Annotated in this window: 44 protein-coding genes; 15 read left to right on the top strand and 29 right to left on the bottom strand. The window is 72.1% G+C overall.

Translation table 11 applies throughout. The features are described from left to right. Nucleotides 1-181: 181 nt before the first annotated feature. Nucleotides 182-862, bottom strand: a complete 681-nt coding sequence (locus ACFWNV_RS24465; RefSeq protein WP_007265514.1) for a response regulator transcription factor — start codon at nucleotides 860-862, stop codon at nucleotides 182-184. Continuing rightward, on the bottom strand, nucleotides 859-2,103 hold the full coding sequence (locus ACFWNV_RS24460; protein ID WP_383950837.1) for a sensor histidine kinase: 1,245 nt from the start codon (nucleotides 2,101-2,103) through the stop codon (nucleotides 859-861). Before ACFWNV_RS24460 ends, ACFWNV_RS24465 begins: the two co-directional genes overlap by 4 nt. Nucleotides 2,104-2,355: 252 nt before the next feature. Here ACFWNV_RS24460 and phoU point away from each other — a divergent pair, with 252 nt between their 5' ends. The 3 genes from phoU (at nucleotide 2,356) to ACFWNV_RS24445 (ending at nucleotide 3,768) form a co-directional block, all read left to right on the top strand. After that, nucleotides 2,356-3,033 (top strand): phosphate signaling complex protein PhoU, encoded by a 678-nt coding sequence (gene phoU / locus ACFWNV_RS24455; protein ID WP_030858619.1) that lies wholly within the window; start codon nucleotides 2,356-2,358, stop codon nucleotides 3,031-3,033. A gap of 153 nt (nucleotides 3,034-3,186) precedes the next feature. Beyond that, entirely contained in the window at nucleotides 3,187-3,339 is a 153-nt protein-coding gene (locus ACFWNV_RS24450; protein ID WP_243339483.1) for a hypothetical protein, read from the top strand. A 93-nt stretch (nucleotides 3,340-3,432) separates the two neighbouring features. Next, nucleotides 3,433-3,768 (top strand): hypothetical protein, encoded by a 336-nt coding sequence (locus tag ACFWNV_RS24445; RefSeq protein ID WP_383950832.1) that lies wholly within the window; start codon nucleotides 3,433-3,435, stop codon nucleotides 3,766-3,768. A gap of 9 nt (nucleotides 3,769-3,777) precedes the next feature. Here ACFWNV_RS24445 and ACFWNV_RS24440 read toward each other — a convergent pair whose 3' ends face one another. Together ACFWNV_RS24440 and ACFWNV_RS24435 are read right to left on the bottom strand one after the other, a co-directional pair. Then, nucleotides 3,778-4,212, bottom strand: coding sequence for a hypothetical protein (locus tag ACFWNV_RS24440; RefSeq protein ID WP_383950830.1), 435 nt, complete (start codon nucleotides 4,210-4,212; stop codon nucleotides 3,778-3,780). Between the two features lie 656 nt (nucleotides 4,213-4,868). Continuing rightward, complete coding sequence (locus ACFWNV_RS24435; protein WP_383950826.1) at nucleotides 4,869-5,630, bottom strand: phosphoglyceromutase; 762 nt, start codon at nucleotides 5,628-5,630, stop codon at nucleotides 4,869-4,871. Nucleotides 5,631-5,793: 163 nt separating this feature from the next. Between ACFWNV_RS24435 and ACFWNV_RS24430 the strand changes: the two genes are divergently transcribed. After that, nucleotides 5,794-7,095 carry an MDR family MFS transporter gene (locus ACFWNV_RS24430; RefSeq protein WP_383950823.1) on the top strand — a complete coding sequence of 434 codons (1,302 nt, stop codon included), beginning with the start codon at nucleotides 5,794-5,796 and terminating at the stop codon, nucleotides 7,093-7,095. A gap of 24 nt (nucleotides 7,096-7,119) precedes the next feature. On the opposite strand, the gene ACFWNV_RS24425 is transcribed toward ACFWNV_RS24430, so the two are convergent. Together ACFWNV_RS24425 and mshA are read right to left on the bottom strand one after the other, a co-directional pair. Continuing rightward, nucleotides 7,120-7,641: a YbjN domain-containing protein gene (locus tag ACFWNV_RS24425; protein ID WP_383950820.1), complete on the bottom strand. Its 522-nt coding sequence runs from the start codon at nucleotides 7,639-7,641 to the stop codon at nucleotides 7,120-7,122. Then, a complete protein-coding gene (mshA, locus tag ACFWNV_RS24420; RefSeq protein WP_383950817.1) occupies nucleotides 7,634-9,022 on the bottom strand; it encodes a D-inositol-3-phosphate glycosyltransferase in 1,389 nt (462 codons plus the stop codon). Before mshA ends, ACFWNV_RS24425 begins: the two co-directional genes overlap by 8 nt. A 162-nt stretch (nucleotides 9,023-9,184) precedes the next feature. Between mshA and ACFWNV_RS24415 the strand changes: the two genes are divergently transcribed. The 3 genes from ACFWNV_RS24415 (at nucleotide 9,185) to ACFWNV_RS24405 (ending at nucleotide 12,824) form a co-directional block, all read left to right on the top strand. Beyond that, nucleotides 9,185-9,994 carry a class I SAM-dependent methyltransferase gene (locus ACFWNV_RS24415; RefSeq protein WP_383950814.1) on the top strand — a complete coding sequence of 270 codons (810 nt, stop codon included), beginning with the start codon at nucleotides 9,185-9,187 and terminating at the stop codon, nucleotides 9,992-9,994. Between the two features lie 185 nt (nucleotides 9,995-10,179). Beyond that, the gene (locus ACFWNV_RS24410) at nucleotides 10,180-11,229 is read left to right on the top strand and encodes an NlpC/P60 family protein (RefSeq protein WP_383950811.1); all 1,050 of its coding nucleotides are present in this window, start codon (nucleotides 10,180-10,182) and stop codon (nucleotides 11,227-11,229) included. A 344-nt stretch (nucleotides 11,230-11,573) separates the two neighbouring features. Further along, complete coding sequence (locus ACFWNV_RS24405; protein ID WP_383950808.1) at nucleotides 11,574-12,824, top strand: PP2C family protein-serine/threonine phosphatase; 1,251 nt, start codon at nucleotides 11,574-11,576, stop codon at nucleotides 12,822-12,824. 76 nt (nucleotides 12,825-12,900) lie between these two features. Here ACFWNV_RS24405 and ACFWNV_RS24400 read toward each other — a convergent pair whose 3' ends face one another. The 7 genes from ACFWNV_RS24400 to ACFWNV_RS24370 all read right to left on the bottom strand — a co-directional run bounded on the left by ACFWNV_RS24400 (nucleotide 12,901) and on the right by ACFWNV_RS24370 (nucleotide 17,878). Continuing rightward, nucleotides 12,901-13,248, bottom strand: a complete 348-nt coding sequence (locus ACFWNV_RS24400) for a DUF2516 family protein (protein WP_383950805.1) — start codon at nucleotides 13,246-13,248, stop codon at nucleotides 12,901-12,903. Between the two features lie 124 nt (nucleotides 13,249-13,372). Further along, nucleotides 13,373-13,954 carry a hypothetical protein gene (locus tag ACFWNV_RS24395; RefSeq protein WP_383950803.1) on the bottom strand — a complete coding sequence of 194 codons (582 nt, stop codon included), beginning with the start codon at nucleotides 13,952-13,954 and terminating at the stop codon, nucleotides 13,373-13,375. A gap of 83 nt (nucleotides 13,955-14,037) precedes the next feature. Further along, nucleotides 14,038-14,493: a helix-turn-helix domain-containing protein gene (locus ACFWNV_RS24390; RefSeq protein WP_383950800.1), complete on the bottom strand. Its 456-nt coding sequence runs from the start codon at nucleotides 14,491-14,493 to the stop codon at nucleotides 14,038-14,040. Between the two features lie 61 nt (nucleotides 14,494-14,554). Further along, nucleotides 14,555-15,148, bottom strand: coding sequence for a hypothetical protein (locus ACFWNV_RS24385; protein WP_383950797.1), 594 nt, complete (start codon nucleotides 15,146-15,148; stop codon nucleotides 14,555-14,557). A gap of 53 nt (nucleotides 15,149-15,201) precedes the next feature. Beyond that, nucleotides 15,202-15,963: a putative protein N(5)-glutamine methyltransferase gene (locus ACFWNV_RS24380; RefSeq protein ID WP_383950795.1), complete on the bottom strand. Its 762-nt coding sequence runs from the start codon at nucleotides 15,961-15,963 to the stop codon at nucleotides 15,202-15,204. Between the two features lie 20 nt (nucleotides 15,964-15,983). Further along, a complete protein-coding gene (locus ACFWNV_RS24375) occupies nucleotides 15,984-17,228 on the bottom strand; it encodes a GNAT family N-acetyltransferase (protein ID WP_383950792.1) in 1,245 nt (414 codons plus the stop codon). A gap of 71 nt (nucleotides 17,229-17,299) precedes the next feature. After that, nucleotides 17,300-17,878, bottom strand: a complete 579-nt coding sequence (locus ACFWNV_RS24370; RefSeq protein WP_383950789.1) for an AmfC protein — start codon at nucleotides 17,876-17,878, stop codon at nucleotides 17,300-17,302. Between the two features lie 222 nt (nucleotides 17,879-18,100). Between ACFWNV_RS24370 and dtd the strand changes: the two genes are divergently transcribed. After that, a complete protein-coding gene (gene dtd, locus ACFWNV_RS24365) occupies nucleotides 18,101-18,526 on the top strand; it encodes a D-aminoacyl-tRNA deacylase (RefSeq protein ID WP_375954174.1) in 426 nt (141 codons plus the stop codon). 32 nt (nucleotides 18,527-18,558) lie between these two features. On the opposite strand, the gene ACFWNV_RS24360 is transcribed toward dtd, so the two are convergent. From ACFWNV_RS24360 to ACFWNV_RS24300, 13 genes are all read right to left on the bottom strand, one after another. Then, on the bottom strand, nucleotides 18,559-19,527 hold the full coding sequence (locus ACFWNV_RS24360) for a YgfZ/GcvT domain-containing protein (RefSeq protein WP_383950785.1): 969 nt from the start codon (nucleotides 19,525-19,527) through the stop codon (nucleotides 18,559-18,561). A 60-nt stretch (nucleotides 19,528-19,587) separates the two neighbouring features. Next, the gene (locus ACFWNV_RS24355; protein ID WP_383950782.1) at nucleotides 19,588-20,058 is read right to left on the bottom strand and encodes a Fur family transcriptional regulator; all 471 of its coding nucleotides are present in this window, start codon (nucleotides 20,056-20,058) and stop codon (nucleotides 19,588-19,590) included. A gap of 203 nt (nucleotides 20,059-20,261) precedes the next feature. Next, nucleotides 20,262-20,834: an FABP family protein gene (locus ACFWNV_RS24350; protein ID WP_250744595.1), complete on the bottom strand. Its 573-nt coding sequence runs from the start codon at nucleotides 20,832-20,834 to the stop codon at nucleotides 20,262-20,264. Nucleotides 20,835-21,127: 293 nt separating this feature from the next. After that, nucleotides 21,128-22,039 (bottom strand): hypothetical protein, encoded by a 912-nt coding sequence (locus tag ACFWNV_RS24345; RefSeq protein WP_383950780.1) that lies wholly within the window; start codon nucleotides 22,037-22,039, stop codon nucleotides 21,128-21,130. Next, a complete protein-coding gene (locus ACFWNV_RS24340; protein WP_383950778.1) occupies nucleotides 22,036-22,932 on the bottom strand; it encodes a hypothetical protein in 897 nt (298 codons plus the stop codon). The genes ACFWNV_RS24345 and ACFWNV_RS24340 overlap by 4 nt, the downstream gene beginning before the upstream one ends. After that, on the bottom strand, nucleotides 22,929-23,759 hold the full coding sequence (locus tag ACFWNV_RS24335) for a hypothetical protein (protein WP_383950776.1): 831 nt from the start codon (nucleotides 23,757-23,759) through the stop codon (nucleotides 22,929-22,931). Before ACFWNV_RS24335 ends, ACFWNV_RS24340 begins: the two co-directional genes overlap by 4 nt. Nucleotides 23,760-23,873: 114 nt before the next feature. Then, on the bottom strand, nucleotides 23,874-24,137 hold the full coding sequence (locus ACFWNV_RS24330; RefSeq protein ID WP_250744599.1) for a DUF3099 domain-containing protein: 264 nt from the start codon (nucleotides 24,135-24,137) through the stop codon (nucleotides 23,874-23,876). Nucleotides 24,138-24,279: 142 nt separating this feature from the next. Beyond that, nucleotides 24,280-24,573: a DUF1416 domain-containing protein gene (locus tag ACFWNV_RS24325; protein WP_383950773.1), complete on the bottom strand. Its 294-nt coding sequence runs from the start codon at nucleotides 24,571-24,573 to the stop codon at nucleotides 24,280-24,282. Nucleotides 24,574-24,643: 70 nt separating this feature from the next. Then, a complete protein-coding gene (locus tag ACFWNV_RS24320; RefSeq protein ID WP_383950770.1) occupies nucleotides 24,644-25,489 on the bottom strand; it encodes a sulfurtransferase in 846 nt (281 codons plus the stop codon). A 177-nt stretch (nucleotides 25,490-25,666) separates the two neighbouring features. Continuing rightward, entirely contained in the window at nucleotides 25,667-25,750 is an 84-nt protein-coding gene (locus tag ACFWNV_RS24315; protein WP_350206375.1) for a putative leader peptide, read from the bottom strand. 164 nt (nucleotides 25,751-25,914) lie between these two features. Beyond that, nucleotides 25,915-26,628, bottom strand: a complete 714-nt coding sequence (locus ACFWNV_RS24310) for a DUF2993 domain-containing protein (protein WP_383950767.1) — start codon at nucleotides 26,626-26,628, stop codon at nucleotides 25,915-25,917. Nucleotides 26,629-26,788: 160 nt separating this feature from the next. Then, nucleotides 26,789-28,237, bottom strand: a complete 1,449-nt coding sequence (locus ACFWNV_RS24305) for a hypothetical protein (RefSeq protein ID WP_383950765.1) — start codon at nucleotides 28,235-28,237, stop codon at nucleotides 26,789-26,791. Nucleotides 28,238-28,247: 10 nt separating this feature from the next. Continuing rightward, nucleotides 28,248-28,502 carry a MoaD/ThiS family protein gene (locus ACFWNV_RS24300; protein ID WP_383950762.1) on the bottom strand — a complete coding sequence of 85 codons (255 nt, stop codon included), beginning with the start codon at nucleotides 28,500-28,502 and terminating at the stop codon, nucleotides 28,248-28,250. Between the two features lie 510 nt (nucleotides 28,503-29,012). Here ACFWNV_RS24300 and ACFWNV_RS24295 point away from each other — a divergent pair. From ACFWNV_RS24295 to ACFWNV_RS24275, 5 genes are all read left to right on the top strand, one after another. Then, nucleotides 29,013-29,783, top strand: a complete 771-nt coding sequence (locus tag ACFWNV_RS24295; protein WP_243339450.1) for a response regulator transcription factor — start codon at nucleotides 29,013-29,015, stop codon at nucleotides 29,781-29,783. Between the two features lie 70 nt (nucleotides 29,784-29,853). Beyond that, entirely contained in the window at nucleotides 29,854-30,876 is a 1,023-nt protein-coding gene (locus ACFWNV_RS24290) for a LacI family DNA-binding transcriptional regulator (RefSeq protein WP_383950760.1), read from the top strand. Nucleotides 30,877-31,297: 421 nt separating this feature from the next. After that, nucleotides 31,298-32,521 carry a S1C family serine protease gene (locus tag ACFWNV_RS24285; protein ID WP_383950757.1) on the top strand — a complete coding sequence of 408 codons (1,224 nt, stop codon included), beginning with the start codon at nucleotides 31,298-31,300 and terminating at the stop codon, nucleotides 32,519-32,521. 64 nt (nucleotides 32,522-32,585) lie between these two features. After that, on the top strand, nucleotides 32,586-33,335 hold the full coding sequence (locus tag ACFWNV_RS24280; RefSeq protein WP_383950755.1) for a response regulator transcription factor: 750 nt from the start codon (nucleotides 32,586-32,588) through the stop codon (nucleotides 33,333-33,335). After that, the gene (locus ACFWNV_RS24275) at nucleotides 33,332-34,771 is read left to right on the top strand and encodes an ATP-binding protein (RefSeq protein ID WP_383950752.1); all 1,440 of its coding nucleotides are present in this window, start codon (nucleotides 33,332-33,334) and stop codon (nucleotides 34,769-34,771) included. The genes ACFWNV_RS24280 and ACFWNV_RS24275 overlap by 4 nt, the downstream gene beginning before the upstream one ends. On the opposite strand, the gene ACFWNV_RS24270 is transcribed toward ACFWNV_RS24275, so the two are convergent. Both ACFWNV_RS24270 and ACFWNV_RS24265 read right to left on the bottom strand, forming a co-directional pair. Continuing rightward, nucleotides 34,751-35,665, bottom strand: a complete 915-nt coding sequence (locus tag ACFWNV_RS24270) for a phosphatidylinositol-specific phospholipase C (RefSeq protein WP_383950750.1) — start codon at nucleotides 35,663-35,665, stop codon at nucleotides 34,751-34,753. The genes ACFWNV_RS24275 and ACFWNV_RS24270 overlap by 21 nt on opposite strands. 112 nt (nucleotides 35,666-35,777) lie before the next feature. After that, entirely contained in the window at nucleotides 35,778-36,347 is a 570-nt protein-coding gene (locus ACFWNV_RS24265) for a TetR/AcrR family transcriptional regulator (protein ID WP_383950747.1), read from the bottom strand. Between the two features lie 169 nt (nucleotides 36,348-36,516). Between ACFWNV_RS24265 and ACFWNV_RS24260 the strand changes: the two genes are divergently transcribed. Further along, complete coding sequence (locus tag ACFWNV_RS24260) at nucleotides 36,517-37,296, top strand: alpha/beta fold hydrolase (protein ID WP_383950744.1); 780 nt, start codon at nucleotides 36,517-36,519, stop codon at nucleotides 37,294-37,296. 242 nt (nucleotides 37,297-37,538) lie between these two features. Here ACFWNV_RS24260 and ACFWNV_RS24255 read toward each other — a convergent pair whose 3' ends face one another. After that, on the bottom strand, nucleotides 37,539-39,362 hold the full coding sequence (locus tag ACFWNV_RS24255) for a bifunctional metallophosphatase/5'-nucleotidase (protein ID WP_383950741.1): 1,824 nt from the start codon (nucleotides 39,360-39,362) through the stop codon (nucleotides 37,539-37,541). A 230-nt stretch (nucleotides 39,363-39,592) separates the two neighbouring features. Between ACFWNV_RS24255 and mshD the strand changes: the two genes are divergently transcribed. Next, nucleotides 39,593-40,534, top strand: a complete 942-nt coding sequence (gene mshD, locus ACFWNV_RS24250) for a mycothiol synthase (protein ID WP_383950739.1) — start codon at nucleotides 39,593-39,595, stop codon at nucleotides 40,532-40,534. Nucleotides 40,535-40,562: the final 28 nt, after the last annotated feature.

Genomic DNA, 40,562 nt, shown 5'->3' with positions numbered 1-40,562 from the left:
GTTTACGGCTCGAACTTGTAGCCGAGGCCACGGACCGTGACCAGGTAGCGCGGGGCACCCGGGTCGGGCTCGAGCCCCTCCCACGTGCGCCCCTCGCACCGCTCGGCCCCAGGGGCCTCCCGGGCTTCGGGACGCTGCGCCGGCCTCCGACCGGCGACGGGACGGACCCGCCGCCTACGGCTTACGGCTCGAACTTGTAGCCGAGGCCGCGGACCGTGACCAGGTAGCGCGGGGCACCCGGGTCGGGCTCGATCTTGGCGCGCAGGCGCTTCACGTGGACGTCGAGGGTCTTGGTGTCGCCCACGTAGTCGGCGCCCCAGACCCGGTCGATGAGCTGCATGCGGGTCAGTACGCGGCCCGCGTTGCGCAGCAGCATCTCCAGGAGGTCGAACTCCTTCAGCGGGAGGTCCACCTTGGCTCCGGCGACGGTGACCACGTGGCGGTCGACGTCCATCCGGACGGGGCCCGCTTCCAGGGCCGCCGGGGTGACCTCTTCCGGCTCGCCGCGGCGGCGCAGGACCGCGCGGATGCGGGCGACCAGCTCCCGGGAGGAGAAGGGCTTGGTGACGTAGTCATCGGCTCCTATCTCCAGCCCGACGACCTTGTCGATCTCGCTGTCCTTGGCGGTCACCATGATCACGGGGACGTTGGAGCGGCCGCGCAGCTGCCGGCAGACCTCCGTGCCGGGCAGCCCGGGGAGCATCAGGTCGAGGAGGACGAGGTCGGCGCCGTTGCGCTCGAACTCGTCGAGCCCGTCGGGCCCGGTCGCGGCGATCGCGACCTCGAAGCCCTCCTTGCGGAGCATGTAGGACAGGGCGTCGCTGAAGGATTCCTCATCCTCGACGACGAGCACTCGGGTCACGGAAGGACCTCCGGGGCAGGGATGGCTGGTGCGGTGTGAGGTTCGAGCTGGGGGTGGGCGGGTGCGGAGGCCGTCGCCGGGGCCGGCGCGGCCGCTTCGGGGAGTCGCAGGGTGAACGTGGAACCCTGACCCTCCGAGCTCCAGACCGACACCTCCCCGCCGTGCGAAGCCGCTACGTGCTTCACGATCGCAAGGCCCAGGCCGGTTCCTCCCGTGGCGCGGGAGCGGGCCGGGTCCACACGGTAGAAGCGTTCGAAGATGCGCTCGCGGTCCTTTTCCGGGATGCCGATGCCCTGGTCGGTCACGGCTATCTCGATCAAGTCTCCACCCGGCGCGGTCACCCGGCGCGCGGCGATGCCGACGCGGGTGCGGGCGGGGCTGTAGTTGACGGCGTTCTCGACCAGGTTTCCGAGGGCGGCCGCGAGCTGCCCCCGGTTGCCCCATACCCGCAGGTCGGCGGTGCCGCCGGCGGCCATGGTGATCTGTTTCGCGGAGGCCGTGTGGCGGCAGCGGTCTATGGCCTCGGCCACGAGCGTGTCCACCCGCATCGGCTCCGCGTCCTCCAGGGGGTCGTCGTTCTGTACCCGGGAGAGGTCGATGAGTTCTTGTACGAGGTTGATGAGGCGGGTGGCCTCGATCTGCATGCGGCCGGCGAACCGGGTGACCGCCTCGGGTTCGTCCGAGGCGTCCATGACGGCCTCGGAGAGCAGGGAGATCGCGCCGACCGGGGTCTTGAGCTCGTGCGAGACGTTCGCGACGAAGTCGCGGCGCACGGCCTCGATGCGGCGGGCCTCGGTGAGGTCCTCCACGAGGAGGAGCACGAGGCGGGAGCCGAGCGGGGCGACGCGTGCCGAGACGGCGAGCGCCTCGCCGCGGCCGGTGCCGCGCCGGGGCAGGTCGAGCTCGACCTGGCGTATCTCCCCGTCGCGCCGGGTGTCGCGGGCCATGTGGAGCATGGGTTCCACGGCGAGCTTGCCGCCGCGGACCAGGCCGAGGGCATATGCCGCCGAGCTGGCCTTGACCACCGCGTCCCCCTCGTCGAGCACGACGGCGGAGGAGCGGAGAACGGAGAGGACGGTGTCCACTCCGGGTGGGAGCACCGCATTGATGTCGGGGCGCATGGAGCTCCGGGTGGGGCGGGCTTGGTCGCGCTCGCTCCAGCGGAACGCCAGCATCGCGATCACACCGGTGCAAAGACCGGCAATCGCTGCAGCTGCGGCGACCGCCGCGTTCACGTCCATGACTCCAGGTTAAGCAGGCCGGAGGACACTTCCACAGCCGTTCGGGTGGCACCTCGAACACTCGTCGCCCAGAGTTCACCCTGACGACCGTGCTGATTCACTTGGGATGCCGGAGTCGGTCGCGTTCGGGGTTCACCGTGGCAACGTGGGGCCGATGGCCGCACCGGCCCGCTTCCGGGTTCCGGGCAGTACTTGCAGCAGGCAGTAGCAGGTCGTAGTAGGTCGTAGTAGGTCGAGAGAGGGACACGAGACATGCGTGACGCGTACCACGAGGAACTGGACTCGATCGGTGAAGGCCTGGTCGAAATGGCCCGGCTGGTCGGCTCCGCCATCGGGCGGGCCACGACCTCCATGCTCGACGCCGACCTGAAGCTCGCCGAGAGCGTCATCGCCGCCGACCAGAAGGTGGACGACCTCCAGCACGACCTGGAGGCCCGCGCCATCGCGCTGCTCGCGCGCCAGCAGCCGGTCGCCACCGACCTGCGCATCGTCGTCACCTCGCTGCGCATGAGCGCCGACCTGGAGCGTTCCGGCGACCTGGCGCAGCACGTGGCCAAGCTCGCCCGGCTCCGCTTCCCGGACACGGCGGTCCCGCGCGACCTGCACGCGACCATCCTGGAGATGGGGCAGCTCGCGCAGCGGCTGATGGCGAAGGCGGCCGAGGTCATCATCACGAAGGACGTCGACCTGGCGCTCCAGCTGGAGCAGGACGACGACGAGATGGACCAGCTGCACCGCACGCTGTTCCAGCACCTGATGGACGACCGCTGGAAGCACGGCATCGAGACGGCGGTCGACGTGACCCTGCTGGGCCGCTACTACGAGCGCTTCGCGGACCACGCGGTGTCGGTCGCCAAGCGCGTGGTCTACCTGGTGACGGGCGAGCACGCGGACGAGCTCCAGGCCCCCACGCAGGTCGAAGGCGTCTGACCCGGGGCCCGGGCCGACGCCCGGGGCGGGGCCGGGGTTGGGGCCGAGGTTGGGGCCGGGGCTGGATCAACAACGAGCCCCCAATGCGCCGTTGACGCGGGAGCCCGGCTGGGCATGAATGAGGCGAAGGCACAACGCCTACGAGGAGGATCCATGCCCGATTCCCCCGTCCCCATCACCCCGGAGCAGGAAGCGCAGCCCCCGGAGGGCCTGCGCCTGCGCTTGCCCCTGCTCGCGGCCTGCGGCTGCGGCTCGGGCTGCGGCTGCGGCTGCCAGTCCGGCGCCCCCTGCCAGTGCGGCGGCTGAGGCCACCCGCCCGGACACCCGCAAGCGAAGGGCCCCGCCCGACACCCGTCGGCCGGGGCCCTTCGCATCCGTACCAGCGAGGAGGAGACGGCCGTGCGCACCGGCAGACCCAGCCAGGAGCAGCTGCGCCGCAACTTCGAGAGCGTCCTGACGAACGTGCTGTCGGGACGCGGAGTACGCACCGAGACGGGGCTCGACTCCCCGACGGAAAACGCCCTGTGGGCGATCCGCTACGCCTTCCCCGACGCCTCGGACGCGCTGGTGGCCGCGGCGTACCGCGCCTTCGCCGGCCAGATCGACGGCAGCAACGCGGCCGCCTGGCGCACGGAAATGGACCGCAGGATCGCCGAACGCGGGGCGCGGCCCCGCCCGCCGGGCCCACCGGGCCCACCGGCGGACCGGGGTCCCGTCCCCCGGCCCGGTCCGTAGCGGGCTCGGTCAGTACTCCTCGATCCGGGGCGGCGGCGACCAGTGGGCCGGCAGCACCTGCCCCTCGCCGCGGAAGCAGAGGACCGGGAAGCGCCGGGTCCACCACCGGCCGCCGCGCTCGCCGTTGCCCGCGTCGGGCAGCGCCATGGGGCGGGTGGCGGCGAAGAACCGGTCGTCCCACCGGTCGAGCACCGGCTGCCGGATCTCCCGGACCCGCGCGGTGAGCAGGGGCCACGCCCTGCGCAGCCCGTCGCGGCAGGCCAGGCCGTGCTCGTACTCGTACACGAACTCGAGATCGAAGCCCGCCTCGATGTCGAGCACGACCAGCCGCCACCGTGCGAGCGCCGCGTTGAGGCTCTCGCGCCCCTCCAGCACCTCCTCGGCCGCCCGCGCGGACGCGTAGTCCTCGGCCGTGAGCTCCGGGTTCACCGCTTCAGGCCCCACCAGCGCCTCCCCTTGCCGTCCCGGATCCAGTAGCCGCCGGGGTCTCCCCCTGTCACGCGGCGCCAGCGTGTGCTGCCCCGCTGAGCGGCGAGCGCGAGCGCAGCGAGCTGTCCAGGGTCGGTGGCCGAAGGCTGCTGCTCAACTGCTTTGGCGATGCTGGCGCTCTCGAAGCCGCCGCACATGCCTGGCGTGCTGCCCAGCCCGCGACCTCTGAGCGCGATCAATGGATAGCGGTTGGGGATCCGCCGCTCGCTCGTACAACTCGACTTCGAAGGCGTCCGCGTCCTCCTCGACAAGCCGTGCCAACGCGTCCCGATCCTGCTCAGCCGTCGGACGCACACGAACTTCGTCCCGCCACACCTGACCGCTCGCTTCGGCTTCGTCCACCTCGCCAATATAGGTACGAGCAGGAGGCATACGGACTCCCCTGAACCAAGATCCGAAAGAGATGGCCTAGCTCATTCCGCCACCCGCAGAGGCTCGGAAACCGGCCCTACGCCCCCCTCATGCCGAGCAGCCGGGACCGTGCGCGGGAGGCTCTCGGCAGGGCTCTGCGGCCGGATGGTCCCCCACGCTGAGGGCCCACAGGGGGCCCAGGGCAGACGAATGCCCCCGATCTGCGCCGTGTGCGCAGGTCGGGGGCATGATCGCTTTTGCTACTTCTTCTTGCCCTGGTTCTTGACTGCCTCGATGGCGGCCGCTGCGGCGTCCGGGTCGAGGTAGGTGCCGCCCGGGTTGAGGGGCTTGAAGTCGGCGTCCAGCTCGTAGGAGAGCGGGATGCCGGTCGGGATGTTCAGGCCCGCGATGTCGGCGTCGGAGACCCCGTCGAGGTGCTTGACCAGCGCGCGCAGGGAGTTGCCGTGCGCGGCGACCAGGACGGTGCGGCCGTCGAGGAGGTCCGGGACGATCGCGTCGTACCAGTACGGGAGCATGCGGACGACGACGTCCTTGAGGCACTCCGTGCGCGGGCGCAGCTCCGGCGGGATGGAGGCGTAGCGCGGGTCACCGGACTGCGAGAACTCCGTGCCGTCTTCGAGCGCCGGCGGCGGGGTGTCGTACGAGCGGCGCCACAGCATGAACTGCTCCTCGCCGAACTCGGCGAGGGTCTGGGCCTTGTCCTTGCCCTGGAGGGCGCCGTAGTGGCGCTCGTTCAGGCGCCAGGAGCGGTGGACGGGGATCCAGTGGCGGTCGGCGGCCTCCAGCGCGAGCTGGGAGGTGCGGATCGCACGCTTCTGGAGGGACGTGTGAACCACGTCGGGGAGGAGATCGGCGTCCTTCAGGAGTTCGCCACCGCGGACTGCCTCCTTCTCGCCCTTCTCGTTGAGATTGACGTCCACCCAGCCGGTGAACAGGTTCTTCGCGTTCCATTCGCTCTCGCCGTGGCGGAGGAGGATCAGCTTGTACGGTGCGTCGGCCATGCGTACGAGCCTAATGGACACACCCGTCCCCTCGCGCGCGGTGTGTACGGCATGCGGGACGGTCCCCCGATTGACGCCGGCCGTCAATCCAGTGGCTCTGGACGGCCGCTGTCCGTAGGGTCCGAACGAGTAGAGGGACGCTTACATCTCGGGGGGATTCCGTATGTCCGTTGCCAGTGTGAGACGGGCCGCCCGCGAGAGCGTGGCGGGGCTGCCCCGGGAGTTCTGGTGGCTCTGGACGAGCACGCTGGTCAACAGGCTCGGGGCCTTCGTCGCCACATTCATGACCTTGTACCTGACCCTGGAGCGGGGCTATTCGGCCTCCTTCGTGGGACTTGTGGTGGCCCTCCACGGGCTCGGCGGTGTGGTGTCCTCGCTGGTCGCCGGCGTGCTCACGGACCGGCTGGGGCGGCGGCCCACGCTGATGGCGGCGCAGGCGTCGACCGCGTTCTCGGTGGCGCTGCTCGGGTTCATGGAGCATCCGGCGGCGATCGCCGCGGTGGCGCTGCTGGTCGGCATGACCTCCAACGCCTCGCGGCCGGCGGTGCAGGCGATGATGGCCGACATCGTCCGCCCGGAGGACCGGGTACGGGCCTTCGCGCTGAACTACTGGGCCATCAACCTCGGCTTCGCCGTCAGCTCGACCGTGGCGGGCTTCGTCGCGGAGTACAGCTACCTGGCCGGGTTCCTCGGCGAGGCGGCCCTGACGCTGGTCTGCGCGGTGCTCGTCTACCTCAAGCTGCCGGAGTCCCGGCCGGAGAAGACGGCGGCGGAGAAGGCGGCCGCCGAGCCGGAGGTCGGCATGGGGACGGTGCTGCGGGACGGCCGGTTCATGGGCGTGGTCGGGCTGTCGTTCCTGATCTCGCTGATCTTCATGCAGGGCTCGTTCGGGCTGCCGCTGGCGATGGGCGCGGCCGGGTTCTCCACGGTCGACTACGGGCTGGTCTCCGCCGTGAACGGCGTGCTGATCGTGGTGCTGCAGATCCCGGTCACCCGGTTCATCGAGCACCGCGATCCGCAGAAGCTGCTGGTGATCTCGGCGCTGCTGGCCGGGTACGGGTTCGGGCTGACGGCCTTCGGCGGCTCGGTGTGGAGCCTGGCGCTGACCGTCTGCGTGTGGACGCTGGCCGAGATCGTCAACTCCCCGACCCAGATGGGCCTGGTCGCACGGCTCTCCCCGACGCACGGGCGCGGCCGCTACCAGGGCATGTACACGATGTCGTGGGCGGTGGCCTCGCTGATCGCACCGCTGATGGCGGGCTTCGCGATCGAGCACTTCGGCGCGGGCTGGCTGTGGGGGGCGACGGCGGTGCTGGGGACGGTGGCCGCGGCGGGCTACTGGCTGCTGATGCGGGGGCTGCCGCAGGCCGGGGCGGTCCCGGTGGTCCCGGTGGAGCCGGTCGTGGAGGTCGTGGAGGTCGTGGCTCCGGCCAAGGCCACGGATCCGGTGGCTCCGGCCGCCTGACCCGGCTCCGGCCGTCCGGCCCTCCTACTCCGGCTGCGCCGCCGTCCCCGACGGCTGTGTCAGGTTCTTGAAGGCGTCCAGGTTGCGCGTGGACTCGCCCCGCGAGACCCGCCACTCGTACTCCCGCCGGATCGCGCTCGCGAAACCCAGCTCCAGCAGGGTGTTGAAGGCCCCGTCCGCGGCCTCCAGGACCGTGCCGAGCAGCCGGTCGAGGTCGTCGGGGGTGATCACCGACAGGGGGAGGCGGGCCGTCAGGTAGACGTCGCCGAGCGCGTCCACCGCGTAGGCCATGCCGTAGAGCTTGAGGTTGCGCTCCAGCAGCCACCGGTGGACGCCGGCCTCGTTCTCGTCCGGGTGGCGGATCACGAAGGCGTTGACCGACAGGGAGTGCTTCCCGGCCTTGAGCGAGCAGGTGGTGCTCAGCTTGCGGGTGCCGGGGAGCTGGACCACGTACGAGCCCGGCGCCGGGCTCTCCCAGCTCAGTTCCGCGCCGGTCAGCGTCGCTTCGATGATCGCCGCGGGGTCGGTGGGGTCAGCGTCAGCCATGGTGGGAGCGTACGTGACGGCGGTGATCGTGCATCGCCCCCGTGTACACGTCCGCGGTGCCGCTCGCGGCGGTGTCCCAGCCGAAGAACTGCGCGTGCCGCGCGGCCGCCGCGCCCATCCGGTCCGACAGCTCCGGCTCGTCCACGAAGCGCCGTAGCTGGCGGGCGTAGTCCACCGGATCGTGGCCGGGTACGAGGATGCCCGTCACCCCGTCGTTGACGGCGACGGGCAGCCCGCCGACGGCCGCGGCGAGCACTGGTGTGCCGGTGGCCTGCGCCTCTATGGCGACCAGCCCGAAGGACTCGTTGTACGAGGGCATGACCAGGACGGACGCCGCCCGGAACCAGTCCGCGAGCGCGTCCTGCGCCACCGGCGGGTGGAAGTGCACGAGGTCCGCGATGCCGAGTTTCGCGGCCAGCTTCTGCAGCCCCTCGGGCTTCGCGAGCCCGCTGCCGCTCGGCCCGCCGACGACGGGCACGAACAGCCGGGCGCGCAGCTGCGGCTCCCGGTCGACGAGCTCCGCGACGGCCCGCAGCAGGATGTCGGGGGCCTTGAGCGGCTGGATGCGGCCCGCGAAGAGCGGGATGACGGCGTCCTGCGGCAGCCCGAGGCGGGCGCGGGCGGCGGCGCGGCCGTCGGCGACGGTGAAGCGTTCGAGGTTCACGCCGGGGTGGACGACGGCGACCTTGCCGGGGTCGGCCGCGTAGTGGCGGACGAGCTCGTCGGCTTCCTCGGCGGTGTTCGCGATGAGCCGGTCGGCGGCGTCGACGATCTGCGTCTCGCCGATGACCCGGGCGGCGGGCTCGGGGGTGTCGCCCTCGGCGAGCGCCGCGTTCTTGACCTTGGCCATGGTGTGCATGGCGTGCACGAGCGGGACGCCCCAGCGCTCGGCGGCGAGCCAGCCGACGTGCCCGGAGAGCCAGTAGTGGGAGTGGACCAGGTCGTAGTAGCCGGGGCGGTGACCGGCCCAGGCCTGCATGACCCCGTGGGTGAAGGCGCACAGCTGGGCCGGCAGCTCCTCCTTGGCGAGGCCCTCGTACGGGCCCGCGTCCACGTGCCGTACGAGGACTCCGGGCGCGAGCTCGACCACGGGCGGCAGGCCGCCGGTGGTGGCCCGGGTGAAGATCTCGACCTCGATGTTGATCGCGGCGAGGCGCCGGGCCAGCTCCACGATGTAGACGTTCATCCCGCCGGCGTCGCCGGTGCCGGGCTGGTGCAGCGGTGAGGTGTGCACGCTGAGCATGGCGACGCGGCGCGGCTTGCGGTGGCCGCCGACGGCGGCGGGCAGGCGCAGGCGGGGCGGCTCGTGGCGGGTGCCGGAACGGGCCGCGGCGAAACGGCCGCCGATGCTGCCGCCGATGCGGGACACGTACTGGCTCAAGGGAGCAGTTCCTCTCGCTCGGCGGCATGACGCGGAGAGCGCTGTGGGCGCTCTTCTAGGAGTGCAACCCGAACGGCCGTCCCCCGCATTCCGGGACCGCCGGTTTTCCTGCCCCCGTCCCGGATTTTTATCGCGCGGGAGCGCTCCGCTTACTCTCTGCACATGGCCTCCCGCTCCACCCCTCCCCCTCGTCGCCCCGTCGGCACGGTGACCCGCGGGACGACGAACCCGAACCGCCTGCGCCGCATGGACCGCTGGATCGCGGCGACGCACGGGGCGGCGCTGCGCCGCGCGGACGACCCGGTCGCGGTGGACCTCGGCTACGGGGCCGCGCCCTGGACCGCGGTGGAACTGCTGGCGCGGCTGCGGGAGGCGGCTCCGCGGGTACGGGTGGTCGGCATCGAGATCGAACCGGCCCGGGTGGCGGGCGCCAAGCCGTACGAGCGGGAGGGCCTGAGCTTCCGGCACGGGGGCTTCGAGGTGCCGCTGGACGGCGGGGTCCGGCCGGCGCTGATCCGCGCGGCGAACGTACTGCGCCAGTACGACGAGGAGCAGGTCGAGGCGGTGTGGGAGCGATTGCGTTCCCGGCTGGCTACCGACGGGCTGCTGGTGGAGGGGACCTGCGACGAGATCGGGCGGCGGCACGTATGGGTCGCGCTCGGGCCCGAAGGGGCGCGCACGGTGACCTTCGCGACCCGGCTGGGCTCCCTGGAGCGCCCCTCCGACCTGGCGGAGCGGCTGCCGAAGGCACTGATCCACCGCAACGTGCCGGGCGAGCCGGTGCACGCGTTCCTGCGCGACTTCGACCGGGCGTGGGCGGCGGCGGCCCCGTACGCCTCCTACGGGGCGCGCCAGCGCTGGATCCGGACGGCGCGGGCGCTGTCCGGGGAGTGGCCGCTGGCGGACGGTCCGGTGCGGTGGCGTCAGGGGGAACTCACGGTGCGGTGGGAAGCGTTGAGGCCTTCGGGGTGACTGTTGGGGCCTTCGGGGTGACCGGGGCGGCGGATCGGGGCCGGCGGGGCCAGGGGGGTCGCGGGGGCGATCGGGACGCATCGGATGGATATCCACAAGGGTGTTGGAATTCACCGACTCGTGGCACCATCCCGAAGGCAATCACAAGTTACTGACGATTAGTCAAACCGGTGTCTGGGGGGACCATGAGGAAACGACGACGGGGTTCGATCGCCCTCACTCTGCTCTGCGCGATGGCGCTGCTGTCCGCGCCCGGCGCCCTGTCCGGCACCGCGTTCGCCGCGCCGGAGCCCCAGACGGGCAAGTCCCTGGAGCAGGTCCGCAAGGACATAGAGGGGCTCTACCGCGAGGCCGGCACGGCCACGGACGCCTTCAACCTCGCGGAGAGCGAGGCCAAGACGCAGTCCGACAAGATCGTGGAGATCGCCAACCTGGTCGTCGCCGGCCAGGACCGCATCACCGCGCTGAAGGGCCGCGCGGGCGCCGCCGCCCGCGCCCAGTACCGCTCGGGCGGACTGCCGCCCGGCGCGCAGCTGGCCCTGAGCAACGACCCGACGCAGTTCCTGAACGGCAACGACCGGCTGCGCCAGGGCGAGAAGGCCACCTCGGACCTGCTGTCCGAACTGAACCGGACCCAGACCGACTTGCAGCAGTACGCGCGGGACGCGAGCGCACACTGGGAGACCCTGGAGGCCAACCGGGTCAAGCAGGAAGCCGCCAAGAAGCAGGTCGAGGACAAGATCAAGGCGGCGGAGGAGCTCGAGAGCAAGCTGGAGGCCGAACAGAAGGCCCGGATGCTGGAGCTGGAGGCGGAAGCGCAGCGCAAGGCGCAGAACGACTGGCTGTCCACGGGCGCGATGACCGGCTCCACGGGCGCGGCGGCCACCGACGCGGGCAAGCGGGCCGTGCAGTTCGCGGTCGCCCAGATGGGGAAGCCGTACGTGTGGGGCGCGGAGGGACCCGGTTCGTACGACTGCTCCGGGCTGACCTCGCAGGCCTGGCTCGCGGCGGGCAAGGCCATCCCGCGCACCTCGCAGGAGCAGCTGCGGCTGCCGAAGGTCGCGATCAAGGACATGCGGCCGGGCGACCTGATCATCTACTTCGACGACGCGAGCCACGTCGCGATGTACGTCGGGGGCGGCGCGATGGTCCACGCCCCGCGCCCGGGCCGCAACGTCACCATGGCGGGAGCGGGCTCCATGCCGATCAAGGCCGTGGTCAGGCCGGACGCGTAGCGGCGGCGGGCCGCTCGGCGCGGGGGTGGCTTCGCGGTGGCGGCCGGCTCGCTCCGGGCGCCGGCCCTCCGTGGCGGCCGGTTCGCCGTCACGGTCCGCCCGCCGTGACGGTCCGCCCGCCGTGACGGTCCGCCGCCGGTGCGGGCCCGTCTCGCTGGGCGGGATGCCGTACCGCTCCCGACCCCTCCCGCCGTGACGTTCGTCATTCGCCGACACGGACTTTCCCACCTGATAACGGCATATGCCGGAGCCCCGCGCCGGACCCGCCATTCCGCTTCCCTCGTCCCGCGGCTAGGGTCGCCGGACGAGCGAACCCCCGAGGGGGCGGGAAGGAACCGGAGACGATGCCCGTACCCGTACCGCGGCAGAGGGACATCCCGGGCACCGAGAGCGGCCCGGGCGCCATGTCGTCGCTCACCCTGCTGGTGATCGAGGACGACCCCGCCGGCGGCCTCACCGTCCCCGAGATCCTCGACGCCGACGGCCACCGCATCCGGCTGCGCAGCGCCCGCAACCTCACGGAGGCGGCCCGGCTGCTCACCCCCGACGTGAACTGCGTCCTGCTCGACCTCTCGCTCCCGCACGGCCCGGGCGCCGGCACCGGCTCCGGCGACGCCGCCGATCCGTTCGCCGCGCTGCGCCAGGTGCTCCGCATCGCCCCGCGGCACGCCGTGCTCGTGCTCACCTCCGAGGACGACGCGGAGCGCGCCGCGGAGGCCGTACGGGTGGGGGCCCAGGACTTCCTGTTCCGCGACGAGCTCGACGGGCGGCTGCTGAGCCGCGCCATCCGGTACGCGGTGGAGAGAAAACGGGCGGACATCGCCCAGTACAAGCTTGCAGAATCGAAACTGCGGGCCCAGGAGAACGCCCGGCTGGAACGCGGGCTGCTCCCGCACCCGCTCCTGGAGGGCTCCGACCTCCGCTTCGCCGCCCGCTACCGCCCCGGCCGCAGCCGCGCCCTCCTCGGCGGGGACTTCTACGACACGGTCCGCACCCCCGACGGCACCGTCCACGCGATGATCGGGGACGTCTGCGGACACGGCCCCGACGAAGCCGCCCTCGGCGTCGAGCTGCGCATCGCCTGGCGGGCGCTGACCCTGGCCGGGCTGTGCGGCGACGACCTGCTCGCCACCCTCCAGGAGGTCCTCGAAGTCGAGCGCCCCTGCGAGGAGATCTTCGCGACGCTGTGCACGGTGGACATCGCCCCGGACGGACGGCGCGCGGGCCTGTGCCTGGCGGGCCATCCGGCCCCGCTGATCTCCCGGCCGGGCCGCCCCGCGCGACTGCTCCCGTACGAGAACAGCGGCCCGGCACTCGGCCTGCTGCCCCGGGCCCGCTGGCCGCGCCGCCAGGTGGAGCTGGGCGGCACGTGGAGCCTGATGCTCTACACCGACGGCCTGATCGAGGGCAGGATCGGGCAGGGCAAGGAGCGGCTGGGGCAGGACGGCATGGTCGAGATGATCAACCGCCACCTGGCCGACGGGCTGAGCGGCGAAGGCCTGCTCGAAGCATCCGTGACCGAGGCCCGCCGCCTCAACGGCGGGGAGCTGACGGACGACGTCGCCGTCGTCCTGCTCTCGCGCGCCGAGGGCTGACGGCCGGGCGCTCCCCGCCCAGCTGCCCGTAGGCCCGTAGGCCCGTAGGCCCGTAGGCCCGTAGGCCCGTGTCCGGCTAGCGTCCGCCGTTGTAGGGCCCGTACGGCCCGTCGCTGCTGCTGCCGCCGCGCCGGCCGCCACCGCCGCCACCGCCCGAGACCTGCTTGAGCGCGGGACGGACGTCGACGAAGAAGACGATGCTGGCGACCAGTCCGGCGATCTGCAGGAAGAGCATCCCGAGGAAGAAGTCCACGAGCACGGTGATGCCGAGGATGACCAGCCAGAAGGTCTTGGTCTGCTTCCCGGCCGCCCGGTAGGCGTCCTCGCGCGCCGTCAGCGCCAGCACGAAGGCCACCACGGCGAGCCCGAGCATGGCGTACCCGAGCAGCGGAAGCACCGCTCCATCGAACCCGTTCATCAACATCGCCTGACCGCCTTCTCACGCCTCGCTCGCCGGATGCCGCCTGCCTCCACGCTACCGGCAGAGCCTCTTTCCCAAACCACAACGGACCGGACGCCCCGCGGGTGCCCGGTCCGTCACGATGAAATCAGCTCTCGTCGGCCGGCTCCGCGACGGGCTCGGCGGCGGCCTTCTTGGCCGCGGCCTTGCGCGCGGGAGCCTTCTTCGCCGCGGGCTCGGCGGCGGGCTCCGCCACCGGCTCGGAAGCCACCGGCCCGGCGGCTTCCGGCTCCACGACCACGGCGATGTCGACGATCTCCTCGGAGACCTCGCCGCGCCAGGCCCGTACGGCCTGCTCACCGTGCTCGGCGACCTTGTCGTAGGCCTCCTTGGCCTTGACCGCGTACTCGGCGGCCACGCCGACCCCGCGCAGCGCGAGGTCCTGGGCGGTCTCGCCGAGCTTCTTCGCGTCGATCGCGCCGAGCACCTCGGCGACCGTGGCGGTGACCGCCTCCTGCGCCTCCTTGGCCTTCCCCTTGGCCTTCTCCTGCACGGCCTTCGGGTCGGTGTTCTTCACGGCCTCGATGCGCGCGGGGGCCTCGGCGCGCAGCTGCTCGATCAGCCCGGGCACCTTCTTGGCCTGCTGCACGGCGAGGTCGGCGGTGCCGGCGGCGAAGTAGAGGGGGGTCGGGTCGGTGAGGGTCTTCTTCAGGTCATCGGCGATGGCCATGTGGTGGTCCTCCCGGATCACAGTCTCAGTTCGTGCGTACTCGGTTCGTGCGTACTAGTTCGTGCGTACTTCTTCGTGCGTGCTCAGTTCGCAGGGCGCGTCCCGGCATCGCCGTCGCCGGCAGCTTCCGCTCCCGCCTCGGCCTGCGCTTCGCCCTGCGTCTCGTCCTTCGCCTCGGCCTTCGTTTCGGCCTCGGCGGCGTTCTCCTTGCGGAAGGACTCGTAGATCTGGAGCAGCACCTGCTTCTGCTGCTCGCTGATCGACGGATCGGCGAGGATCACGGCCCTCGTCTCCACGGCGTCCCGGTCCCGCTCGTCCAGGATTCCGGCCTGCACGTACAGCGTCTCGGCGGAGATCCGCAGCGCCTTGGCGAGCTGCTGCAGGATGTCCGCGCTCGGCTTGCGCAGCCCGCGCTCGATCTGACTGAGGTACGGATTCGACACCCCCGCCGCATCGGCCAGCTGCCGCAGCGAAAGCTGTGCCTGCCGCCGCTGCTCGCGCAGGTATTCGCCGAGGTTCCCGACGTTGAGCGATGCCATGCCCCGATCCTGCCGCACCGTGCTAACTATTGCAAGCAGCTGCTTGCAATAACTCCCACCCTCAGCAGCCGAAGCGGAGCCCGGGGCGGACCCAGAGGGTCAGGTCGCTGCTGGTGGCGACCGCCAGGGTGAGACCGGAGGGGGAGAAGCCGGCCGCGCGGAGTTCCGAGTATTGGGAGTGGAAGACGTGCCACCACGTCCCTCCCGGCGGCCCCTCGTGGACCCCGCCGTCGGCCGAGAGGATCACGCGGTCGTGGGGCCAGTCGGGACGGACGACGTCCAGGGTCCAGCCGTCCGGTGTGGTGCTGTGCAGGCCGCCGCCGAAGAGCCCGGCGATGTGCACCCGGGCGCCCTCGATCGGGCCGAGCCCGGGGCACGTGAGGTCCGGCGCGGCATCGGGTGTGCTCGTGTCGGGGTCGGGATCCCGGTCGCGGGCGATCTCCTCGCCGGTGACCGCGTCGAAGAGCCCGTGCCCGTCGCCGGACACGACCATGACGAGGTCGTGCCCGCTGCCGGGGTCGACGGCGAAGCCGATGCCGAGCAGACCGCCGATAGGGGTCGTGCGATCCAGCACCGGCCGCCAGGGCCCCGGGGCCTCCATGACGGGCGCCGCGATGTAGCGCTCGCGCAGCTTCTGCTGGTACTCCGTGATCAACTCGCCCCCCTCCTGTCCCCCGCCTTCGCGAGGCCCTGCCATCGCAGGACCGGCTACGGAGCCTTCGCGATGATGACCGTTGCGTAGTACTCCTCCGAGGTCACCGCGCGGACCGTCAGGCCTGCTGCCGTCAGGGCCGAGGCGGTGACCGGGGACTGGCGGGTGCTCGTCTCGATCAGGAGGGTGCCGCCCGGTGCGAGCCAGGGCGGGGCGCCGGCGGCCACCCGGCGGTGCACGTCCAGGCCGTCCGCGCCGCCGTCCAGGGAGACGGGCGGCTCGTGGTCGCGGGCCTCCGCCGGGAGCAGGCCGATCTCCCCGGTCGGGACGTACGGGGCGTTGACCACCAGGACGTCGACCCGGCCCCGGAGCCCGGCGGGCAGGGCCGCGTAGAGGTCGCCCTGCCAGACCCGGCCGCCGTACGGGGCCAGGTTGCGCCGGGCGTAGGCGAGCGCGGCCGGGTCGATGTCCGCCGCGTGCAGTTCGGCCCCCGGCACCTGCGCGGCCACGGCGGCGCCCAGCGCGCCCACCCCGCAGCACAGGTCCACGAGCACCGCGCCGGGCCGGGTCGCCTCCACCGCCTCCCGCGCGAGGAACTCGCTGCGCCGGCGCGGCACGAAGGCCCCCTCGCCGACGGCCATCCGCAGCCCGCAGAACTCCGCCCAGCCGACGACGTGTTCCAGCGGCTCGCCCGCCACCCGCCGGGCCACCAGCCCCTCCAGGTGCCCCGCGTCCTCGGCGGCGGCCGTGAGCAGCTCCGCCTCCTCCTCCGCGAAGACGCAGCCGGCCGCCCGCAGGGTTTCCACCAGTGTTGCCAACTAGCTCAGTCCTCCACGCCTCAGAAGATGTCCGGGCACCACGGCCGGCGCGCCGTGCGGAACACCGCGTCCGCGAGGGCCAGCGCTCCCGGACGCGCCTCCTCGATCGCGCCGAGCGCCGCCAGCCGCACCGCGGACCCGTCGCCCAGGTACAGCGACCCCAGTGTGCCCACGTCCAGGCGCAGGTCGGCCGGCTCCTCCGTGCGTACGCAGTCGCCCGCGCCCGCGTCCAGCCGGTAGCGGCCGCCCGCGGGACCGTTCTTGTCGGTGACCTCCAGGACGAGGACCCCGGGGACGGCGTACGTCCGCGCGCCGAGGGCCCGTACGACGTCCAGCACCCGCACCCACAGCAGGTCGGAGGCGGTCAGCAGCCGGGCGGCGCGGGCGTCGGGCAGCAGCCCGGTGACGATGTCGTCGGGGGCGCGGTAGCCGGTGCGGACCTTCACCACCCAGTCGATGGAGAAGAGGAAGTGCCACAGCGCCCGCTCCGCTTCCGGGGTCACGGCGAGCAACTGCCGTACCTGCACGGTGTTCTGCGGGACCTTGGCGTCGGTCCAGTGGTCGTCGGCGGTGTACCGGACCAGGCCGGCCACCTCGCCCCGCGCGGTCCGGTAGACCGCGTGGAAGGACGGCGTGTACGGGTTGTGGGACAGCGTCTCCGCGCCCGTGGCCACCCTCCACCACCGGGCGTCGCGGCTCACCACGCCCGGGGTCACCGCCCGCAGCCGCTCGTGCAGGACCGGGCCCAGCTCGCGCACCTCGGCCTCGTCCACGAGGTCGATCCTCCCGCCGTCCCCGGGGAGCGCGGCGCGCGGACCGAGGCCCGTGCGCGGCAGGTCGATCTCCCACTCCGCGAGGGAGGTGGCGGGCCCGTACCCGTACCGTCCGTAGATCGGGTACTCGGCGGCGATCAGCGTCGACAGCACGTCACCGCGGGCCTGGGCGGCGGTGAGCTCGGCGGCCATCATCCGGGTCAGCAGGCCCTGCCGGCGGTGCGTGGGCAGCACGGACACGTTCGTGACGGCGGTCGACGGGACGAACCCCCCGCCGGGCACGGTCAGTTCCTGCGGGAAGGAGCGGAAGCCCGCCACGCACCGGCCGGTGTCCGCGTCGAACGCGCCCTGCGTGCGGGTGAAGTCCAGGGCTTCGGCCAGCTGGGCGAGGTCCGCGGCCGTGCCGCGCGCCGCGTTGAGGGACCCGATCCGCTGCGCACGCAGCCATTCGGGAAGTTCGGATGCGGCGATCGGCCGGACGTCAGCACTCATAGCCTCACACGCTAATCGGACCGGCCCGCGCCCGTCGCCCGCATTTCCGCGGGCCCCGCGCCGCCGCCTCCTCAGGCCAGCAGGTCGTCCACCTGGGCCTCGCCCTCCCGGTAGCGCCGGGTGATCTCCGCGCTGCAGCCGTCGGCCGTGCGCTGGAGCTGCTGCCGGCGCCGCGAGACCTGCTGCTCGTAGCGCACCAACTTGCCCATGCCCTCGTGGAGTTCCTCGTCCGTGCGCGCGCCGAGGTCCGACAGCTCCACGTCGGAGAGCATCTCGGCCGCCAGCAGCCGGTACTCCTCCCCGTGCGGGGTGCCGAGCGTGACGTGCCGGGCCGAGGCGCTGCGGCTGGAGGGGGCGTCCGCGAGGATCTCCGAGAGCCGGTCCACCACCGGCGCCTCGGGGTCCGTACGCCGGGCGAGCTCGGCGCGCAGGATGTCGATGCGGCCCTGGAGGATCCGGCGTACGTAGCTCAGGTCGGCCTCGTCGCGCTGCGCGTCGCGGCGCAGTCCGCGCAGCTCCGGCAGGCCGAGCGCGGTGGTCGCCGTCGCCGGGGTGTCCGAGGCCCCGGTCCGCTGGGCGGGCGGTCGCGGCGCCGTGGTCTCGGCGGATGCCGCGGATGCCGCCGGTGCGCCGGGTGCGCCGGAGCCCATGGGTCCGATGGGCGCAGAAGCAGATCCAGAAGCAGAACCAGAAGGCGAAGCAGGTGCAGGTGCAGGTGCGGAGGTACCAGAAGTATTCATGCGTTCGTGTCCGTCCCCTCGACCGGTGCTGGGGGCACCGCCTGCGTGCATCGTGCCACTCCGCATGGTCCCCACGCAGTCCCACTCCACCCGATCGGCCCCGGACGGGTGCAAGCCTGGTACACAGGTGGTATGCGAGCAGTGGTGCAGAGGGTGGACGGCGCGAGCGTCGTGGTGGCCGGCGAAACCGTCGGGGAGATCGTCGGGGAGGGGCTGTGCGTCCTGGTGGGGGTGACCCACGACGACACCCCGGAGAAGGCGGAGCTGCTGGCGCGCAAGCTCTGGTCCGTGCGGATCCTGGAGGCCGAGAAGTCCTGCAGCGACGTGAACGCGCCGCTGCTGGTGATCTCCCAGTTCACCCTCTACGGAGACGCCCGCAAGGGCCGCCGTCCCACATGGAACGCGGCCGCGGGCGGCGCCTTCGCCGAGCCGCTCGTGGACGAGGTCGTGGCGCAGCTGCGGGCGCTGGGTGCGACGGTGGAGACGGGCCGGTTCGGCGCGGACATGCGGGTCTCGCTGACCAACAACGGCCCGTTCACCATCGTCATCGACATCTAGCGCGACCGCTACGGCGTTACGGCGCTACGGCGCTACGGCGCTACGACGACCTCCTGTGCGGCGGCCGTCTTGCCCACCAGCAGCGGGGCGTCCACCGGGACGTTCCGCTTGATCAGCGCGAGCGCGATCGGGCCCAGCTCGTGGTGGCGGACCGAGGTGGTCACGAAGCCCAGCTGGCGGCCCTCCTCCCCGTCCGCGGCGAGCCGTACGGGCGCGCCGTGCGCGGGGAGCAGCACCTCGGAGCCGTCCAGGTGCAGGAAGACCAGCCGGCGCGGGGGCTTCCCCAGGTTGTGGACGCGGGCCACGGTCTCCTGGCCGCGGTAGCAGCCCTTCTGCAGGTGCACGGCGGTGCCGATCCAGCCGAGCTCGTGCGGGATGGTGCGGTGGTCGGTCTCCAGGCCGAGCCGCGGCCGGTGCGCCTCGACGCGCAGGGCCTCGTAGGCGAGCAGTCCGGCGACCGGGCCGTGGGAGCGGGCGAAGGCCTCCAGCCCGTCGCGCGGCAGGAACACGTCGCGGCCGTACGGGGTCTCGCGTACGGCGAGCTCCTTGGGGACCTCGGCGATGGAGCCGGCCGGCAGGTGCACGACGGCGAACTCGGCGGTCCGGTCGGCGACTTCCACCCGGTAGAAGAAGATCATCGACTCCAGGTAGGCGATCAGCGCCTCCTGGGTGCCGGGCTCGACGTGCATCCACATCGTCTCGCCGTCGTCCACGAGGTAGAGCGCGTGCTCGATGTGACCGTTCGCGGAGAGGATCAGCGCCTCGGTGGCCTCGCCGGCCGGGAGCGCGGTGACGTGCTGAGTGATCAGCAGGTGCAGCCAGCTCAGCCGGTCCGAGCCGGTGACGGTGACGACCCCGCGGTGGGAGAGGTCGACGAAGCCGCGTCCGTCGGCGAGTGCGCGCTGTTCGCCGTACAGCTCTCCGTAGTGGGCGGCGACGCCCTCGTCGCGGCCTTCGGCCTGTACGGCGCCGGGGAGATGGAGCAAGGGGCTGCTGGTCATGCCACCAGCGTACGACCCCGCCCCGGGCGGACCTAGGGCGTGTCCGCAGAGGCGCCGTGCCTACGGGGCCTGGTGGTGCTTGGCGGCGCAGTTCTTGCAGCGGCCGAAGATCGCGAAGTGCTTCATGTCGGTCTCGAAGCCGAAGGTGTCGCGGAGCTTGGCGGTGAAGTCGGCGGCGATGTCCACGTCCGCCTCGATGACCTCGGTGCAGTCGCGGCAGACCAGGTGGATGTGGTGGTGCCGGTCGGCGAGGTGGTAGGTGGGGGCTCCGTGCCCGAGGTGGGCGTGCGAGACCAGCTTCAGCTCCTCCAGGAGCTCCAGCGTGCGGTAGACCGTGGAGATGTTGACCCCGGAGGCCGTTCTGCGCACCTCTACGAGGATCTCGTCGGGGGTGGCGTGCTCCAGGGCGTCCACGGCTTCCAGCACGAGCTGGCGCTGCGGGGTCAGGCGGTATCCGCGCTGGCGCAGGTCGCTCTTCCAGTCGCCGCCTTCGGCGGCGGCGAGGTTCTCGGTGCTGTCGGTGGTCACCACCCGGCCAGTGTAGGCCTCGGGTCCGTCCGAGGGGAGCGGGGAGGCGGTGCGGGACCGGGCGGGAAGGCGCCGCGCGCATGCGGGAGCCCCCGGCGGCCGGGGCGGCCGGGGGCTCCTGTGCGCGCTTGGTGCGTCTGCGGCCTCTGCGGTCTGTCCGCGGTGCGACCGCGGTCTCTGCGGTCTGTCCGCAGTGCGTCCGCGGTCTAGCGGAAGAAGGCGATGCCGTCGTCCGGCATGTCCGGAAGGTTGCGCGCCATCTCCGCGACCTCCTCGGGCGTGACGACCTTCTTCAGCTGGGCCGACATGTACGGGCGCAGCTCCACCTCGGGGGTGGCCTTCTCGCCGACCCACATGAGGTCGCTCTTCACGTAGCCGTAGAGCCGCTTGCCGCCGCTGTACGGGCCGGAGGCCGCGGTACGGGCGACCGCGTCGGTGACGACGTCGATCTGCGGCTTCTTGTCGGCGAGCTCGCCGTACCAGACCTCGACGACGCCCTGGTCGCGGACCATGACGATCTCGACCTTGCGGTCCTTGTCGATGCGCCAGTAGCCCGACTCGGACTCCAGCGGCCGCACCTTGTTGCCCTCGGCGTCGAGCACCCAGGTGTGGGAGGTGTACTCCAGGAAGTCCCGGCCGTCGTGGCTGAAGACGACTTCCTGGCCGAAGTTGCACTTCTCCTCACCGGGGAAGTCGAAGACGCCTGCGCCCTCCCAGTTGCCGAGGAGGAAGGCGAGGGGGACGAGACCCGGGTTCAGGTCGGACGGGATCTGGATCATGGATGGCTGCTCAGCTCAGGCGATCTGTGGGAGGGGTTCCGGTATCCGGGGCGGTCTGCGGCAGATCCGAGGGGATCAGCGCTGGCCCTGGTACAGCTTCTTCACGGCCAGTCCGGAGAAGGCGAGGACGCCGACGCAGACCAGGACCAGCAGGGAGGTGAAGACTGCCTCAAGCACGGGGTGCTCCTCGGTGTTCTCAATGGTTTCAAGGTGGCGTTACGGGGCCGGTCCCCAAGCCTACTGGCCTGGGGACCGGGGCACCGTGTGAGGTGGCCCGTACGAGGGGCTCCGGGCTAGCGGAGCAGCTGGTACTGGAGGATCACCGCTTGGTGCAGCGGGACCGTGGGCACGGCGCCCTTGCGGGTCTGGATGACCACGGCCTGGATGTCGCCCGACTGGACGCACCCGAGCCGGCTCTCCTCGTCCCCCGCGGGTTTGGCCTCCTGGTACAGGCTGACGTCGGCCGCGCTGCGCCAGCCGGGGGTGCCGTCGTTCGCGGCTCCGGCCAGCTCGTTCTTCTGCGCGTTCTTGACGTTCCGCCACTCTTCGTCGGCCCCGACGGCCACGGCACCGACCAGCCGCGTGTTGATGGTGCAGCCCTGGAAGGCGTCCACGAAGCCGGGGGCGTGGAAGCGCAGCAGGTAGACGTGCGTGCGCGTGCCGTCCGGAGTCGTCCACGCGCGGCCCGCCACCTGGCGCAGCCCCTCGTTTTCGAGGGTCTCCTTCAGCCTCGCCCGGTCCTCGGCGAGGTACTCCTCCAGGAAGGCGTCGAGGGGGAGCAGCCCGTCCTTGTCCGCCTTGAACCCCGCCTCCGGCACGGCCGTCTCGGGAGCGGGCAGGAGCAGGCTCCCGAGCGTCGCGTAGTGGGTGCCGAGGGGATTGTCGGCGGCCCCGGGCAAGGGTGCGCCGGCCGGCAGCGTCGGGTAGGCGAGCGGCGGGTAGACGAGGCGGCCGTCGGACTGCGTGGAGAGGCCGGGGACGTCGGTGCGCTCGGGCTGGGTGATCCCGTACGCGACTCCCGTGCCGACGGCGCCGAAGACGAGTACGGCGGCGGTCCAGCGCAGCGCAGCGAAGAGCTTGCGGCGGTCCTTGGGCCCGGCGGCGGGCACCGGTTCCGCCGGCGCGGCGAAGGGGATGCCCGGGGCAGCGTCGGCCGGGGCCTCGGGGGCCTCGGGTACGGCTGCGGTGGTGGTCTGCTCGCTCACACGGACTCCCCGGGGGACTTCAGGTGCTTCAACTGGCTCGTGAAGAGTGCGGTCGCGTCCTTGGCCGAGAACGGCTTGGCCCCGTACATCCGGAAGCTCACCAGCACGTCGCCTTCGAGGGACACGCACTCGACGGTGTCGATCTTGTCCTCGGCCTTGAGCTCGTCCTCGCCGAGCGTCTGCTGCGCGCACTTGGCCTCGGGGAAACCGTCCACCTTGGGCGCCTCGCCCTCGTCGCCGGTCAGCTCCAAGAGCTTCTTCCCGAACTCGGAGAAGCCTGCGAGGGCCTTCCCGTCGGCCTGTGTGAGGTGGACCTCGGCGACCCATTGGCGCTTGCCGTCGGCGTAGCTGCGCCCGGCCAGCCCCTTGAGCTTCAGGTCGGTCAGCATCTTGTCCCGCGCGGCGCGGTGGTCACCGGAGAGGCCGGTCTTCGCATCCTTGAAGGTCTGGAGCGCGCGCTCCCCGGAAACGTAGAAGTCGTTCCCCTCCAGGTGGATGTCGGGACCGGGCCCGTACCCGTCGGGGAACGGCAGGAGCTTGGCCGTCAGGTCGTTCACCGGCACGATCGGAAGCGCCGGGGCCGACACCGTGGGCTTCGGGCCCTCCGGCACCCAGTAGCGCGTCGGCGCGCTCCGGTCCGCCTGGTCCATGCGCTCCGACGCCCAGAACCCGCCGCCCGCGAGGACGGCGAGACCCAGCCCGCCCGCGATCAGCGCCACCGCCTTGCGGCCGGGCTTCCGCGGGGGCTTCGGGCCCACGGGCTGCTCGGTGCTCTCGGGCTCGGCGGTCAGGGGCTCGGTGCTCACGGGCTCGGTGCTCACGGGCTCGGTACTCACGGGCTGCTCGGTGCTCACGGGCCGCTCGTTCTCCTCGTTGTGCTGCTGCTCGCTCACAGCCGCTCCCACTGTCGCTTGGTCACCTCGACGAGGTGGCCCTCGTCGACCGTGCCGCGGTTGTTCACGTACTCGATCTCCATGACGATGTCGCCCCGACGGGCAACGACCCTCGCGGACCGTATCGGGAGGTAGCCGGGCTTCTCCTTGCTCTTCGAATAGATCCACATGTGGGCGAAGGGCGCCGGGATCCCGGGGACGTTCTTGCCCCCGTTGCCCGCGTACCCCTCTTCGCCCAGGTAGTAGTGGTCGTTCTGGTACCCGTCCGCCCCTGAGCGGTCGCGGTACTGCAGCAGCCGGACCACGAAGAACTCCTGGTCCTTCTCGGACCACGCCCGGGTGGTGATCCGGCGTACGTCCTGGCCGATCTGGTACCCGAGGCCGCGGTTGGGATGCTCGTAGTACTCCGCGGCGAACTCGTCCGGGGACTCGCCGCCGGACATGTCGAGCTTCGCGCCCGCGGGGGCGTCCATCAGCAGCTTCGTCAGGTCGTCGTCGGTCTTGACCCAGCGGTTGGCGTTGATGGAGCGCAGCGTGGTCGAGTCGTTCGGGGCCACCGGCTTCGGGGCCTCGCCAATCACCTGCGCCAGCGGGGCCAGCGGGGTCGGTTGGCGGTCGTACTGGATCGCGTAGCCGGTGGCCGTGCCCGTCAGGGTGCCGAGGGCTACGGCGGCTGCGATCAGGAGGAGCGTGCGGCGGCCGCGGCGGCGGCCGGGGGTGGGCGGAGTTGCGTCCGCAACGGCGGTCGGGGCCGCGTCCGGAGTGCCCGGTTCCGGGCTACTCTCCCCCTCTTTTCGCTGCTCAGGGATGGTCTGTTCGTGTTCCAAAGGGAGTCCCCCCACAGGACTGGAGTCGCGGACCGTTCGTCCGCGTACCCACAAGACACCCTGCCGTGGGGAGATGTTGTGGTCACCCTTATTACATTTTTATATCGGCTGGTTTCAATCCTCGTGACGCCGTTTTCCATCCAGTTCGTCCCACCACTCGTCGGACTTCGCGTCACCCGAGGGGTCGTCCCACCAGCGGTCGTCGGGGCCGCGCCGGTTCGCGACCATCGCGGCGACCGGGGGGATGACCATGGCGACCACGCACAGCGCCACGGCGGCCTCGACGGACCACAGGCGCACGAAGGACCAGGCGGAGACGAAGAGGAACAGGCATCCGCCCATGAGCAGGAAATAGGCGCGCCGGCGCCGGGCGTACATGTCTCCAGGGTAGAGCCGGCGCCCGCTCCCGGGGAGGCCCGGGACGACACGAAGGGCCGCACCCCGATCCGATGGCGTCCAACCCCCGGGGGTGCGGCCCTTCGGCCGGTCATACGGTCATACGTTCACACAGGTGCGGTGCTCAGACCGCGATCGCCACGTCCGTGACGCCGCCGGACTCGACGACGACCACGGCGCGGTCCGCCTGGGCGCCACCGGGCACCAGGGCGCGCAGCGTCCAGGAGCCCTCGGCCGCGTAGAAGCGGAACTGGCCGGTGGCCGAGGTCGGGACCTCGGCGGTGAACTCGCCGGTCGAGTCCAGCAGGCGGACGTAGCCGCTGATGGGCTCGCCGTCCTTGGTGACCTGGCCCTGGATGGCCGTCTCACCGGGCTTCAGCGTGGCGAGGTCGGGCCCGCCGATCTGTGCTCCACACATGTTCTCTGTCCTGTCCTAGAGAGGTACGACTACCGGGGCGTCGCGTGCCCCGCGTGCTTGCCGGCCTGAACTACTTGTTGGGGCCGAGCTCGATCGGCACGCCGACCAGCGAGCCATATTCGGTCCACGAGCCGTCGTAGTTCTTGACGTTCTCCTGGCCCAGGAGCTCGTGCAGCACGAACCAGGTGAGCGCGGAGCGCTCACCGATGCGGCAGTAGGCGATGGTGTCCTTCGCCAGGTCGACCTGCTCGGCCTGGTAGAGGGCGGTGAGCTCCTCGTCGGACTTGAAGGTGCCGTCGTCGTTGGCGTTCTTCGACCACGGGATGTTGCGGGCGCTCGGGATGTGACCCGGGCGCTGCGACTGCTCCTGCGGGAGGTGCGCCGGCGCGAGCAGCTTGCCCGAGAACTCGTCGGGCGAGCGGACGTCGACCAGGTTCTTGGTGCCGATCGCGGCGACCGCGTCGTCACGGAAGGCGCGGATCGAGGTGTCCTGGGCCTGGGCCTTGTACGCGGTGGCCGGGCGGTTCGGGACCTCGGTGCCGTCGACCAGGTCGCGGGAGTCGAGCTCCCACTTCTTGCGGCCGCCGTCGAGCAGGCGGACGTCCTGGTGGCCGTAGAGCTTGAAGTACCAGTAGGCGTAGGACGCGAACCAGTTGTTGTTGCCGCCGTAGAGGACGACGGTGTCGTCGTTGGAGATGCCCTTGGCGGAGAGGAGCTTCTCGAAGCCCTCCTGGTCCACGAAGTCGCGGCGGACCGGGTCCTGGAGGTCGCTCTTCCAGTCGATCCGGACGGCGTTGGTGATGTGGTTCTTGTCGTACGCGGACGTGTCCTCGTCCACCTCGACGATGACGACGTTCGCGTCGTTCAGGTGGGCCTCGACCCAGTCGGCGTCTACAAGGACGTCGCTGCGGCTCATGGTGTTCTCCTCCGGGGCAGTGTGCGGCGGGGTGGTGCTGGTGGTGCGGGGTGCGTGCGTCCGGGTGCGGCCGCGGAATCCTGTTGCGGGGAGGCTTCAGGAGGGCGGGAGGCAGGGGCGGTCACACGGGAAAGCGGAAGGCCGTCGTCCGGCTATGGAGCGGGATGCGCTCACACGTCACATGGATCGACAGAGCATGGCGGCGACGCGACACAGGTCTACTGCCCGCCGCTTCGTGAGATCCGCCTGCTGATGCTTCATAGCCATGGATCGTAGGGACGAATCGGCCGCCCTGTCACCGCCGTGTCATATTTCGAGACAGGATCGTCCGAATACTGAGATCAGACTCCTTGCCGATCCTCCGGGACGGGGTGTACGGGGGCTCGTACGGCCCTCCCATCTGCGGATCGGACCCGCTCGTCTCACTATCCGGCCAATGCGAGATTGGTACCGCCCAGGGTGAGCTCCAGACCCGCCTGGCCCGAGGTCAGCCCCGTCAGCCGGACCCCCGACGGCAGTCCCTCGTCGATCCGCCGGTCGAAGTCGGTCTTCTTGCGCACCACGGACTCGATCCCGGGGAGGCCCTCACCCGGCACCTCGTCGGCGCGGACCCGGACGATCTTCCCGCCCTTCCCGCCGGGGGCGTCGACCAGCGAGACCGTCGACACCACGCTGCGGCTGAGCGTCCGGCCGAGGAACTCCACGCTCGCGGTGACCTTCAGCTTGCCCGGCGCACCGCCGTAGGCGACCGTCACCCCGGGCTGGGCGGCCGCGGTCAGGTCGGCGTACGAGACCAGGGCCGAGCCCTCGGCGGACCGCGCGGTGCCGCCGCTGTAGTCGCCGTTCAGCTCCACGCCCCGGAAGGCGACCCGCAGCCCGGACAGGTGCGTCGTACGGCCGTCCGGGGTCGCCACGTCGACGCCGGCCACCTTCAGGTCGACCTGGCCGAGGTCGTGCGAGAGCGCCTGGGTCAGGAAGGGGAACCCGTGGATGTCCACGCCCACCCCCGACAGGCCCTGCCGGGCCTGGATCCGCTCAGCCATCCGGTCCTCGGCGTAACCGGCCGCCCAGCGGTCCAGCCCGACGAGCAGACCGCCCAGGACCACTCCGATGATCACAACGACACGCAGGACACGCACGTGCCCACCCCCCAGACGATTGGTACGTCGGGCCAGTGGACCATGTCCGGCCGTGAGGGCGCTGTCAGATGACGGGGCGTGAGCAGGTGTGCGTGAGCAGGTGTGGCGACGCCCGCCCCGGTCTACCGGGACGGGCGCTCGGGAGGGGAAGGCCCGGGCCTCAGCCCACCACCCTGCCGATCAGGTAGACCGCCGGGGCCGCCGCGGCCAGCGGCAGCGCGACACCGGCCGTCATGTGGACGAACTTCGACGGATAGTCGTACGCCGCCACGCGCAGCCCGATCAGCGCGCACACCCCGGCCGCCAGGCCGATCAGCGCCCCGCCCGCGCCCACGGAGGTCAGCCCGCCCACTGCGATGCCCGCACCGGCCGCGGCGGCCAGCGAGACGCCGACCGAGGGCGCGGTGGGCAGCGGGAGCGCCCGGGCGAAGACCGCCACCGCCACGGCGGCGGCGCCCACGGTCGCGGCGGCGGAGTCGGCCGCGAGGTACCCGGCGCAGATGATGGCGAGCGCGGCCGAGGCCACCGAGGCCATCAGCCCGTACATCCGCTCGTCCGGATCGGCGTGGCTGCGCAGCTGGAGCACCAGCGTCAGCAGCACCCAGGCGCCGAGGGTGCCGACGATCGCACCGGGGCCGTACGGCTCCCCCACCGCGAGCACGGCCGCATCGGCGGCGACCGCCCCCGCGAAGGCCAGGGCGATGCCCTGACGGGCCGGCCACATGCCGTTGAGGCGGAACCAGCCCGCCGCGGTGAGGCCCTGGAGGGCGATCAGGGGCGCGAGCAGCGCGTACTCGCTCACCGCCGCGGCGGCCGCGAGGACCAGCCCGAGGACGGCCGTCAGTATGGCCGCCTGCGGACCCGGATCGATGATCGGCGAGCGGCCTTCGGCGCGGGCCTGGGCCGGGTCCACGGCGCGCAGCGTGTTGCCGGCGAGCGTGGGCGGCGACCAGGCGGGCTCCTCCTCGGCGGCCCCGCCGGCCACCGGGTCGGCGGGCGCCCCGCCGGGGACCTCGGCCGCCTGCTGCGGGAGGTACGGGGCCTGCTCCGCGACCCACTCCTGGCCGGGAGCCGGAGCGGGGACGGGGGCCTGGGCCTGGGGGTGGGCCTGTGCCTGGGCCTGTTCCTGGAAGGGGTCGGCCGGGGCCGGGTAGGCGGCGGCCGGGTACGCCGCATCACCCCACGGCTGCTGCGGCTCGGCCTGCGGGGCCTGCGCCTCCTCGCGGAACCAGTGGTCCGGGGCCGCGGTCTGCGGGTAGGCGGCCGGAGCCGCGTACGGATCCGCGTAGGGGTCCGCGTACGCCTGCTGCTGCCCCCACTCCTGACCGGCGACGGGCGCCTGCGGCTGGGCCTGCGCCTCCGGCTGTCCCAGCCCCTGCCCCTGCCCCTGGCCCTGCGGCTCCTCGCGGAACCAGCCCTCGGGCGCGACCGGGTACTGCGCCGGTACGCCGTCCAGCGGGGCCTGGACCGGCTGGTACGAGGTGTCCCACGTCGGGGACTGCCAGGTCTGGGTCCCGTACGGATCGGGCTGCTGCTCCTGCTGCTGGTCCAGGTACTGCTGCTGCTGTTGCTGCCGCTGCTGTTCCTCGGGCGTGCTCGGTGTAGTCATCGGGCTCCGCTCACCCGCCCGCGAACGGTGGGAGCACCTCCACGGTGCCCCCCTCGGTCAGCTCGACGGAATCGTGCGGGCGCTTGCCCACGGGATCTTCGTTCACGAGGAAGGAGCAGCGCAGCAGGACCCGGGTCAGCTCCCCGGGGTGGCGTTCCCGCACGGCGTCGAGCGCCTCGGCCAGTGTCCGCGCCGAGTACGGCTCCTCCGCCGTCTTGGCCGCGGCCTTCGCCGCCGCCCAGTAGCGGATGGTTCCGGTTGCCACTGCACGCTCCTCTCGTCGGCGCTCTGCCGTCGGCCTCCATCATGACCCCTCCTGCCCCCGATCCCGGCGTGCCTCCGCGCGCCCCGCGTGCGCCCGAGCGGCCCGCACCGGGTCCACCGATCCGGTGAAACCGGCGCATATGCAGGTCCCGGGGGTGGTGGGAACCACAGAAGTGGAACGCTCCGAAGCCTCGGCCCCGCCCGGGCGGGTGGGCTATTCTGCTGCCGAGAGGATCCGGGCAACGTAGCCCCCGGGTCCTTTTGTGCTTTCAGCACGTTGAACGGACCGAGAACAGTGGTATCCATCCGGACCTCAGGGCGCGGGGACCGGCGGACACCAGGCAAGTCGTACGAAGCAGTGCCGCGAAAGTCCTCGACGGGACCGAGGAGGAACCGACGTGATGGACCAGCGAACCGTCGTGCAAGTGCAGGTGCGGGCAGAGGTACAGGCGCACGCACCTGCGCACGCACACCAGCAGTACTTCCGCCCGACCCGGGCAGGTGGTCGAGCATGAGCTCACTCCTGCTCCTGACCAATGCCCTGCAGCCCTCGACCGAGGTCCTGCCGGCCCTCGGCCTGCTGCTCCACAGCGTCCGGGTGGCTCCCGCCGAGGGCCCCGCCCTCGTGGACACCCCGGGCGCCGACGTGATCCTCGTCGACGGCCGCCGCGACCTGCCCCAGGTGCGGTCGCTGTGCCAGCTGCTCCGCTCGACGGGGCCCGGCTGTCCGCTGATCCTCGTCGTCACCGAGGGCGGCCTCGCGGCCGTCACCGCCGACTGGGGCATCGACGACGTCCTCCTCGACACCGCGGGACCGGCCGAGGTCGAAGCGCGGCTGCGCCTCGCCACGGGCCGCCAGCAGCTCGGCTCGGACGACTCCCCCATGGAGATCCGCAACGGAGACCTGTCGGTCGACGAGGCGACGTACTCGGCGAAGCTGAAGGGCCGGGTCCTGGACCTGACCTTCAAGGAGTTCGAGCTCTTGAAGTACCTCGCCCAGCACCCGGGCCGGGTCTTCACCCGTGCGCAGCTCCTCCAGGAGGTGTGGGGCTACGACTACTTCGGCGGCACCCGCACCGTCGACGTGCACGTACGGCGTCTGCGCGCGAAACTCGGGCCCGAGCACGAGTCGCTGATCGGTACCGTCCGCAACGTCGGGTACCGCTTCGTCACGCCGGAGAAGGTGGAACGGGCGGCGGCGGAAGCGGCCGCGCAGGCGGCCACGAAGGCGGCGGCCGAAGCCTCCGCGCGGGCCGCGGCGGCACTCACCCGGATGGACTAGGGGGTCCGCGGGAATGACCTCCTCCGGACGCCCTGCCCAGAGGTAGGTCACCCCGCGTAGACTTCCGCGCGTGGCCAAGGTGACGCGGGATGACGTGGCACGACTTGCGGGTACTTCTACCGCCGTCGTGAGCTACGTCATCAACAACGGACCCAGGCCGGTTGCCCCGGCCACGCGCGAGCGTGTCCTCGCCGCGATCAAGGACCTGGGCTACCGCCCGGACCGGGTCGCCCAGGCGATGGCCTCACGGCGCACCGACCTCATAGGCATGATCGTCCCCGACGCGCGCCAGCCGTTCTTCGCGGAGATGGCGCACGCGGTCGAGCAGGCCGCCGCCGAGCGCGGAAAGATGGTGCTCGTCGGGAACTCCGACTACCGCACCGAGCGCGAGGTCCACTACCTGCGGGCCTTCCTCGGCATGCGGGTCTCCGGACTCATCCTGGTCAGCCAGGGCATGAGCGAGCAGGCCGCCAGCGAGATCGAGGCCTGGGACGCCCGGGTCGTCCTCCTCCACGAACGCCCCGAGGCCATCGACGACGTCGCGGTCGTCACCGACGACATCGGCGGCGCCCAGCTCGCCACCCGCCACCTCCTGGAACACGGGCACGAGTACGTCGCCTGCATCGGCGGCATCGAGAACACCCCGTCCGTGGGCGACCCGGTGGCCGACCACGTCGAGGGCTGGCGCCGGGCCATGCAGGAATCCGGCCGCTCCACCGAGGGCCGGATCATCGAAGCCCCGTACAACCGCTACGACGCGTACAAGGTCGCCCTGGAGGTCCTGGCCAAGCCCGACCGGCCGACCGCGATCTTCTGCGCCACGGACGACCAGGCGATCGGCGTGCTGCGGGCCGCGCGCGAGCTCCGCATCGACGTCCCCGAGCAGCTCGCGGTCGCCGGCTTCGACGACGTCAAGGAGGCGGCCCTCACGGACCCGCCCCTCACCACCGTCGCCTCGGACCGCCCCGCGATGGCCCGCGCGGCGGTGGACCTCGTCCTCGACGACGCCCTGCGGGTGGCGGGCTCCCGCCGCGAACGCCTGAAGCAGTTCCCGTCGGCCCTGGTCATCCGCCGCTCCTGCGGCTGCCGCTAGTTCCTTCCTTCTTGACGCGCCGCTCGCACCGCTGCGCGGGCTTCGCGCCGCTGCGCCGGACTCCGTCCGGCGGTGCCCGGTCGGGGCTGCCGCCACCGCCGTCCCGGCGCGGGGTCCGGTGGGCGGGTGCGGCTGGGTCGGCCCTGCGGGGCGAGGTCCCCTACCCGCCCTTCGCCCGTTCCCCGGGCTGCGCCCGGACCCGGTCCTCAAACGCCGGACGGGCTGGTTTTGCCGCTGCGCGGCACAATTCAGCCTCGCCGGCGTTTGAGGCGTGGGGTCTGGGGCGGAGCCCCGTAGGGCACCCCACCCGCTCCCCGGGCCGCCGGGCCCAGCCCGGGCTTATATCGGGCATACACGGTTCTGTCGGGCTTCTCAGGGGGGACTCAGGAAGCTCTCATGATCGGCGGACAGAGTCGTAGTCATGACCGAGAACCTCCGCCGCGAAGGCGAGTACCCCCAGGAAAACCGCCCCCAGCAGCCCGCCCCCTGGGGCGAGGACTGGCAGCGCGGTCGTGACCGGCTCGCCCAGGACGCCGCGGCCGCGTACCCGCCGCCGCCCTCCTACCCCCCGGCCCCGGCCCCGGGCTGGCACGAGGCCCACACTCCCCCGGTCATCCAGGGCGAGACCGTCCCCCAGACCAGCGGCGGCGGCAACGGCGGCGGCGGCTGGGAAACCTGGGGCGAGGCCGCCCCGGCGGCGCCCGCCCCGCAGGGGCAGGGCCACGCCCGTGCCAAGCGTCCGGTCGCCCTCCTCGCCGCCGTGGCCCTCGCGGCCGCCGTCGTCGGCGGCGGAACGGCCGCCGCCGTCCAGCAGATGCTGAACAAGACCAACGGCACCGGCACCGGCGTCAACGGCAGCACCATCTCCCAGTCGAACAACGGCACCGTCACCGGCGTCGCCGAGAACGTCAGCCCCTCCGTCGTCCGCATCGACACCCGCACCGGCTCCGGCCAGGGCACCGGTTCCGGCGTCGTGATCACCGCCGACGGCGAGATCGTCACCAACAACCACGTGATCGACGGCGCGAGCCAGATCCAGGTGACGATGAGCGACGGCAAGAAGTACAACGCGAAGATCGTCGGTACGGACCCGGACAAGGACCTCGCCCTCATCAAGCTGGAGGGCGCGAGCGGCCTCAAGCCCGCGAACCTCGGCAACTCCGACAACCTCAAGGTCGGCGACGAGGTCGTCGCCATCGGCTCCCCCGACCGCCTCACCGGCACGGTCACCAGCGGCATCGTCTCCGCGCTCGACCGTGAGGTGAACGTCCCGAAGTCCGAGCAGAAGCAGCAGTCCCCCGAGGACGGCTTCCCGTTCTCCTACGGCGGCCAGCAGTTCAACGGCAACACCGGCACCGACACCACCTCGTACAAGGCCATCCAGACGGACGCCTCGCTCAACCCCGGCAACTCCGGCGGCGCCCTCGTCAACATGAACGGCGAGATCGTGGGCATGCCCTCCGCGATCTACTCCCCCTCCAGCGGCAGCGGCTCCGCGGGCAGCGTCGGCCTCGGCTTCGCCATCCCGGTCAACACCATCAAGGCCGACCTCCCCTCGCTCCGCAAGGGCGGCCCCGGCGGTACCGGCAACAGCTCCGGCAACAACACGGGCAACACGGCGAACGGGTTCGGGACCTCCTTCTGAGCCCGACTGCCGGCCGCCCGTGCGAGCCTGGTAGGAGACCGACCACCACCTGGGGGGACCCCGTATGAGCGCCGAAGGCGACCAGCAGCGCATCCTCGTCGTCGACGACGAACCGGCCGTACGCGAGGCCCTGCGCCGCAGCCTGGCCTTCGAGGGGTACGGCACGCAGACCGCCGTCGACGGGCTCGACGCCCTCGACAAGGCGGACTCGTACGCCCCCGACCTGATCATCCTGGACATCCAGATGCCGCGGATGGACGGTCTGACCGCCGCCCGCCGGCTGCGCGCCGCCGGCAGCACCACGCCGGTCCTGATGCTGACCGCCCGTGACACGGTCGGCGACCGCGTCACCGGCCTCGACGCGGGCGCCGACGACTACCTGGTCAAGCCGTTCGAGCTGGACGAGCTCTTCGCCCGGGTCCGCGCCCTGCTGCGCCGCAGCTCCTACGCCGCCGCCCCCGGGGACGGCGGTCCCGGCGACGCCGACGCGCTGACCTTCGGCGACCTGCGCATGGACCTCGCCACCCGCGAGGTCACCCGCGCCGGGCGCCCGGTGGAGCTGACCCGTACCGAGTTCACCCTGCTGGAGATGTTCCTCGCGCACCCGCGCCAGGTCCTGACCCGCGAGCAGATCCTGAAGACCGTATGGGGCTTCGACTTCGAGCCCAGCTCCAACTCCCTGGACGTGTACGTGATGTACCTGCGCCGCAAGACCGAGGCCGGTGGCGAGCCCCGCCTGGTCCACACCGTACGAGGGGTGGGCTACGTCCTGCGTGCCGCCGGGGCCGGCGACCACCCCGGCGGTCCGGAGTGAGCCCCACCGCCAGATTCCGCGGGCTGCCGCTCCGTTCGCGGCTGGCCCTGCTGGTCACCGTCGCGGTGGCGCTGGCGGTCGCGGCGGTCGCCTGCGTCAGCTGGTTCATGGTCCGCACGCAGCTGAACGACCAGCTGAACAGTTCGCTGCGCTCCACCAACGCGCGGGCGCAGGCGAGTCAGACGCTGAACCAGATCAGGTGCCAGGACAAGGCTCCCGGCACCTTCGAGAACAACCTGAGCGCGCAGGTGCAGATCGTGCTCCCCACGGGCGGCCGCTGCTGGGTGGACGGGAAGGACACCCTCCCGGTCACCGACTACGACCTCGAAGTGGCCAAGGGGCTGCGCGGGGCGATCCTGTACGACGGCAGGACCACGGACGGCACGCCCGTACGCGTCTACACCCAGCCGGTGGAGCTGTCCTCCGGGCCGAACGTGCAGAACGCCGCGATCTCGGTGGCCAAACCCCTCTCGGACGTCACCGAACCGCTGTCCACGCTGGCCTGGGTGCTGCTCTTCGTCTGCGGGGTCGGCGTCCTCGGCGCCGGCGTCGCCGGCCTCTGGGTGGCCCGTACGGGGCTGCGCCCGGTCGACGAGCTGACCGGCGCGGTCGAGCACATCGCCCGCACCGAGGACCTCACCGTCCGCATCCCCGACGAGGGCGACGACGAGATCGCCCGCCTGTCGCGGTCCTTCAACTCCATGACGGCCGCGCTCGCCTCCTCCCAGGAGCGCCAGGCCCAGCTGATCGCGGACGCCGGGCACGAGCTGCGCACCCCGCTCACCTCGCTGCGCACCAACATCGAGCTGCTGGCGCGCAGCGAGGAGACCGGCCGGGCCATTCCGCCGGAGGACCGCAAGGAGCTGCTGGCCTCGGTCAAGGCCCAGATGACGGAACTGGCCTCGCTGATCGGCGACTTGCAGGAGCTGTCCCGCCCGGACGCGGCCGCCCCCGGCCCGCTCGGCGTGGTGGCCCTGCACGAGATCACCGGCGCGGCGCTGTCCCGGGCCCGACTGCGCGGTCCGGAGCTGGAGTTCGACTCGGACCTGGCGCCCTGGTACGTGCGCGGCGAGGCGGCGGCCCTGGAGCGCGCGGTGGTCAACGTCCTGGACAACGCGGTGAAGTTCAGCCCGCCGGGCGGCTCCGTCACCGTGTCGCTGCGCGCGGGCGAGCTGACCGTACGGGACCGCGGCCCCGGCATCCCGGCCGACGACCTCCCGCACGTCTTCGAGCGCTTCTGGCGCTCCCCGTCCGCCCGGGCCCTGCCCGGCAGCGGCCTCGGCCTGTCCATCGTGGCCCGTACGGTGCAGCGCGCGGGCGGCACCGCCGCCCTGCGCGCCCCGGCGGACGGCGGCCCGGGCACCGAGGCGGTGCTCAGCATCCCGGGCGCCCCGACTCCGCCGCCGGCGCAGACGTCAGTTGTGCCGGATCAGTGAGGCGACCAGACCGGAGCGGGTGTTGGGGAAGTCCATCGGGACGATCCCGAGCCCGGTCCGGCCGGCCAGTTCCGAGCCGTCGACGAAGGCGTGCACCTGGGGGTTGAGCCGGTCGGAGTTCCAGCGGGGCGGCAGGGCCGCGGCCGTGCTGGTGTAGTTCATGAAGAACCTGCCGGGCTGCTGGACGGCCTTGCGGAACTGGTTCTCGATCTTGCCCCGCTTGGCGAAGGGCTCGGCCATGTAGTCGTCCTGGACGTCGAAGACGTTGCCGTCGCCGTACCGCAGGCCGCCGGGCAGACCCCCGTTGTCGGGGAGCAGGAGCACCTTTCCGCGGACCTGCCCGAGGGTGGGCAGCGAGTCGGCGACCTTGAACAGCGGGCTCCAGCCCCGGTTGTTCAGGTAGTCGTCGTAGACGGCGCGGAAGGTGGCGTCGCTCTCCTCGGAGTACTCCTGCTTGAGCCGCATCAGCACGGTCTCGGAGGGGTGCGCGGCGAGGAAGTTCCAGCAGGCCGCGAGGACGTCGCCGAACATCAGGTTCTGGTAGTACGCGCCGTGGTGGATCGCGAACGAGCCGCCGGTCACCCGGCAGCGGACGTCGAGGAAGCGGATCCCGGAGCCGAGCTGGTCGGCGATGGAGGTGTTCTGGCAGGCGACGTAGAGCCCGCCCCTGGTGGCGCCCGAATCGTGGGTGCCGGGGATGGTCATCCGCTGGAGGGCGGTGGAGTCGGCGAGCCCGCTCATCCAGTCCTGGGTGGAGAGTCCCGCGGCGGCGGCCGGCGCCGCACCGAGCCCGGCGACGGCGCCCGCGGCTCCCAGGGCGACCGCCCCGGCGCCCGCCAGGAAGCTGCGCCGGCGCAGCCCCGTAGCCGTACCCGCACCCGTATCCGCGCTCATATCCGTGCCTGCGCCCACGCCCGTGCCCACGCCCATGCCCGCCCCTTTGCCGACCCAGTGGTGGCCCGGATTATGGCGTGCGGAGCCACCCATTACTACCCACGGGTAGGGATCAGTTTTCGAGCAACTCCGCCATCAGGCGCAGCCCTTGGGCGAGGGACCGGCCGTCGGGCGCGTGCTCCGGGTCGGTCAGGCACTGCACCATGACCCCGGTCAGCAGCGCGATGTGCACCGACCCGAGGCTCCGTACGTCCTCCTCCGCGACCTCCTCCAGGGGGAGTCCGCGCAGCTGGGCGGCCACCATGCGCCGGGACCGGCGCTGGCCCTCGGCGAGGATCGCGAGCAGTTCGGGCGAGGACTGAGCGTGGACGAAGGCCTCCACGTTGGCGATCCAGAGCCAGCGCATGTCGCCGAAGTCCCGGATCTTGCGGTCCCAGGTGTCGGCGTACCGCTCCGTGGAGGTGGCCCCCTGGCCGGTGAGGCGCCCGGACCCGGCGGCCCACTCGTCCATGGCGGCGAAGAGGGCGAGGTTCAGCAGGGCCTCGCGCGAGCCGAAGTGGTAGCCGATCGCGGCCATGCTCACCTTCGACGCGGAGGCGATGTCGCGCACGGTCGTGCGCAGGTAGCCCTTCTCCTCCAGGCAGCGGCGCGCTCCGGCCAGCAGGTCCTCGCGATTTCCCATGCCGGGATCGTAGCCGCGCCCCCTGTTGGGCAAGCGCCCAAGACATACGTATTGCGCGCTTGCCCAAATCCTGACAGGCTCGGAGCGGGCACCGCGGAGACCGTCACCGCAGAGACACCGTCACCGCGGGCCACACGTCACCGCAGGACGAACAGGGGAGAGCCGACCCATGCGCCACACACTGACCATCGAAGGCCGCACGCTGTCGTACCTGGACTTCGGCGGCCCCGGCCGCCCCCTGCTCGCCCTGCACGGGGGCATGTCCGAGGGCCTCGCCTTCGCCGGCCTCGCCGAGGCCCTGGGCGAGGACTGGCGGATCATCGCCCCCGACCAGCGCGGCCACGGGGACTCCGACCGGGCCGCCGACTACGGCCGCACCGGCTACGTGTCCGACGCCGTCGCCCTCCTCGACCACCTCGGCCTGGACGCCCCCGTCGCCCTCCTCGGCTACTCCCTCGGCGGGCTCAACGCCGTCCACCTGGCCGCCGCCCACCCCGACCGGATCTCGGTGCTCATCGACACGGAGTCCGCCCTGGAGATCGACCCCGCGGACGGCGCGTGGACGCAGTTCCTGCGGGCCATGCGCTACACCGCGCCCACCCGCGAGGAACTCCTCGCCGCGGCCGGGCCGGTGGGCTCCCAGTTCGTCGCCCAGGCCCTGCGGCCGCTCCCCGACGGGGGCTGGCGGCTGCCGTTCCACCCGCAGGACATGCTCGACTCCGTCGAGGCCTGCCGCGGCGACCACTGGGCCGCCTGGCTCTCCAGCAGCTGCCCTGCGCTGCTGATCCACGGCACCCGCAGCGCCTCGCTCCCGCAGGCACAGGCCGACGCGATGGTCGCCGAGCGGCCCGGGACCTCGTACGCACCACTGGACGGCGAGCACTTCCTGCCGTTCACCGACCCGGAGGGCTTCCACGGCGCCGTCCGGACCTTCCTCGCCGGCCTCTGAGAACGCCGAAGGGGCGGCGGGGCGATTGGCCGGCGCCCCACCCCGTACAGGTGTTTCTTGTCGACCGTGATACGGTGCGCCGCCGGCGGGGCCCGCGGCGCCCCCCCCGGGGCGGGCCCCCACTCCCGGCCTAACCCCCCCCGGGCGGGAACCCCGGCCCCCGCCCGCCCCCCCCCCGCGGCCATCGCCCCCCGCGGCGGGGGGGGCGGGCCGCGGCCCCCCCGCCCCTCCCGGAACAGGTGTTACTTGACGACCGTGATCCGGTCCGCCGCCGGCGGGGCCAGCGGCGCCGCCGCCGAGGAGTGCCCGCTCAGGTAGGCGTTGAAGACGTCCAGGTCGGACGCGCCGACCAGCTTGTTCTTGTGCTCCTTCAGGACGGTGAAACCGTCACCGCCGCCCGCGAGGAACTCGTTCATCGCGACCCGGTAGGTCGCGGCGGGGTCGAGCGGCGCACCGTTCAGCTTCACCGAGTCCACGACGATGCGGTCGGCGCCCGCCTTCGTGGTGTCCAGGGTGTACGAGAAGCCCTTGGAGATCTGCAGGATCTTCGGGTTCGGACCGTTGACCGGGCCGCTGACCTGCTGCTGGAGCATGGTGACCAGCTGGGCGCCGGTCAGGTCGACGACGTTCATCATGTTGGTGAACGGCTGGACCGTGTACGACTCCCCGTACGTCACCACCCCGTCGCCCTCGGCGCCGGCGGCCTTGTAGGCCAGGTCCGCGCGGATGCCGCCCGGGTTCATGACGGCGAGCTGGGCGCCGCCCTTGGCCGCCGGGGCCAGGGCCTCCAGCTGCGCGTCGGCGATCACGTCACCGAGCGGCTTCTCGAACTCCGCCGAGCCGCGGCCGGCGATGTCGGCCGAGATGTAGCCCATGGGACGGTTCGCGATCGGCGCGGCCAGCGCGTTCCAGCGCTGGATGAGCGCGGTCAGGTCCGGGGCCTTGGGCTGGTCCCGGTTGACGAGCTTCTGGACCACCAGCGGCGAGGAGACCGGCGTACGGACGATGTCCTTGGTCCTGCGGTCGTACGTGAGGGTGGTGTCCGTGAACAGCCGGCCGTAGGAGGCGGCCGAGGTGACCGTGCGCGGGTTGCCCGCCGGGTCGGGGATGTTGCACGCGTACGCCTGGTGCGTGTGACCGGTGACCAGGGCGTCGACCTTCGGCGAGACGTTCTTCGCGATGTCGACGATGGCCCCGGAGATGCCGGCGCCCGCGCCCGGGACGTTGCAGTCGTAGTTGTACGCGCCGTTCGCGGGCAGACCGCCCTCGTGGATCAGCGCCACGATCGACTTCACGCCCTGCTTGTTCAGCTCGTTGGCGTACTTGTTGATCGTCTCGACCTCGTCGCCGAACTTGAGGCCCTTGACCCCGTCGGCCGTCACGACGTCCGGCGTGCCCTCCAGGGTGACGCCGATGAAACCGATCTTCACGTCCCCCTTCTTCCAGATGAAGGTGGGGTTCATCATCGGACGCTTCGTCTTCTGGTCCACCACGTTCGCCGCGAGGTACTTGAAGTCGGCGCCGCCGAACTCCTTGCCGTACTCGAAGCAGCCCTCGACCGGGTGGCAGCCGCCGTACTGCATGCGGCGCAGCTCGGTCTTGCCCTCGTCGAACTCGTGGTTCCCGACGCTGCTGACGTCCAGGTCGAGGTCGTTGAGGGCCTCGATGGTCGGCTCGTCGTGGAACAGGCCCGACACCATCGGGCTGGCGCCGATCATGTCGCCGGCGGCGGCGGTGACGGAGTACTTGTGGCCCTTGCGGGCCTCGCGCAGACCGGTGGCGAGGTACTCGACACCGCCCGCGGGTATGGCCTTGGTGGTGCCGTCGGCCTGACGCTCGGTCACCGTGCCCGAGGAGCCCTGCGGGGGCTCCAGCGTGCCGTGCAGGTCGTTGAACGACAGCATCTGCACGTCGACGGTGCGGCCGTGGTCATGGCCACCACCGTTACCACTCGCGGCTCCGGCCGGAAGGGCGGCGGCGACCATCGCCCCGCCCGCCGTGGCGACGGCGAGAGCGGTGAAGGCCAACCGGCGGACTCGGCGGTGCCGTTGTGGCGTCGCTGACATGTGGTCCCCTTTGCGGACAGCGATACATCTTGGGAGGTCTGCCGCAGCCTAGAGTCAACGCGCGTAGCGCGACAGGGGGTACCGGGTATCGAGCTGGTTACACGCAGGAGAAAAGCACCCGCCGACAGGCCCCTGGCAGGGCACTCCGCAGGGCACTCAGCAGGGCACTCGGCAGGGCACTCGGGGCCGCCCGCACGGCTGTCCCCCACCGTGGTCGTAGGCTCGGTTCCATGACTGACGACGCAGCAGTGGTCCTGGAGCCGGGACGGCAGATCCAGACCCTCGACGAACTGACGGACGAACAGGCCGACGCCGTCCTCGCCCTCATCGAGGACGCGGCCCGCACCGACGGCACCACCGCCGTGTCCGAGCAGGGCCGGCTCCAGCTGCGCGGCGGAGCACGGGAGGGGATCCGGCACTTCCTCCTCACCGCCGACGGACGGCTCACCGGATACGGGCAACTGGAGGACACCGACCCGGTGGAGGCCCCCGCCGCCGAGCTCGTCGTCCACCCCGCGCTGCGCGGGCGCGGGCACGGGCGGGCGCTGGGCACCGCCCTGCTGGCCGCCTCCGGCAAGCGGATCCGGGTCTGGGCGCACGGCGGCAAGTCAGCCGCCCGCCACCTCGCGCAGGTGCTCGGCCTGACCCTGTTCCGCGAACTGCGCCAGCTCCGCCGCCCGCTCGGCGAGTCCGCCGGCACAGCCACCGCCCTGCCGGAGGCCGCGCTCCCCGCGGGCGTGACCGTACGCACCTTCGTGCCCGGCTCCGACGACGCCGCCTGGCTGGCCGTCAACGCGGCGGCCTTCGCCCACCACCCCGAGCAGGGCTCGCTCACCCAGCGGGACCTGAACGACCGCATCGCGCAGCCCTGGTTCGACGCCAAGGGCTTCTTCCTCGCGGAGCGCGACGGCGAGCTGATCGGCTTCCACTGGACGAAGGTGCACGCCGAGCAGCAGCTGGGCGAGGTCTACGTGCTCGGGGTGCGCCCCGGCGCACAGGGCGGCGGCCTCGGCAAGGCCCTCACCGCGATCGGCCTGCGCCACCTGGCCGCGGCGGGGCTGCCCACCGCGATGCTCTACGTGGACGCCGACAACCCGGCGGCCCTGGCCGTGTACGAGGGCCTCGGCTTCTCCACCCACGAGGTCGACCTGATGTACCGCACGGAGAGCTGACCGGCGGGCGGCGGCGGCCCCGGCACCT

The organism is Streptomyces sp. NPDC058401, from assembly GCF_042722885.1.
Lineage (GTDB): Bacteria > Actinomycetota > Actinomycetes > Streptomycetales > Streptomycetaceae > Streptomyces.
The sequence above is the reverse complement of the archived record's forward strand: the minus strand, read 5'-3'. Positions and strand labels throughout refer to the sequence as shown.

Coding starts and splice junctions, on each gene's coding strand:
- ACFWNV_RS24370 (WP_383950789.1), bottom strand. CDS start 17,878: ATGGGCTCCGGCGCACCCGGCGCACCGGCGGCATCCGCGGCATCCGCC.
- ACFWNV_RS24305 (WP_383950765.1), bottom strand. CDS start 28,237: ATGACTACACCGAGCACGCCCGAGGAACAGCAGCGGCAGCAACAGCAG.
- ACFWNV_RS24315 (WP_350206375.1), bottom strand. CDS start 25,750: ATGAAGCATCAGCAGGCGGATCTCACGAAGCGGCGGGCAGTAGACCTG.
- ACFWNV_RS24280 (WP_383950755.1), top strand. CDS start 32,586: ATGAGCGCCGAAGGCGACCAGCAGCGCATCCTCGTCGTCGACGACGAA.
- ACFWNV_RS24435 (WP_383950826.1), bottom strand. CDS start 5,630: ATGGCCGACGCACCGTACAAGCTGATCCTCCTCCGCCACGGCGAGAGC.
- ACFWNV_RS24460 (WP_383950837.1), bottom strand. CDS start 2,103: ATGGACGTGAACGCGGCGGTCGCCGCAGCTGCAGCGATTGCCGGTCTT.
- phoU (WP_030858619.1), top strand. CDS start 2,356: ATGCGTGACGCGTACCACGAGGAACTGGACTCGATCGGTGAAGGCCTG.
- mshD (WP_383950739.1), top strand. CDS start 39,593: ATGACTGACGACGCAGCAGTGGTCCTGGAGCCGGGACGGCAGATCCAG.
- ACFWNV_RS24405 (WP_383950808.1), top strand. CDS start 11,574: ATGCCCGTACCCGTACCGCGGCAGAGGGACATCCCGGGCACCGAGAGC.
- ACFWNV_RS24415 (WP_383950814.1), top strand. CDS start 9,185: ATGGCCTCCCGCTCCACCCCTCCCCCTCGTCGCCCCGTCGGCACGGTG.
- ACFWNV_RS24270 (WP_383950750.1), bottom strand. CDS start 35,665: ATGAGCGCGGATACGGGTGCGGGTACGGCTACGGGGCTGCGCCGGCGC.
- ACFWNV_RS24350 (WP_250744595.1), bottom strand. CDS start 20,834: ATGATCCAGATCCCGTCCGACCTGAACCCGGGTCTCGTCCCCCTCGCC.
- ACFWNV_RS24320 (WP_383950770.1), bottom strand. CDS start 25,489: ATGAGCCGCAGCGACGTCCTTGTAGACGCCGACTGGGTCGAGGCCCAC.
- ACFWNV_RS24285 (WP_383950757.1), top strand. CDS start 31,298: ATGACCGAGAACCTCCGCCGCGAAGGCGAGTACCCCCAGGAAAACCGC.
- ACFWNV_RS24390 (WP_383950800.1), bottom strand. CDS start 14,493: ATGGCATCGCTCAACGTCGGGAACCTCGGCGAATACCTGCGCGAGCAG.
- ACFWNV_RS24260 (WP_383950744.1), top strand. CDS start 36,517: ATGCGCCACACACTGACCATCGAAGGCCGCACGCTGTCGTACCTGGAC.
- ACFWNV_RS24450 (WP_243339483.1), top strand. CDS start 3,187: ATGCCCGATTCCCCCGTCCCCATCACCCCGGAGCAGGAAGCGCAGCCC.
- ACFWNV_RS24425 (WP_383950820.1), bottom strand. CDS start 7,641: ATGGCTGACGCTGACCCCACCGACCCCGCGGCGATCATCGAAGCGACG.
- ACFWNV_RS24295 (WP_243339450.1), top strand. CDS start 29,013: ATGAGCTCACTCCTGCTCCTGACCAATGCCCTGCAGCCCTCGACCGAG.
- ACFWNV_RS24430 (WP_383950823.1), top strand. CDS start 5,794: ATGTCCGTTGCCAGTGTGAGACGGGCCGCCCGCGAGAGCGTGGCGGGG.
- ACFWNV_RS24395 (WP_383950803.1), bottom strand. CDS start 13,954: ATGGCCATCGCCGATGACCTGAAGAAGACCCTCACCGACCCGACCCCC.
- ACFWNV_RS24400 (WP_383950805.1), bottom strand. CDS start 13,248: ATGTTGATGAACGGGTTCGATGGAGCGGTGCTTCCGCTGCTCGGGTAC.
- ACFWNV_RS24360 (WP_383950785.1), bottom strand. CDS start 19,527: ATGACCAGCAGCCCCTTGCTCCATCTCCCCGGCGCCGTACAGGCCGAA.
- ACFWNV_RS24265 (WP_383950747.1), bottom strand. CDS start 36,347: ATGGGAAATCGCGAGGACCTGCTGGCCGGAGCGCGCCGCTGCCTGGAG.
- ACFWNV_RS24325 (WP_383950773.1), bottom strand. CDS start 24,573: ATGTGTGGAGCACAGATCGGCGGGCCCGACCTCGCCACGCTGAAGCCC.
- ACFWNV_RS24255 (WP_383950741.1), bottom strand. CDS start 39,362: ATGTCAGCGACGCCACAACGGCACCGCCGAGTCCGCCGGTTGGCCTTC.
- dtd (WP_375954174.1), top strand. CDS start 18,101: ATGCGAGCAGTGGTGCAGAGGGTGGACGGCGCGAGCGTCGTGGTGGCC.
- ACFWNV_RS24375 (WP_383950792.1), bottom strand. CDS start 17,228: ATGAGTGCTGACGTCCGGCCGATCGCCGCATCCGAACTTCCCGAATGG.
- ACFWNV_RS24410 (WP_383950811.1), top strand. CDS start 10,180: ATGAGGAAACGACGACGGGGTTCGATCGCCCTCACTCTGCTCTGCGCG.
- ACFWNV_RS24330 (WP_250744599.1), bottom strand. CDS start 24,137: ATGTACGCCCGGCGCCGGCGCGCCTATTTCCTGCTCATGGGCGGATGC.